The following is a 57,671-nucleotide window of genomic DNA, read 5'->3' as shown; positions in this document are numbered from 1 at the left end:
AACCTAACAAAGCTATCGCTGCGGTTATACCTGATGCCCTACCACGACCACCTGAGTTTACATTGATCATAGACTGACCAATCATTGCACAACCACCCATACCGCCAAAGAAACCTGTAACTGTGTTAGCTGCACCTTGAGCAATACACTCTTTGTTGCTGCGACCACGTGTGCCTGTTAATTCATCAATTAATGTTAGTGTTAATAACGACTCAATTAGACCAATTGCTGCTAAAACAAGTGAAAATGGAAGAATAATCTTAAACGTCTCAAAAGAGAAAGGTACTTGAGGAATTGAAAAAGTTGGTAAACCACCAGCAATTGAAGCAACATCACCAACCAATTTAGTATCAAGACCAACGGCAAAAACTAATAGTGATACAGCGACAATAGCGACCAGAGTCGAAGGTACTGCTTTCGTCAGCTTAGGGAAGTAATGAATAATCGCCATCGTCAAAATAATCAAGCCAGCCATAGTCCATAATGGTGTGCCTTGCATCCATTCAAGTTCACCTGCGGCATTTGTCACTTTAAACTGCCCTAACTGTGCCAAAAAGATAACAATAGCTAAACCATTTACAAATCCTAGCATGACAGGATGAGGAACTAGGCGAATGAACTTACCTAATTTAAATACTCCTGCCATGATCTGTATTATGCCCGTAAGCACCACAGTGGCAAACAGGTATTCAACACCATGAATAGCAACTAAACTGACCATTACAACGGCCATAGCCCCTGTTGCCCCAGAAATCATTCCTGGTCGGCCACCAAAAATAGCGGTAATTAAACCCACCATAAAAGCAGCATATAAACCAACTAACGGCTCTACGCCGGCAACAAAAGCAAAAGCTACCGCTTCAGGCACTAGTGCTAACGCCACTGTTAGACCTGATAACACATCATTTTTCAAGTTAGACACTTTACTAGCGTGTAATTCAAACATTTTTATCTCATTGGGTTTATCGCCAATATCTACTTTTATTAAGTCATTGGCGAATACGAATTGGCGAGCATGATTTATTTATGCCTAACTAGCGTTAAACATAGATTAAAACAAGCAAGTTTTATGTGATTTTAAGGGGCGGGAATACTATAGATATAAAGAGAAAAAGTCAATATTTGCTTACTTTTACAACATATATCGGAAACTACTCAAGATGCATGTTTCAGAGTGCTTGAACCACTTTAATTCAAGGCGCTGCGATGAAAGAATGGTTATTCAGGAGAATATGCTCCTACATTTTCTAATAACACCATCCATGTAGCGCCATTATAAATCACGGCAACAATGAAGTGATGTTGCTCAAGCGCTTCTTCGATGGGCCTAAAATGACTTTATTCGGCGTTAACTAATCAAACCATAGAATAACTATGCTTAAACTTTCGCCTTACCTAAAGTCATGTTAATTCCCACTTAAACCTGCAATTTGAATGGGAACGAGTATAAGTAAGCAAGTATTTTTTACATTAATTATTAGCGGCTTCACGTTGCTCTAAAAAGGCCTTTATTTCATCTCTAGAGCTCAAAATATGGTGCCTTAATACGGCAACAGCTTCATCTACGTCACCTGTTTTACAAAAAGCTAGCAGCTGATTATGTTCAGGGCCTGCTTTTGAAATACCACCAGCCCATAACAAGTGCATTCGAATATACCTATCAGCATTTTTATTTAGCGTGTTGACTAAATCTTGGGTTTGGGGACGATTAGCTGCTGAGTACAAACAGTTATGATAGCGAGAATTAAGCTCGCTCCAAGTATTTGCTGCATTTTCTTTACCAAGCGCTTTATCTAATTGCCCTAAAATTTCACTGGCCTCAGCTAATTTATCGCTGGTTAATCTTGGTAAAGATGCAGCTAATAAATGCCCTTCAAGCATAGCTCGTAATTCAAAAAGCTCTACAACATGTTTGGCATTAAGCTCAGTTACCGTAGCGCCTTTATGTGCTTCAAAGACAACTAACCCTTCACCTTCAAGCTGTAATAATGCTTCTCTTACTGGAATACGGCTGACATTTAATTCAGTCGCTAATGCCGCCTGACGAAGTGATTCGCCAGCTTTCAGCTCACCGCTAAGAATTCTCTCTCTTAGCGTTTCAACCACTAACTGCGTTCTTGTTTTGTATACTATAGTCATAACGTTTGTCCGAACAATATCAGCAACTATTATTAAAGTGCCTGAAGTATAACATCTTTAAAAACGTACTTTACTGTTAAAGTTTTCTAAAAAGGCAGAGAGATACTCGCCTTTTGTTTTAGTTAATTTGAATAAATATCTTAGCTAGCGCTTTAGTCTAGCTATTCAACTATCCAATAAGTTTCTTTCTTTTGACCATTACGTAAATATTTAAAAGTAACTCTGTCACCTTTTTCAAAGGTCGCTAGATGTTTTTTAATTTGTACCGCTGAGGCCAGATCAATAATAGCACGACCGCCGACTTCAAGTAGTATGTCACCGCCAAGTAAAATAGGGCTTCGGCCAATAACGACGCTAAGATTGCCACCTTTAAAGCCGAGTTTATCCGCTAAAGTACCCGGAATCACGTGTTGGATTAACATACCATGCCCAGCCGTATTATTAATTGCATAAGACTGTTTTTTATTGAGTAACAGGGGGATGAAGCCAGAGAATGTTCCAGGATCGCTATCAATAATATGGCGAACGGTATCTACCGAAACAACAAAACCTAAACCGTTGCTGCCACCACTTTTAGATAAGATGTGGCTGACAATACCCACAATTTCACCATTAAGGTTAAACATTGGGCCGCCGGAATTGCCTTGATTGATTGAAGCATCTGTTTGTAACAAACGTGGTACTAGAGTTCTACCCGGAATTGCATTACCGTCACGAATTCCACTTAAATAACCAACTGACAAACTGTGACTAACACCAAATGGAGCACCAATAATAATAACTTGCTCACCTATTTGATAATCGTTCGCTTTCGCTAATTTTAATGGTTTTGCAGTGCTTGGGACTTCTCCTGCCTGAATCATAGCCAAATCAATCAGGGGTTCTACCCATACAACATGGCCAGTAGTTTTAGTGCCATCTGCAAATTCAACTTCAATTGCGGTAGCTTTATCAACTACATGTGCGGCAGTTAATATACGACCTTCACTGCTAACTAATGCACCTGAACCTAATGAATTAGCCGTTTTAGCTTTATAGGCAACTTGACCAACTTTTGGATCAGCTAGTGATTGCACATGTAATTCAACCACAGAAGGGTTGACCTTCTTATATAGTGTTTGAATTGAGTTTTCTTGTACTTGAAATGCTTGGATTGGAGTTCCACAGCCACTTAAGAAGAAAAGACTAAGAAATATTAATACTCTATTCATTGAAAAATCCGCCTATGATGTAATTAACGACAGTGTAACTAAGTGTGATATTTTTATCATTCTTTTTATGTACTTGAATGGGTAAATACTCTGGTTAAGATGGTATAGTAGTGGGGATTATATATACCCAAGCTACTTGAAGCTGCGTGTTTCAGGATGCCTGAGTGATTGATGATCAAGGCGCCTCACTTCATTAATGGTTATTCTCTTAAAAAATGAGGCAACGAAGAGTATAAATTACTCAGGTGTCCCCGTAGGGCTAGTTTAGAAACGCTTTATGCTACGTTATTGATTTCGATAAGAGAACAACCCTTATCCTCAATCAATGCCTTGCCTAAAGGCATTTCTACTGCCAGCTGAAACCAGCATCTACATGTGGTTTGGCTATGAATAGGAAAAGAACATGGAAATTATCGCCACACTGGCGTTATTGTCATTGACTTGGTTACTCTGGCAATTAGTTAAAGCAAAACGATTTACTCGCTTTAAACAACAAATAGACTCAGAATTAAAAGATAAGGTTATCGCTAATATAATTGAAGAATTAGCATTGACTCGCTGTGAACAATTTCCAAACAATGATTGCCATCAAGAAGCAACCATTATTTATTGGACACAATATAAAAGCCGCATATTGCATGCAGCTTTAGCACGCGAAATTATTGACCAACAATGGCTGATAGACACAGGGAATTTACGTAACGCTCAACATTTATTTTTCATTGAGCGTCAATATTTACCCATGCCTAGGCAGGATAAAGTGACTACAAGCTAACGCTAAGCAAGGTTTAATTAATAATATTTTAATTAAACCTTCTTAGAAAACTGTAAATCCCAAACACCATGACCTAATCGTTGACCACGATTTTCAAATTTAGTTAGTGGGCGAGAATCAGGACGCGGCACATAGTCATTTGTTTCAGACAGGTTGCTATAACCTGGGGCACTTTGCATATCTTCTAACATGCATTCTGCATAATTTTCCCAGTCCGTAGCCATATGGAATACGCCACCCACTTTCAATTTTTGCCTGATAGTTTCAACAAATTCAGCAGAGACAATTCGGCGTTTATGGTGCTTTTTCTTATGCCATGGATCAGGAAAGAATAACTGCACAGTTGACAAAGTACCTTCAGGGATACAATCGGCTAAAATCTCTATTGCATCATGTTCATAAACTTTTAGATTACTAACATCTTCTTCTACGGCAGATGAAATACAGGCACCAACGCCTGGTTTATGGACTTCTATACCGATAAAGTTTAACTCTGGCGCTGCTTTAGCCATTTCAACCAAAGATTTACCCATGCCAAAACCAATCTCTAAAACCACAGGATTTTCGTTACCGAATAATGCTTGAGGATCAATAACACCATCACTATGGTTTAAACCCATATTTTTCCAGTGATCGTTAATCGCACGTTCTTGATTTTTTGTTAATCTACCTTCGCGCTTTACAAAGCTACGTACTTTTCGAATGTACTTACCTTCTTGTTCAGCTTGTTCTATGGTTTTGTGTATTTTTTCAGTCATAAGTTTTCTTTATTCAAAAGGTTTATTGGCTATCAGTTTAAGTATCGGCACTTTATAGATAGGTACGATCAATAATGTACCTATCAAAATTAGTTCATTATTCTAAATAAATGGCTTTTAGACAAAGCCTTCCAACTATTAAATGCCTAAGTTTATTTAAGCGCTAAGTAAATTAATCACTGAGTGAATTAAAAATATTTTAGGCAAGGCAAGTAAGCGAAGGAATAGTTATTCATATTTCTAGTTTACTTAACGCCACATAAAGTGTTTTTAAACACTCAGAAATTATTCAGCCCACCAAACATCGTATAAGTCGCTAACAGCTACAGAAGTTGCGCCATTATCTGTCAACCATTTTTCAACGGCGCTACGGTGTTCTTCCGTACAAGAGCCTAATTTTTGGGTACAGATAAGGCCATGCCATAAGGTATCACCTTCGCCGCCAAAGCCTAAACCATTTGGTTGAATAACTTCTGCGAAAAATTTATTGATAAACGCATCAAGCTCTTCACCATTTATGCCGTCTGTTAATTTCCAAGCAACATCGAAGCCTAATTCCTGAAATTCATCAACACGTAATTTTTTACGGATACGGGTACTGCGGTTTTTTGCGTCAATTTTCATTATAAAGCCTTATTTTTTCTTAGTGCTAAGTTGGAACTAAGCTGAGCGAATTTTAAAGGCGGCATTATATACCCGATAACATCAAGATGCGAATTTGCCTATTTGAGCTCAACACATTATTTAGTTACACTGCGCGCTATGAATAATCCTATAGCAATATCAGCCAAATCGGCTGAAAAATTTGGCCAGCAAGTCGTAAGCTGGTATCACCTGCAAGGTAGAAAGCACTTACCTTGGCAACAAGATAAAACCCCATACAGAGTATGGATTTCAGAAATAATGTTGCAACAAACGCAAGTTGCTACTGTTATCCCATACTATCAACGTTTTATGGAAAGCTTTCCGACAATTACCGACTTGGCTAACGCCGATGAAGATGTGGTTTTACATCATTGGACCGGTTTAGGTTATTATGCTCGTGCACGTAATTTACACAAATCAGCGAAAATTATGCTTAATGATTTTGCGGGGAATTTCCCCACTGAGATTGAGCAAGTTATTGCCTTACCTGGCATTGGGCGTTCAACCGCAGGGGCTATTTTAAGTCTGTCTTTAAAACAGTATCACCCTATTTTAGACGGTAATGTAAAACGAGTGCTAGCACGAAGTTACCTTGTTGAAGGTTATAATGGTTTGAGTAAATTCGACAAGGCATTATGGCAATTAAGCGAAACACTAACCCCTGCTATTGAAACTGATAGTTTTAACCAAGCCATGATGGATCTTGGCGCCACTGTTTGTACACGTAGTAAACCAAATTGTGAATTGTGCCCTGTTGAGCAAAGTTGTTTGGCCAAAGCAGGCGAACAACAAATGAATTTTCCACAAAAAAAACCTAAGAAAAAAATCCCTGAAAAACAAACTATCATGGTGATCCCTAGATTGAGAAATGAACGCTGTGATAAAGTTTTAATGGAAAAACGTCCACCTGCGGGTATTTGGGGCGGCTTATGGTGTTTTCATGAAATTGATGAACTGAGCGAAATTGATGACTTAATGACTAATTTGTCACTTAAAGCACTAGACTCTCAAACCTTAACCGAATTTAGGCATACTTTTAGTCACTTTCATTTAGATATCACCCCAGTAATAGTGGATTGCCAGCAACTAGATAACTCAAAAATAAACGAACCTAATCAGCAAAAGTGGTATGATTTACACCAAGGATTGAGTGTCGGCCTAGCAGCCTCCACCCAAAAGCTACTTACTTTGCTTAAAGACTGTTGAGCATGAATGTTTAGATTTGAAGCATTTAAATAAACAATAAAGATCAACAGTCGTACTAATTAACTACTACCTAACAAAGAGAAGAGAATCCATTATGAGTCGCACAGTATTTTGTCAAAATCTTAAAAAAGAAGCAGAAGGTTTAGGTTTCCAGCTCTATCCCGGCGAAATTGGTAAACGCATTTTTGATAACATTTCAAAAGAAGCTTGGGCTGTCTGGCAAAAAAAGCAAACCATGCTAATTAATGAAAAAAAAATGAACATGATGAATGTCGATGACCGCGCTTTTTTAGAAGCAGCGATGGTTGCTTACCTATTTGAAGGTAAAGAACCAGAAATTGAAGGTTATGTACCTCCAAGTGAATAATCACAGTTATCGGCTAAAGCCATTTTACATTGTTTACTTTATAGCTCGTTAACGCTCACAAAAGGGGCACCCAAAACAAACTTGCTGTAAAAAACAGCAAACGAACTCTTTTTATTAAAAACTTTGTAGAAAACAGTTGACGGGATAAAGGAAAAACAGTTTAATACGCCCCGTCTTAACGAGGCAGCGAATTAAAGCCAAGTTAAACATGTAGTGCCCCGATAGCTCAGTTGGTAGAGCAGAGGATTGAAAATCCTCGTGTCCCTGGTTCAAATCCGGGTCGGGGCACCATTTTACAGAAGTGGTGCTCAATAGAAATATTCAGTAATACTTCGGTGCCAGAGTAGATAAGTTAATTCATTCACTTAGATACTGCACACAGTTTTGTGTGCCGACTTAGCTCAGTTGGTAGAGCAACTGACTTGTAATCAGTAGGTCGCCAGTTCGATTCCGGCAGTCGGCACCATTCATAACGAAGCCTCAGCATTTATGTTGAGGCTTTTTTATTGCCCAAAATTTATCAGCTACGATACTGATTGAATCAGTAACTCATTACCGTGCAGCAATTCGATTCCGGCAGTCGGCACCATTCATAACGAAGCCTCAGCATTTATGTTGAGGCTTTTTTATTGCCTAAAATTTATCAGCTACGATACTGATTGAATCAGTAACTCATTAACGTGCAGCAATTCGATTTCGGCAGTCGGCACCATTCATTCAAGCCCTAACCTCGGTTAGGGCTTTTTTATATCTATCGATTGGTTAAATTCTCAATCAATTTTCACTTACACTAATATTTCCTCTACCTTGCATTACTAGTGACTATACACCCGTTTCATTAATTAATCGGTGAACCTTATAGGCACAAAATCCCCCCTGTTTAGCGTAAAACCCAATTAGGGCGAATTGGGTATTAGGGTAAATTAGTTGATAGTGTAAATTTCCGAACAGGGTATTAGCACCAGCGATAGCCGTTAGTTTATAGGATTACCAAAAACATTTGCACTTTTTGCATTAACTCAGAGTGGTTTACCATATAAAAGGCGATACCTAAGAAGTAAAGCCTTTCATAGCTTTTACTCTTTGTCTTTTATCACTGCTACTAGCAAGGCTGGTAAAAACGTTAAACTTAATAATGTTGACACCATAATGCCGCTTAATACAATAACACCAACGCCACGATATAACTCGGTACCTTCGCCAGGGATAAGCACTAATGGCGCTAACCCAAAGATGGTTGTTGCAGTTGACATTAAAATTGGTTTTAATCGTTTTGACACAGCTTGCAGCACTGCTTCTTTAACCTTCATGCCTTGCTCTAATACAAATCGTCGAGTCTGATCGACAATTAATATTGGGTTATTAACCACAGTTCCGAGTAGAATTAAAAAACCTAACATAGTAATCATGTCAAATGGCTGATGATAAGAGTCAATTCCCAGTGAAGATAATATCCCATTAATACCATTTACTGTGATAAGACCAAGTAAACCGCCAGCCATACCTAAAGGTACAGTAGCCAAAATGAAGATTGGATAGCGCCAGTGTGTAAATATTGCCACCAATAACAAATAACTTAGCACTAAAGCGATAATAAAGTTACTAGAAAGTGATGCTTTAGTAGCCTCAAGTTGATCTGCTGCGCCACTGATACTCACTTTAATTCCTTGAGCAATCTTACCATCGCGCCATAGCGCAGGTAATAGCGTTTCTCGTACCATAATCTCAGCGGTTTCTAACGCTACCACTCGTGGTGGAATAATATATACAGTCACTGTTCTATTACCATCGACACGACGAACAGAGTTGCTATTTTGGCTTGGTATTAAATCTGCCAATGAGTTTAACGGTAGAATATTACCATTAGGCGTAACTATCGGTGTTAATGCCAATTGAGCTAAGTTTTGCTCGTTACCAGCACCGCTAAACATAAAGATATCAACTTTATCGTCACCCAGAATAAACTCATCAACATAAGCGCCATCACTCATTGCCGCTACAGCATAACCAAAATCGTTATTATTTATGCCCAATTCAGCCAGTCTCTGCCACCTTGGCTTAATCTCGATCAAGGGCTGATCTAGAGTTAATGAACCAGGCTCAGAATTTATTTGAGGGTTATCAAAAACTTTCTCTGCTTGTTGATAAACGGCGTCTGCAGCTTGGTACAATTCATTGATATCGCTGCCGGCAATATCAACCGCGATAGCTCTTGTGCCACCATCATTGCTTGAAATAATCGAACCACGAGATGAGAATGCACGCATCCCTTCATAACGTCTAAATTTATTAGTAATCGCCGTCATCATGTCGTTTATATTTTCAGGATCAACAGGTGCACTTAAAAACCAAATTCGACCAACAGAAACCGACATAGAGTAATAAGCTAAAGGCGGCATATCCTCTTTTCCAGCGTTATAATCTGCATCATCGGCTAAAACATACCCCTCAAAGTACTTTCGTAGCTCTGCACCAATTTTTTTCATTTCAGACAAGTTATAACTCGGTGGTGCTATCATCATAGAAAAAGCTTTGGGCTCTTCACCTTCAGGTAAGTATTCAGCCGCAGGCATCAACAGGTAGGCAACGCCTAAAATCACCAGAATAATGCTAATGCTTGCTGCTCTAGCCTGAGCTTTGCTTTTAGTAAAAAGCTTAGCTAAACTCAACCACTTTTTAGATAAAGTAAACTGCTTACTTTGTTTTAAGTCCTCTTTTTTTCCTAAGTGTGACAATGCAACAGGCACAACAAATATTGCCACTAACATGGATACAATAATGGCACCAGAAATTGCGATAGCGATATCAGAATAGAGCTGTCCTGCTTCTTGTTGTAAAAACAAAATAGGCGCGAATACTAATACCGTAGTCGCTGTTGAAGCTAATACCGCTGGCCATACTTCGGTAACGCCATTGATAGCAGCTTGTATTTTACTTACGCCATGTCGTTTAGCTTGAACAATAGACTCTAAGACAACTATGGTGTTATCTACTGTCATTCCGATAGCAAATGCAACACCAGCAAGCGAGATAACATTAATGGTTCGACCAAATATCTTCAATGCTAAAAATGCTGCAATGGTACAAATAGGTATGCCTAATACACCTACAAGTGTCGCTTTGCCTGAGCGCAAAAAATAGTACATAACTAGGGTAGCCAGCAAAGCACCAAGCGATAAGTTAATCCACACGTTTTTTAAAGAACTAGCCACGTATTTCACATCGTCACTGGTAAGTTTTAATTCAAGACCATTTTGTGCCAACAGCTGTTTATTAATATCTTCAACCACAGGTAACATGGCTTCTTTAATTGCTAAAACATTAGAGCCACTTTCACGGCGCACTGACATGCTAATTGTGCGTTCGCCATTAAAAAAAGAAAGACCACGGGTTTCAAAATGATCAAGCGTAACCGACGCCACATCCTTGAGTAAGATATTAGCCTTGTCTTTTCTGCTAATGATTAAGTTTTCTAGTTCACTTAACTGCTCAAAGCGCCCAATTACGCGCAAAAGATAGCGACTCTTTCCACTTTCAATATCACCAGCTGAAGTATCCTTATTACGATTTCTAATTGCTGTTCTAAGCTGAGGTAAACTTATGCCTCGTTGAGCAAGTCGTGCTGCATCAACCTTAATTTGTATCTGACGCTGAGCTCCGCCTCTAATTCCAACTTCAGATACGCCAGGAACACTTTCCATACGAGGACGGATAAAGTCATCAGCAAAATCTCTTAGTAGGTCAACATCTAGCGCTAATGGATTACCAGCTTGTGGCTTAAGAGAAAAATACATAAACGCATTACCTGAAAATGAGCTGGAAAACAGTCTTGGCTGGTCAACATTTTCAGGATATGCAGGCACTTGGCTTAAAGCATTATTAACTCGAATTAGTGCGTCATTGGCATCAACGCCAAATGGAAATTCTAGTTGAATACGAGCAGTGCCCATTTCGGCGTAAGACACCATGCGCTTTAAATTGGACAAGCTCCTTAAATAGCGCTCTTGCTCTATTAGAATCTCTTTTTCAACATCTTGTGGTGTTGCACCTGGCCAACCGGTTTGAACAGTGATAGTTCGTACTTCGAGATCCGGTATCATTTGCACGGGAATATTAAACGCAGCGACCAAGCCGAGTATCACACTAATTAAAACAAGTACCGCAATTAATACACCTCGCTTTACTGCTGCAGCAATCATAACCCTTGACCTTTAATTAGCTTTGCATTGACTTTATCACCTGTTTTTAACAGCTCAATACCACTAATGATAATTGATTGCGCTTCGCTCACCCCCGTTATCGCCACCAATGCTCCTTGTTCTTCCACAACCTTGATTAAAATGCGTTTAGCCATATTATCATCAACGGTAAAGACACTTTTACCGCCATCTGGGTGCTGTTTTATCGCTGTTTTCGGTAACCACACAATATGCTGGCCATTTGCAGGTAACTGTATTTCAGCACGTGCAGACATTCCAGCAACTAAAGAGCTCCCTTCAGGTAAGTTGACTAAGCCGGTAAGGGTTCGACTATTCCCTAATGCAACAGCTACCAACCTGTCTAATTTAGCCTCTATGGCTTTATTTTGAACAAAGTCAGGTACTACATTTACCGAAATGTCTTCTTTATCATGCAGTTGGGCGAAGTATTCTTGTGGAATCGCTATATTAAGTCGTAACTTATCCTGCTCAACAAGCGTAAAGACACTCATTTGTGGGGTAACCCATTCACCTAAATTAATATTACGCTTGGCAACAACACCAAAAAATGGTGCATATAACGTATGACGGTCAACAATTTCTTTTTGCTCAGCTAATAATGCACTAACACGATTATATTCCGCGATGGCAATTTCGACGGCCGATTGACGTTCCGCTTTTAAAGTTTCAGCAACCAGTTGTTTTTGAGATAATGACACCATTTCTTGATATAAACGCTCTGCTTCCAACTTCTCCAATTTAGCGGCAGCAACACTGGCCTTAAACTGCTTAAGACTTAACTCAGCCAATTTAGCATCTAATGTAAGCAGTTTTTGCCCTTTATTAACCTTATCCCCAGCTTCAACAAACAGCGCTTCAACGACACCCGACTGCAATGGTGCTAGTTGTGCGTGCTGCTCGGCTTCAACAGTGCCCGTTAGCACTAAAACGTTCTGACTTTGACTCGCTTTAGGCAAGGTAACATCAACATCGACAGTTTTCGCCAAGGTATTGGAGACAACAAGCACTGATAAACAGCAAATAATGAATGAAAATATTTTCAAAATATAAACCACAGGTAAATGATAATTGTTTCCATTAGAATAATGTATCTGCTACAAATTTGCATTAGCTTTAGTTTAGAAAATTTTGGGGAATATTATTAATTTTATAAAATTTACCAAGCATAGCGCAGCAATAAATACTTCAGCTAAAAATTAACTTTCAGTAATTTTTACATAACCAGTAGATTTAATAACGTCTATTGAAAACTTTTACTACATTAAAAACCAGCACAACGATAGTGCATTACACATATTCAACTAGAAGACTTACGCTATACTCAACTATAATTGTTTAAGTTTTTCTGCTAAATATTTTAGGTGAATTAATGAAAATCCTCATCACTCTTTTATTTTTATTTCTATTAGCCGCCTGTAGTAGTGAGCCAAGCACTAAGTTTGATTATAATGAAAAGACCAATTTTTCATTATTTAAAAGCTTTCAATTTGTTGAAAAAACATCCCCTGACCTTGATACAAACCCTGTAATGGATAATCGCATTAAGCAAGCAATTGAGAGTGCTTTAATACGTCAACGCTTCACTGCTCAAGCTGCGAACGCTGACTTGCAAATAAAGTTTCACTTTTCTCAACAAGAAAAAACGAATAATTCGTCTTTTAGCATTGGCTTAGGAGGAACTAAAATTGGCGGTAGTGGCGCAGCGAGTGTTGGTGTAAGTACAAGCGTCCCTATCGACAGTGATGCAACCATCATTACTAAAATTTTTATAGATATCAGCCATAATGGTAAAGCTATCTGGCACGGTACTGATATTTTTGAAGGTAAAGGTGATATGCCTTTTCAAGAAAAAGAGTTAGCAATTACCGCAACAGTAAATCGCTTGTTAGCCAACTTTCCCCCTAAGAAAGCACAGGAATAATAATCTCTGAGTAAAGGTATGGTGATAATAATTATCAACTTCGGTAGTTATTATACCTGTAACACTCTACATGTTGATTCCTCTCTATTTGAATGAATTGTTGATATATACGTTCCCTTTTAGAAAGAGTACTCAAGTTTCAAAAACGTTCTAATATTTTAACGTTACTTAAGCAGAAGATGATCTCACACATAGCCAAATGGCTAATGGAGTAACATAATACTGACAATGATAGAAAGTTAGGGACTCCCATGGCAAAAGTAGTACTAATCACTGGCGCAAGTTCAGGCATAGGTAGGATCACAGCAATTTTATTGGCTCAACATGGCTACATTGTTTACGCCGGCACTCGTAAGCCATCAAAATTTACCATTAAACTTGATAACTTACATGTGTTAGCACTTGATATCACTGACTCTCAAAGCATCAAGCACACAATTGATCTTATACAAGCAGACCATGGCCGCATTGACGTACTAATCAATAATGCAGGTTATGCATTAGTATCAACGGTTGAACAAGCCAGTGAAGAAGAGATGTTCAATCAATTTAATATTAATGTTTTTAGTATTCTTCGTTTATGTAAAGCGGTGACGCCATTGATGAGAGTTAATAGTTCTGGCGTCATCATAAATATTAGCTCCTTTCTAGGGAAAGTCGGTTTACCATTATTTACTTTTTATAACGCCAGTAAGTATGCTGTTGAAGGTATTACCGACTCACTTAGGTATGAACTGGAACCTTTTAATATCCGAGTACATTCTATCATGCCGGGATTTTTTAATACCGACTTTGCTAAAGGTAACTTAATCACTAATGATGCGATACACGATAAAAGTAGCCCCTATTGCGAACTAGCTAGCAATTTACTTCCCGATATATTGGCGCAAATAAATGGCGGCAATGCAGCTAAAGAAGCTGCTGAGCTTATCTTTAAAGTCATTAAAGATGATGCTTCACCTGCACGAACTACCGTTGGAGATAAAGCCAGTAAATTCATTGCTATGCGCCGCGAGCTCAGTGATGAAGATTTCGAACGAAGAGTGAGGGAGTATTACAAGCTTAATGGATAGTTTCTTTTTTAATATTACCGATAGGCGCTATAAAATAACCGAGCTTTTTAAATATCAAAAGCAACATGTTATTCGCGTAGATATATCAAATGGTTTAGTCTTTTTTGATATCTCACTCCTACTTAAAGAGAATAAAACACTTAACCTTAAAAATATCGACCGAATGAACTTTATTGTGTCAGTTGGCCAAGGTAGTTGCCTAATAAAAGATAATTTAACTAAAAGCAGTTTTTCATTAGCTGAGCACTGTACCTATTTATTTGCTTCCTCGAGACAAGATATGGAAATTACCATTGAAGGGGCAAGTAAAGCAGAGATATTTATCCTTTTTGTTAGCGACTTTTTTATCAAACGTTACTTGAGTGATAATGCTTTTGAGCCAATCAACTTTTTATACAAAAAACTGCAAGAAGAAGTCAGTCTTGAGCTCATTCATGAAAACGCAACAGATGCTTTAAGCCTCTACCTGATTGATAAAATTGTCAGTGCCAAACATAGTGAAAAGATGAGTAGCATGATCAGTGAGCACAGAGCCATTGAATATATGATACACAGATTTTCTCTGCTTGATTTGCGAGTGACTACAGAACATACCGCTGAAGAGATAGACATTGCAGCTAAAGCAAAAAGCATCATTTTAAGAGACTTTCAAACGCCCCCTTCTATCATAGAGCTAGCGAGGCTATGTGGCACTAATGATTTCAAACTAAAAAAATTTTTTAAAAAGATATATCAAACAACTATCTATGCCTATATTCAAAAAACTCGTTTAGAAAAAGCAAATTTATTGCTGCGTGAGCACCGGCTGAGTGTTGCTGAAATAGCGAATGAGGTTGGCTACAAGCACCAAGGTCACTTTAGTGCCATCTTTTTTAAAACCTATGGGGTTTACCCAAAAGACTTAAAAAACTCCCTTTAGTGATACCTGAAAATCCCGCTAGTGATAAAAGCCTATAATAATTACTATTCAGGCAAGATAAAATTCACTCAATGATATGACTTACAAGGATACTATGATGACTAAAATTGTTTTGATCACAGGTGCAAGTTCTGGAATGGGTGAGATAACTGCCCGTTTCTTACATGAAAATGGTTATACCGTTTATGCGGGCACGAGAGATAAAAACCTAGCAACACCAGCGATAACAGGTGTGAACAACATTTATCTTGATGTAACTGATACTAAGTCAATGGAAACTGCAGTACAGACAATTATCGCCAAAGAAAATAAGATTGATGTATTAGTCAATAATGCTGGATACGGCCTTGTTTCTAGTGCTGAGGAAGCCACAGACGAAGAGATTTTCCAACAGTTTGATGTGAATGTTTTTGGGTTGATGAAAATGACAAGAACTGTGCTGCCTTATATGCGTGAAGCAAAGTCAGGCATTATTATTAATATCAGCTCTTTTCTTGGTAAAATGGGCTTACCATTGCTTTCCCATTATAATGCCAGTAAGTACGCGGTGGAGGGGTTTGTTGACTCTATTCGCTTTGAGATGATGCCTTTTAACGTCCGAGTTCATTCGATACAGTCTGGTTTATTTGGCACTAATTTTGTTAAAAAGGGCTTAGTTGCCAATACCGGTACAACCAGTGAAAGTTCACCTTATAAAGATCTTGTTGCTCACTTTGTTCCTATTGTTGCAAAAGCAATTAACCAAGGCCCAAGCCCACAACCTATTGCTGATGCAGTCAAAGCCATCATTGAAGATAAAAACGCTGCAATTGCAATACCTGTAGGCAATGAAGCAACGAGTTTCATACCACTAAGAAAAGAATTATCCGATGAAGATTTTGAGGCTAAAATTAAAGAAACCTTTGGTCTTTAATCAGAAATTATAAAGTTAATTTGAGTATAGACTACCTAACCTAGTGGTTAAGTGGTTACTCACCAACAATATTAGTACTGCAGGAAAATGATGATGAGTCAGCCGATTAAAAATTCACTTGGTATTTTTCCAAAGTCATGGAGTGAAGAACATGCTGGAAGAATTCCCGGCAATATTCCTATCTGGGTAGGAATACTTTCAGAACTTACTGAATTTGGTATTTTTTTTGCTGCGTACTTTATAGCAAAGTTTTATTATCCAGAGATTTTTGCTCAAGGCCCTCAAAGTTTACATACTTCATTGGGTGTTACAAATACCATTGTATTATTATCTTCTAGTTACTTTATGGCTAAAGCCATGTCTTTCATCAGGATCAATAACAAAATTAAGTGTGAACGATATTTATGGTTGGCACTAAGCTGTGGTGTGTTGTATTTGATCATCAAAACTTGGGAGTTTCACTGGAATACCTTGCAGGGTTTTAGTGCCAATACCAATGAATTTTTTACTGTTTATTACTATATGACTTTTAATCATTTTATACATGTTGGTTGGGCTTCATGTGCGATTTTGTGGGTAATATTTCGTTTGAGACGTGGTGCTTATTCTTCAGCAGAACATTCAGGTTTAGAAGCGCTGGCCGTGTATTGGCATATGATTGACTTAATGTGGATACTTATTTTCCCATTATTGTATGTACTTAGGTAGGAGATGATAATGAAACATTCAATCAAACTAGAATATTATTTAGCCGCCTTAATTGTAATAACATTACTAAATACCTTCTTAGGCGAAAAGTTTTCTTCAACTACCTTAGTAAGTATATTAATTGCACTAACCGTTACTTATAAAGGTTTTATCGTTATAGATCACTTTATGGAGCTAAAAGGTGCAAATAAAAACTTAAGGTTTTTAATGCGACTCTATTTCGTTATTTTTCCATCACTTATCATAGTGAGTGCTTTTTACTAATCGATAAGCTTTTGAAAAAAAGGCGTAAAACGACTGCAGATGAATCTTTCATTTTAAGGTAACATAGCTACATAAACTTATTATTTATCATAAAGAAATTATATGAATATATTGAAACTTATCTCTGCATGTTTAGTGTTACTAGGGACAACAGTAACCACCTCTGCTATAGCTAGCGAACATGACCATAACCATGCTTCAAGCCGGCAAAACATGCATTTAGATCAAGGAAAAAAATGGTCTATTGATGCAAGCTTACATATTGGCATGACTCAGATTAAAATCTCAATCGAAGAGAATATTTCAGAGATCCACCATAAAAAATTTACTGATGCTCAGTATAAATCACTCGCTGGCAAGGTAGATGCACAGCTCGCTTACTTATTTGAAAACTGTAAACTGCCGAAAGATGCTGATGCACAATTACATATTTTACTGTTTGATATTATGCAAGCTAGCAACAAAATGCAGTCATCTAATAATCCGCGTTCAGGCGCGATTACAATCATAAAAGCTTTACAAAAATACCCGCACTATTTTGAAGATAAGGATTGGCAAGCATTAAAACACTAAAAATGTTTTTATATAAAGATTACATTCAGCAAAAAGTAGCTTTTAAGCTCCTTTTATTGTATTTCACTGTCATAACAGCTTTGCTAAAAATATCACGTGGGATCGACGGTTTTTTTGGGCTTGAACCAATAACGTTCAAGTAACTTTAACGCACTTATAATATAAAAAACCGCAGTACAAATCAGTAACACACGCTGAACTAAAATTTCACTAAAGTTGCTATCCGCTGCCATAGCACTATTTACTATAACCAGTAGTGCAATAAAACCTGAACTGTAATACTTGGCCATTGGCGAGCCAGAAAAAATATGTCTTCCAAAAAAGAGTGCGGTAGCAAGCAATAAAAATAAGTAAAAATTAAATTGCGGTACTGCAACAATCAACCAATAAAAAACACAAGCAAATGCTCCGCCTAACAAAGTAGACAGCAAAGAGTTTTGTCCTGCCAACTTCCCTTCAGCCAAATCAGGCTTAAGGATAAAAAGCGCTGAAAAAACCATCACCAATAAATAGTCACTCAAACCATAGCTGATAAAAATAGCGGCAATGGGGAAAACAACTAAGGTACTTTTCAAAGCCGTAGTCGCAGCAAGCTTTGAATAAGCCTGACTGTACTTAGGCTTTATAGGAAATTGGGTAAAATTAGGGTCCGGAAAAACAAAGTGTGCTAACCAAATCATGACAATAGTTAACCAACTGGAATAAACAAAACCTGCTGAAAAGCCTATTGCTAAACCTTCATTGCTATTAGCAATCATAGGTAATACTAAAATGGCAATCATTGACATTAAGGTAAACCAAAATGAACCACCACGATTTAAATAGTAATACAAATGAAATAACACCAGCGCTAACACAATGAGATAAACGATAGGATATTGTAAAAAAAATAGAGAGAAAACTAATCCTAAAGCAAAGGCCTTTAGCGTACTCATCATATTATTAATACTGGCTTTAACAGATGGTTTAGGCAAGGGCATGGCCAAAATCATCGCGGTGAAAACGGGCATTAAAAAAGCTAACGGCCATTTGATACCATAAGCTAAGCCACAAGAAAGGGTAACACCAAAGGCAAAGCGTAATACACGCATGACGCCTACATCAGAATAAATGCCCTTACTGAGGTCAGCGCCAATATCTGCTGAATGAGCTTTCATTCTAGTAGACATAAGAAAGTATGCTTAAAACTCTAATCCAAAGCCAGCCAAGGCTGTTTACAAACCAATTATCGCCGGTATAAATTTGTACATCAGCCTGCCCACCTAAGCGACGCAGACCTTTAGTACTATCGTCATTAAAGGTGATCATAACAGGAAAACGTTGCGCATCTCTAAGCCAGCCGGTTTTTGATTCAACCGTAGCTAAAGTGCCAACAGCACTGGTGGATGATGTATCAACAGCAAAACCAATACTGCTTATTTTTCCCTGATAGATAGTACCAGGGTTTACATCTAAAGCTATTTCAACTGAGTTACCTACCGCTAAATTGGCTAAATTATTCTCACGTAAATTTACTTGAACCCAAGCATTATTACCTTCAATGAAGGTCATAGATGCAGCGCCAGCATTGGCATAAAAGCCGGTATCGATTTGCAGATTCGTAATGCCACCAAAAGAAGGCGCTAGCACAACTGTGCGACTTAAATCTAATTGCGCCTTTTTCAACTGCGCCATAGCAGCTCTAATTCTAGGGTTATCATTGCCTTCTTTACCAAGCGCTTGCTTAGCTTTATCTAAATTTGCCTTCGCACTTATCACTTGTGCTTTACTTTGTTTGATCGCGGCACGGGCTTTATCGCCATCAGAATGGGACAGTACATTTTTCTCTTCCATTTCAAAAACACGCGCGCTTTGTGCATTCACGTGTTCAACATTGGTTTCAGCAACAACTAATTGTGCCTGTGCAGTGACTACCGATGCCATGCCAGCACCAATTTCTTGTCCTGCCAATTCAAGTGCCGCTTCTGCATTTTCGACGGCTAGCTCATAATCACTTGGATCAATTTTAAATAAGATATCACCAGGAGAAACTATTTGGTCTTGTTTTACTAGTACCTCAGTCACCCTGCCTGACACCTGCGGTACAATAGGGATAACATACGTTTGCACCCTTGCTTGATCTGACCAAGGGGCATGTCTGTCAGCAATGATATACCAGACAAAAATTAAGGCTGTTATGATTAACACATACTTAGTGATCTTACGCACAGGATCTGTTGAAGCGTCTTGCGTTTTCACTTCTTGCTCTGCAGTATTTTTGTTTTGCTCAGGCTCTGACATCTTGTATATTCTTCCGTAATAATCTGTTGTTTTAAAATAACATAGCTCTTAGCTTACTATAAATACCTATCGAGACATTTAAGTCATTTTAGGTTTAGATAACCATAATTATTATCATCGTTAATCAATATGTTATTTATCCAAAACACTTGAAAAGGCATATTCAGGGCGCCTGAATAATTGATTTAGTTTGAGTATAAGTGTTTATCACAAATAGTTACTCATCAAAAACATCCATATATTTATCTTTAATTTCAAGTACTCTTGGCAAACACTTTATAAACTCGGGTACTAAAGCAGGATCAAAATGTTTACCAGACTCTTCTTCTAATAATGCGACTGCTTTTTCTACTGGCCATGCACTTTTATAAGGGCGCACTGACGTTAATGCATCAAATACATCTGCAATAGCCACTATACGAGCGCTTAATGGAATATCTTCACCTGCAACACCATTGGGATAACCACTGCCATCGTATTTTTCATGATGATACAGGGCTATTTCACGTGCCATTGTCATCAAATCAGAGTCATGTTCCCCAAGAATTTCTACACCACATTCAACATGTCTTTGCATGATAGTCCACTCTTCTTCATCGAGCTTTCCTGGTTTGAGTAATACCCTATCAGGTATCGCTATTTTTCCAATATCATGCATAGGAGCAGCATTATAGAGTAGCTCAACCCAGTCATCATTCGCCTGAACTTCTTCAGCTAGGAACCTAGAATACCAACTCATTCTTATTACATGTAACCCTGTTTCATTGTCTTTATATTCAGCTGCACAACCTAATCGCTGAATTATTTCTAACCTAGTATTATCGAGCTCTTTGGTACGCTGTTTTACTAATATTTCAAGCTCGCGTTGTTGGTTATATAATGCTAATTGTGCGCGTACACGTGCAAGTACAATGGGTACGCTTATTGGCTTAGTGATATAATCTACTGCACCTAACTCAAACCCTGTTTGCTCATCTTTTGTTTCTGTCTTTGCAGTAACAAAAATCACAGGGATGTTAGCAGTGCTGGGGTTTAGTTTTAATTGCCGACAAACTTCATAGCCATCCATACCTGGCATCATGATATCAAGTAAAATAATGTCAGGCTTATTTTTTGCTGATGCAACTTTGAGTGCTAATTCACCATTAATCGCGGCTTTTACTTTATAAAAAGGCCTTAAGACTCCACTTAATACATCGAGATTATCTGAGTTATCATCTACGATAAGTACTGTCGCTTTATCTCCATCAACTATCTCGTGCTTTGATAATGTCATTTGTACCTCTATTAGTATGCTATTGTTAGCGCACCGAATGATGTTGTGCACTATTGATGACTTTAGTTTAAGTTTAATACTCTTTATTCATTAATTACTTACGACAGCGATAAATTCATGTAACTTTGTCTCTGCTTCAGTAAATTCATATGCTTCAATTTGCTGATAAATTTTCATAAAGACGGCTTCTTGCTTAGTGCCCTTTAACTGATTTAGAATATTTTCAGCGAGTTCTATCGATTCTGTTTCAAAATTTTCAATTAATTCAAGTAACTGAGATAACTGCACCTTAAAATGTTCAGTAACGATAAAAACGCTAGTCACCGTATTGCTTTCAACGTTACTTTCTTCTGCTAAATACTCTGATAATTCAGTTAAGACAGTCATTAGCTCTTCAGTAACTTGATTAAGTAAGTTACCTAGGGCATCACTACCAGCATCCTTTATACACATCTGCTCCAGTTGTTCCGCATATCCTTGCAATGTGCTAGCACCAATATTGCCAGCACTTCCTTTTAAGGTATGAGCAAAACGGGTAGCTTCTTCTCTATCTTGTTTTTGCATGGCAACTTTAAAGCGTTCATCAAAGTCTTTTTGTCCAGAAACAAATCGGCCTAGTAATTTAACATACAATGAGTGATTACCATTAGCCACAGCTAAACCAGCAATGGCATTTAAACTAGTAAAACCAGGTAGTTCCATAGTATTTTCGGGTGTAATAGTCTTTATGGGTGACGGCTTATGACTATCATGCTCAACTGTTGCTGAAGGTGACACCCACTTTGCGATAGTCGAAAACATGGTATTCACATTGATAGGTTTAGTGATGTGATCATTCATTCCTGATGCTAATACTTTTTCTTTATCACTCACCATCGCATTTGCTGTCATTGCAATAATAGGAATTGAAAAATCTTTCTCTCTTATAATTTTAGTTGCCGTAAACCCGTCCATGACCGGCATTTGCAGATCCATTAAGATTCCGTCAAAGTGTTCGCTTGAAAACTTCTCTACTGCAATAGCGCCATTTTCAGCTAACTCAACACCAATGTTAGATTGCTTTAATAGTTCAAGCGCTAACTCCTGATTAAGCTCGTTATCTTCAACTAATAATATTTTCGCGCCACTAAGCCTTTGCTGATTTTGAATAAGTTCATCATCTCGTTTCATTTCACGAGTATTGCTGTATGCCGCATCGCCATTAAGGCGCATCATTTCATCAAAAAGACTTGAAGAAGTGACAGGTTTAACTAATACACTATTGATGCTCTTTTTCAGCTGATCAACCGCTTCGTTATCATTAGCATTTGAAGTCACTAAAATAAATTGGTTATCGTGATAATCATTTTGAGACTTTATTACCTGATAAGTTTCAATACCATCCAATTCAGGCATATTCCAATCAAGCATAATGAAATCAAATGCCAGTGTTGCTTGTTTAACGAGTTCAATGGCTTCTTCCCCGCTATTTGCAGTAACAACATGGCAATGAAAAGAGTTCAAAATAGAACTAAGTACATCCAAGGCCAGCAAATTATCATCCACAATAAGAATACGCTTATCCGCTAGGAAAGATTTCTGCTGCTCAACAAGTTTATTATCTTCAACATCAGACACTTGTAATGTGGTAGTAAAAGAAAAGCAACTACCCTCACCTAATTTACTTTCTAGCCATATCCGACCATTCATTAACTCAACGAGTTTTTTAGAAATAGTTAAGCCTAAACCAGTGCCACCGTATTTTCGCGTGATTGAACTATCAGCCTGGCTAAAAGATTGGAACAATTTTTTCTGCTGTTCAGTATCCATTCCTATGCCAGAGTCTTTCACTGAAAAAACTAAATTAATATCATCACAATGAAGCTTGCTAACATTTTCAACAACATTAACTGAAATGACTACCTGTCCATGTTCGGTGAATTTAACCGCATTACCGGCTAAATTTATCAAGATTTGATTTAAGCGTAACGGATCCCCTTTCAACCTTACGGGTACTTCTGCAGAGATATCAAACAACAATTCCAAGTTTTTCTCACCAGCTTTTAAACCAATAATATTAGCTAGATCAGCAAAGGTATCATGTAAACTAAATTCAATAACTTCTATATCTAACTTACCAGCCTCAATTTTAGAAAAATCGAGTATGTCATTAATAATACCTAATAAGGATTCCGCTGCTTTATACACTTTAGTGACATAGTTCTTGGGTTTTCTCTCTAGATCACAGCCTAAAGCTAAGTGTGTCATGCCCATAATGGCATTCATCGGCGTACGAATCTCATGACTCATATTCGCTAAAAAGTCTGATTTTGCTTTGGAAGCGTCATCTGATATACGTTTGGCTTCTAGCAATGCAAGTTCAGCTTGTTTATCAAGTGTAATATCGCGCACCATAACAGCAGCATAAACACCGTTATAGAAATGAACAGGAGTATAAACTGCCTGTATTTCAATAAGTTTTCCTGACTTGTGCTTTACTTTGAAGTCTTTATCTAAATTACGTGTGTCAATAACAATTTCTTCTTCAAAGAAAGTTTTAAGTAAAGCTTTATGGCTATCAACCTGCTCTGGAGGTATAAATAAATCAACACGTTTTCCAATAATTTCTTCGCGGGCATAACCTAATAATTCAATACCTGTTTGGTTAATTTGTTCCACTTCATCATCTTGGTTCATAATGACCATACAAACAGGCAAGTGCTCCAACATTTTTTCAAGGCGCTCAGTCTCTTGCACACGTAACGTAATATCTTGAAGTGCTATCACACAGGCTAGATCTGATTCATCGTCTTCAACTGGAGAAATACTGTATTCAAGAGGCAGCTCTCTCGCTCCGCTCATTAGTACATATTCATTACTAACACGGATAACTTCCTTGGTTTGAATTGCTTTATACACCTCGGTATCTTCAAAGGATAAATTTTCTTCATTTTCACCTGCAAATAATGAAATGAGATCACTCGAAAGAATTTTCTCTTCGCTATATCCGGTTATTTCTGTAGCAGATTCATTAGCAAAAATAAAATTCCCATATTTATCAACGCCTAAAATGCCATCCGCGACAGAGCTATTAATCAGTTTGCTCTTTTGTTCTGATGCCGCCAACTCTTTCGTTCGTATAGTAACTTGCTCTGCTAACTCATGTTGAGAACGCCGGCTAATGTCATTTGCTCTATTAGAAATAGTGATCATAAAGATAGAAATAGAGAGAATAAAGGCACTCGAAATAATGAGGCCTATCAGCAGTAGATTCCTAACATCGTAATATTCAGCTAGCATTTCACTGAGTTGAATCTCACTGACAACGGTAATATTCGAGTTTTTTAATGAAATCCATTGACCAACGACGGTTTTCCCTCGGTAATTGGTATAGCCATTCAAGTTTTGTCCGTTGAGGTTAAACTTCGCGGCTTGCACTATCGGATTAGTTTCAGGATTTTGCAGGCGAACATTAAGCACACTGCTATCACCGACTGGTACAATACCTTTTTGTTGTAATTCAGAAGTAAACCGGCTACTAGAAACCATATAACCTCGAGAATCGACCGCATAACTTTCAAAACTTTTGCCTAATCGTCCGTCGATGAACAATTGAGAAAATTCTCTATCAGGGTCGAATCTAAAGCCTAATACCGCAATAACTTCCTGTTGTTCATTACGAACCGGTGTAGCAATAAAGACCTCTGCATCTCTATCATCTTTATTCTTATTACTATCAATATTTACATTTGCCCAAACAGGAGGGATAAACTCTGTTCGCCCCATAAGGACTTTATTAAACAATTCAGGTCGCTGGCTAATGATTGGTGATTTTTTTCCTTCTGCACTCTGTACAAGATTCAAAAGATATCGCCCTTGAACATCGCTGATGGTATAGGCTCTGCCTCCTTGCGTAGTGTAAGGTCGCTTACTAAAGTACTCTCTTAATTCATTTTTTACCTTGGCTACCTTAACTGAATCATCTATTTCATGAGCTAAAACCAGCTGATTGACTAATTTATTAAAGCTTTTTGATTTGGCAATATTATGCGCCAGTAATTCACGTTCACGATACCAACCCGCCAAGGTTTTTTTAGTCACACCTTTAGTGACATTAAACGTTTCTTTTTGATCGATAAGCAACTGCTCTTTAAAGTCATTAAGGAATAAATAAATTCCCCCTGCGGTCAAAGAGATAATCATGAGAAGTACAGAAAAATAGCTCATCCTAAAAGCTAATGTATCTAATTTTATCGCAATGATACTGGCGAATTTTCGCGCAAAAAATAACGCGAGCAACACAAAGAAGACAGCATAGATAAAAACATTTGTTAAACTAATACTTTTATCTATATGTGCTCTACGTTCTTGGCCGTCATCAAGGCTAGATTCGGCCCACTTGCTTTGCATCGCCAGTATAAAATCATCGCCTAGTTGCTCTATTCCCCAATTCAACAACTCCACTAACTGCGGCTTTTTTTTATTAACACAGAACCCGAGAGGTAAACTTTCAAATTGACTGATTGCGATAGGTTTAATATTTTTAAAATCATGCTTTTTAAGCATATATTTATAAAGGTATAAATAAGTGATGAATGCATCATATTTGCCATCTTCTATACTTTGATATCCTTGAAGGTTACTAGTAAAGCCTTTTGAATTGACGGACAGTTGTTTGGCAAAATTTGCATCGGCATACCCTGCGATAGAAGCAATTTTTAATTCTGAGGTAATATCCAGTTCACTTTTGATATCACTATTTTTATTAACCACGACAATAGGCGTCATTTGCAAAAAGGGTTTAGTAAATAAAACCTCATCTCGTCGTTGCTCAATGTTGCCACACACAGATATAGCATCGATATTGCCACGTAATAAATCGTCATATTCAAGCCGAAAGTCTGATACCGAGCTCTCTTGTATATCGACAGGGAGTATTGCTGATAATTGTTGTCGTATGAGTTTGCCTGCGCCAGCAGTAACTCCCTGTTCGTCGACATAGTCAAAGGGGGGGAATGTACTATCAACACCAACATGAATAACGGGGTTTGCATGCGCCCAATCGACTAGATGAGAAGGCAAGTTTTCGGCCATTCCATTTTGCAGAAAAAATGATTGCATAAATAAGAATGCGATGAATGAAGACTTGTTTAGTTTTATCATAAGAAATAAACACTTAAATTATAAATAATCTTTATTATTTTTATACAGTCTAGTCTATTATGGATTAAAGATTAAGCGATTAGAACATATAGTTATACCAAGTAATTTTAATGATATTAATACTTTAGTTATCGATAATAATAACAGTATGAGACATATTAAGGTGCAATGTTACACCTCATGGGCATAGATACTGTAGTAGATGCCAATAGCGATGAGAATATAACGAGTAGATGTGAAAAAACTACTGGTCACTTTTTTGACTTGCATTTATTGCTATGGCCTAGAAGCGTTACTCAGAGGTACTGAAATATCTTTTACCTGAGAAATTCATCAAAACTTCATACGCTTTTAAGTACACAATATTACAGAAATGTCTCAAGAAGACTTAGATAATACCGAGCATTTATCGTTTTCAAAATGAAGCGAATAAAATTAATGAAATGTGTATCACTATAGTTTTTTCGCCATGGAAAAGCTGCAAGCTGAACTTTATTTTTATAATTGTAAAGAATTTGCTAGCACTTTCTAGCTAAAATAACCTTACTAAAGTTACTCATTAATAAAGAATTAACGTAATCGTTACTTGAATAACCATTAATAAAGACGATAATAACATCAAGTTATACGCTCATACCGACTTATCGAAGTACATAAATTTTTCTTCAGGAGAGAAAATGCCATTAGTAAACCTATATAAAAAATTGAGCCCCTTTCAACGGGTCATTATTGCATTAGTACTCGGTATATCTACCGGTATTTTTGTTGGAGAGCCTGCAGGAAACATGGAAGTCATTGGCGATGTATATATCCGTTTGCTTCAAATGACAGTACTCCCTTATGTTCTCGTTTCAATTATTGGTGGTCTTGGTCGATTAGATAGTTCCATGGCAAGTCGTATCGGCTACCGTGCAGTAAAAGTAATAGTAATCATGTGGTTGTCTGTTATGGCGACCTTATTGCTACTTCCCATGGCCTACCCTAATTGGCAAACTGCAGGATTCTTTAGCACCAGTATGATTACTGAGCCCGCCGCCTTTAACTTTGTAAAACTGTATATCCCCAGCAATATTTTCGCCTCACTTTCAGAAACGATTGTGCCAGCGGTAGTGCTGTTTTCGTTGCTCATGGGTATCGCTTTAATCCAAGTAAAAAATAAAGAGACCTTGTTAACGCTAACCACCAATATTGGTGATAGCTTAATGAAAGTTGCTTCCTATGTTGCCAAGTTAGCGCCTTTAGGGATTTTTGCAATTTCAGCTTCTGCTGCAGGAACCTTAGAAGTTGAAGAGCTTGGTCGACTGCAAGTCTTTTTATGGGTATATATTACCGCAGCAGCTTTACTTGCCTTTGTCTTTTTACCACTACTTATCCATTGGGCAACGCCTTTCTCCTATCGGGAGATCTTATCAACCGCTGGTGAAGCCGTGATAACAGCCCTAGCCACTGGTACGGTATTAGTAGTATTACCCATGATAATAGAACGTAGTAAAGAGCTTCTCGCAAAACATGATATGGAATGTGAAGAAACAGACTCAACCGTCGATGTACTTGTACCTACTGCATACAGTTTTCCCAGCACAGGTACATTGCTTGGTCTAGGCTTTATTCTGTTCTCTGCTTGGTATGTCGGCTCACCACTAGGTTTTGATGATTATATTTCCTTTGTCGTTATGGGTGCCTTGACCGCTTTTGGTAGTATGGCTGTCGCGATTCCATTTTTGCTCAATTTTTTCGACTTACCTGCTGATCAATTCCAGTTATATCTCTTAGGCAGTGTTGTTACGGCTCGTTTTGCTACCGGCTTAGCGGCATTGCACGGTTTTGTTGTGACCTTACTGGTCGCTTCTGCGGTATTGAAAAAACTTAAATGGCATCGAATGATGCAAGCCATCGGCGTGCATTTAGCCATAACATTTGGTGTTATGATTGCCGCAGGTATTACCTTAAAATCTTTAATTCCATATAAGTACGAAGGTGTGCAAACATTTGAGTCAATGAAATCAATGAATACCAGCGCTAAAATCGATCAATATAAAGAACTGACTCCCTTGGGATACTTTGAACAACAACAGCCCCGACTTGAGGTGATTTTAGCTCGTAAAAGTATACGTATAGGTTATAACGATGCCAGCTTGCCTTATGCTTTTAGAAATAAAGATAATCAAATGGTTGGTTTTGATGTTGAATTACTGAACCAATTTGCGAAAGATCTTGATATCAATGTATCCATGATTCGCATCAAAGAAGGTGCTAACGAAGCAGAATTATTAGCTGATGGTAGTATAGATATTCTTATTGGCGGCCATATTATTACCCCGAAACGTGCATTAGAAATGGCTTTTTCAGATGCTTATACTTTCCATACTGCTGGTTTATTAGTAAGTGATGCCAAGCGCGATGACTTCTCTGATTTTTATAAAATTCAAGCAATGAAAACGTTAAGATTAGGGGTAGGAAACAGTAAGTATTATCAAGATATGGTAAAAGAATACCTACCAAATGCACAATTAACAGAAGTGAATAATGTTAGACAATTTCTAAAAGGAAAACATGAAGGCGTAGATGCATTAATTTATTCAACTGAATCAGGGTCCGCTTGGGCGATGTTATACCCTAATTTTTCCGCCATTATTCCTAAAGGTTTGAAACTTAGAGCACCTGTAGCTTTCATGCTTCCTAAAGGTCAGTTAGATTATGTTCAATACATAAATACTTGGCTCAAGCTTAAAAAAGAAAATGGCTTACAAGAGAAAGTATATGACTATTGGATTCTAGGTAAGAACCCTAAAGCGAAAAAACCACGTTGGTCAGTTATGAAAGATGTATTAGGTTGGCTATAACGAGCAAATAAGAAAGAATGTACAAAACTAAAAAGCACTTTAATTAATTTAAAGTGCTTTTTTATTGAGCTAAATAGAAAGGTAGTTCCTATTTTATGTGGTAGTTATTAATATACCACTGGGTATGCTCTGCCACAGTATCATTATAAACCTGCTGTAAAGAAGGTAAGACAACCTCGTCAGCTTGCCCTGTGAGCTCATCCATAAAGACTTTTTTAGCTTCAGTCGCCAAGACTAAAACATTATCATATCGACTATGACAAAACCCTGCTAAGCGGCCTTTCCCATAGAAAATATCATTCTCTGCTGCAGTTACTGTAATACCGTCTACGCGCATATTTTGTAACGCACTAAGCCAACTATCAATAATTGGCCGCCAATGCTCACCTTTAACTGAGGTTGTGCCCACATTAATGACAGGTAAATCTTTTCGCTCATGGCGCTTAAAATTATACGAATGGTTGTCATAAACAATACATTGGCCAAAATCTTCTACTAATGCATCAACAACTGCCGCTACTATACGATAAAATTGCGCATGCTTAGCTTTACTTTTAGCAATAGCTTCTTCACTTAAAGGGACCTTCCATATCTCTTTACCCCAAGCAGTTTCATAGACGCATTCATCGGTATTACGATTTAAATCATATTCATACCGAGAGTCATGGGCGATTAAGGTAATGGCTTGTTTGTTAATGAAACTGCCGGTAAACGGATCTTCTTCATAATAACGATCTTTCTTTTCTAGCAAGCAATTACTTTCAAGTTCTGTCCTAAAATTGCTGCCGTCATGAATTGCTGCAGACATTACTGGCAAATATTTATCAACCTTTAAAGTAAAAGCCCCGCCAACAACGCTAGCAATGAAACATTGACGTTGCTTTATTTTCTCAATAATTTGATGTTCTGTTAATTGCTCAGATATTTCTTCGGTACGTTGCTCAGTCACAATCCAACTCCTTGGCTAAATAGTAGAGATATATATATCATAGGTTAATAGTACATTAAAGGAAGGTGATTTTTAGCTATTAACTGTTATTTCAAGTAGTTAAATTGAATGATTTTGTATGAACTATTTATCATAAACTTAAGGCTACTTAACGACTGATTTCTTTTAACAAGCGTTTCATTATCCCTTTATTGTATTGTTGAATAATCTTTTGGCTATTAAAAAGCTGCGGTAATTCAATAATAAAAACGAAAAGTACTCCGCCTGCGCCTACTAAAGACAAAATTAACCTCTGTAATAAATACAGCATTTTGAGAGGCATTTATTGCGAATATATGATCAAGAACACTAGTCAAGCGCCCATGGAGGCTGGTAGAATCTATCGCATTATATTTTTTGAACATAAAAGAAGACTTGAGATGGGCAGAGCATACCAAAACCGCAAATTATCTATGGCCAAAACCGCTGGGGCCAAAACTAAAGTTTACTCTAAATACGGTAAAGCAATTTACGTTTGTGCTAAAAATGGTGGTGTTGATCCCGATGGTAACTTAGCTCTACGTGGTTTAATTGACCGTGCAAAGAAAGATCAAGTACCAACTCATGTGATAGAAAATGCCATTAAAAAAGCTTCTGGTGCTGGCGGTGAAGATTTCGTAGAAGCACGTTACGAAGGTTTTGGTCCGGGTAACTGTATGGTAATTATTGATTGCTTAACAGATAACGGTAACCGTACGATTAAAGACGTTCGTCAATGTTTTACTAAAAGCCATGCTAAAATTGGTTCTTCAGGCACTGTTTCTCATATGTTCGATCATCAAGCTGTTTTTGCCTTTAAAGGTGAAGATGATGAAGCCGTACTAGAGAATTTAATGATGGCTGATATCGATGTTACTGATGTTGAATTAGAAGATGGTATTATTACCGTTTATGCCCCTCATACTGAATTCTTTAAAATTAAAACTGAGTTTGCTAACTCAATGCCAGAATTTGAATTAGAAGTTGAAGAAATCACTTGGGTACCGCAAAACTACATTGATGTGGAAGGTGAAGAAGACTTAGCAAACTTTGAGAAGTTTATTGCGATGTTAGATGATTGTGATGATGTGCAAAACGTTTATCATAATGCTGAAATTAAAGACTAATATAAAGCGTTTTAGCTATAAAAAAACCAGTACTTAGTACTGGTTTTTTTGTGCTTAAATTTACATACCAATACGGTTATTGAGGGTATAGCGGTAATACTTTTCCACTTAAGCTGCCTCGCCACTTTTTACCTCCTTCAATAAATAAAATTTCACCGTAATGACCTTCTTTGATACTTGAGTCAATAGCAATAACTCTCCCTTGATAACGGCTTTCAATTTGCTTTTGTGAAGTGTGCCCAACAATGATGTTATCAACGTCAAAATGTTTAAGCAGTAAATCAATTTCAGCCGACGTTGCACCATTATCTTTTGCACTAGCGCTTTTTGTACGCGACGCTTTGCTTCGCTCTGCAGCGAAATAACCGCGGTACCAAATTGGGCCATTAGTGGTATGAAGAAACGTTGCCCAGCCAACTCTAGGTTGATCTAGCTCCGCTTTAACTAAGTTATCTTTAAAGACAGTATTGATTTCAAGCAAACTACGTTGCTCTGTCGCTAAACTTGGATGAAAACCACCATGAGCAAATAGCATATTATTCACCTTAACCAACACAGGCTTACTACGCAGCCAATTTCCGATAATGCTATTTGGACTAAATAATTGTTCAAATGGTTTATTTAATCGCTTAGCTGTTTCAACATACTTTGGATGTAAATAACGTAAGTCGCCATTGAGAATCATCACTTCATGGTTACCTAACGTGAGGTGGATATCCCCCCCAGCTTGTTGGGCTTGTTGCTCTAAATCGTATAAAAACCATAATATTTCAGTGACTTTGTCTCCTCGATCAAAAATATCACCGGTGATAACAAAGTGCCCTTTACCAAAAGACCAATGTTTGTTTTTATCAATTATCTTGTTATTAGTTAGTAACTCAATCATCAAGTCATATTTACCATGAAAATCACTTAATGCTGCAACAGGATAATCACCATAAAATTCAAGCACTTTATTTTCAATACTACTCAAGGCATGTATATTTGCAGACATATCACACGCAGACATAGACAAGGGAAAACTTTCGGCTTCAGTAGTGCCGGTGATCACATCGCCATGGCATAACCAATAAGACTCAAGCTGCTGTTGTTCGTTAACAAATATATAAGGACCATCATTAACAGAAGCAAAAGTTGAAGCACTGCTTACAATAAATAATGTTGCGGTAAAAATAATTAAACGAAGAGTATTGTGAGAAGAGAAAAACATAGTTGCTCCAAAAGTAAGGAAATTAACCTATAAAATATACAGGCAAAATAAAAGACCAATAAATGAAAATCACTTGTTGGCCTTTTTATGTAATGCTAGTGTTTAATTTCAGAATAAAATGTAATAGTTTTACTCACTTGATTCAGATTCTTCAACAGAATTTATCACAGCAACTGGTTCAACTTCTATTTTCGAGACGCGTTGTAAGCCTCTAGGCAATTTGTTACCACGACGACCACGCTCTCCTTTGTAGTGCTCAATATCAGCCGACTTTAAGGTAAGTTTTCGCTTACCTGCATGTAAAGTAATGGCAGCGCCTTCAGGGATTATACAAAGTAAAGTCACAAACTCTTCCCGTAACTTCGATCTTGCAGAAGGAATATTGATAATCTTGTTTCCTTTACCTTTACTTAGCACTGGCAAGTTTTTGACCGGAAACACTAACATGCGTCCTTCACTGGTAATGGTTAAGCAACAATCATTTTCGAAATCGGTGATACATTGCGGTGCCATCACTTTAGCGGCTTCGGGCAAACTAATTAACGCCTTACCATTTTTATTTCGACTGACCATATCGCCAAAGCTACTAACAAAACCATAACCAGCGTCACTCACTAACAAATACTTAGTATCGTCGTCAGACATTATACTATGGACAAACGTTTGCCCTGTCGCTAGGTTAAAGCGCCCAGTGAGTGGCTCACCTTGAGAACGCGCAGTCGGCAAAGTATGGGCGTCTGTCGTAAATGCTCGACCATCAGACCCTATGAATACCACAGGTCGATTACTTCTGCCTTTTGAGGCGCATAAATAACTGTCACCTGCTTTATAACTTAAACTCGCTGGGTCAATATCATGCCCTTTAGCACAACGAGCCCAACCCTTATCAGAAACAACGACAGTTACCGGCTCGCTAGGCACTAAGTCTTTTTCAGTAAGGGCTTTTGATTCACTACGCTCAACGAGTTGAGAGCGACGATCATCACCGTATTGCTCTGCAGCAGCAAGGATCTCTTTTTTCATCAGCGTATTCATGCGTGCTTTTGAATTAAGGATCTTCTCTAAATAATCTTGTTCCGTGCGCAATTCATCTTGCTCCGCACGAATTTTTATTTCTTCAAGTTTGGCAAGTTGACGTAACTTAATCTCTAAAATCGAGTGGGCTTGCGTATCAGATAAACCAAAACGTGACATCAACTCAGCTTTTGGATCATCGTAACCGCGGATGATTTCAATCACTTCATCAATATTTAAATAAGCAACTAATAAACCATCAAGAATATGCAGGCGCGCCAATACTTTATCTAAACGATACTGCAAACGGCGACGAACCGTTTCACGACGATACTCAAGCCATTCAGCCAAAATGGTAAGTAAGTTTTTTACTGCGGGTCGACTATCCAAACCTATCATGTTGATGTTAACGCGATAACTTTTTTCTAGGTCAGTACTCGCAAACAAATGTTGCATTAACTGCTCAACATCAACACGATTTGAACGTGGCACTACAACTAATCTTACTGGGTTTTCGTGGTCTGATTCATCACGAAGGTCGACTACCATAGGGAGCTTCTTCGCCGTCATTTGTCCGGCTATTTGCTCTAATATTTTACCACCAGATGCTTGATGAGGCAGTGAAGTAATAACAATATCACCCTGTTCAATATCGTAAACAGCGCGCATTTTTATGCTACCACGACCCGTTTGGTAAATTTTTTCAATCTCAGCTTTCGGGGTAATAATTTCAGCATCTGTAGGGTAATCAGGTCCCTGAACAAACTCGAGTAGATCACTGACTTCTGCTTTAGGGTTTTCAATTAAATGCACACAGGCATCCGCAACTTCACGTACATTGTGCGGAGGAATATCTGTTGCCATCCCAACAGCAATTCCCGTAATACCATTAAGTAAAATATGTGGTAGACGAGCAGGTAAAATGATTGGCTCTTGAATGGTGCCATCAAAGTTCGGCTGCCAATCAACCGTACCTTGCCCTAGCTCTGAAAGTAATACTTCACTAAAGCGTGATAATCGTGACTCGGTATAACGCATTGCGGCAAAAGATTTTGGATCATCCGGTGCCCCCCAGTTTCCTTGCCCGTCTACCAAAGGATAACGATAAGAAAAAGGTTGCGCCATCAATACCATAGCTTCATAACAAGCACTGTCACCATGCGGATGAAATTTACCTAAAACATCTCCAACAGTACGTGCTGATTTTTTGTACTTAGCCGTTGCAGATAAACCGAGCTCAGACATTGCATAAACTATACGTCTTTGCACTGGTTTTAAGCCATCACCAATATGAGGTAAAGCTCTATCCATGATGACATACATGGAATAGTTTAAATAAGCTTCTTCAGTAAAACGTCTTAATGGGACCTGTTCTACTCCATCAAGACTGTATTCGAGCGCATCTGACATGAATTTATTTTCCTGATATTACGAGACTAATTATTTTTATTTTGTCAGATTCTTACTTTGGATAAAGTAACCCAAAATAACCTGAGATTAATGACTATAGCTTATCTGATTATGACCTTAGACAAAATAGATAAAGTAACAAAAGCGTTAATAATACCAAGTCTCTACCGCTAAACTTTCAAAGAATAGAGTTTTCATTACAATAAAATTAATACCATGGCTAGTTGTGCACCATTATGAGGGATCGACGGAAATATTTTGATAACAAATCACTGTATTTCTACCTTGTTCTTTGGCGTGATACATAGCTACACCTGCATTATGCAATAAGTCATCAAAGTTCATTTTGTGATCTATCATAGTTGCTACACCAATACTGATAGTTACCCTTGTTTGTAAAACTAAAGGTGAAAAGTCATGTTGTGCAATTTTATCATTAATTCTCATCGCAATAGCTTTCGCTTTATTGCAATCAGCAAAAGGTAATAAAGCGATAAATTCTTCCCCACCAAAACGAGAAAGCATGTCACGAGAGCGCATAGTTTCTTTTAATAAGCCAGATACTTCGATTAAAACCTCATCGCCAACGTGATGACCAAAATTGTCATTAATTTTTTTAAAATGATCTAAATCTAATAATAATATCGACAACTCTTCAGGCTGGTCTTTAAAATTATTAACCATTTTTTTACCCTGCTTAAACAAGGTACTTCGGTTTGCTATGCCTGTTAATGTATCTGTTCGCGTTAAAAGAATAAGTTTATTACGCACCCTTAACTGCCTAAATAACAGTAATGAAAATACCATAAAGGTAATGGCAATCAGTGTAAAGTTATACTGTCGTGCAACTTTTTCATCCTGTACTTCAGCAACGCGGCGGATCTTCAATTTGTTTTGGCTTTCCATTAAAGCATTGTTCGCTTGTTTATCCTTAACTTCATAAGACTGCTCTAAAGAAGCAATCATGGCTAAGCGTTTATTTTTCCGATAAATATGATATTTTTTTAAATAAGCGTCTTTTTCTAGATAAGCTAAATCATACGCTTCTTGTTTTGCATAATGTTTAGCCAATAACAGGTGCAGCTGTAAAAACTCTGGCTGTGCTAATTGCTGCTCAGAAATTTGGTCTGACAGTTTTTCGGCTTGTTGTAATAGGGCAATAATATTGCTGCTATGATTACTAATATTATCGGTCGACTTCTCTTTCATCTTTTCTTTGAGCAAGACTTGCGCTACTAAGAGTAAATATTGCTCTGCGGCATTTAACGGTGTTTTCGACAAGGTTAATTGTGCTACGGCAATTTCAACTTTATGATCCTTAATACTTATTTGTTTTAGCTGGGTAATTAGGAAGAGTAGTTCAGGATTTATAGGTAATAAGTCTGTTGGAGGAATATGTAACAGGCCATTTTTTTTATTTTCTCCCTCACTCAACGAGGGCACACTAACAAGCTCATTCGCCTTACAGCTTGATATGAAGATCACAATAGCAAGTAATATTATCAAAGTGATATGATTGATAAATTTCATTATCCGCACACCTTGTTTCTTCCTGACGCTTTTGCTTGATAAAGCTGCTCTTCAGCTCTTTTTACTAAGCTAATGAGATCGTTATCATCTGTTAGGGTAGCAACGCCCACACTGACAGTCACCTTTTCAAGATGGTTAAATTGCCATAGGTGATCATTAATACCAGCGCGAATGCATTCAGCTGTTTCCATTGCCAATTTTAAACTAGTTTTCGGTAAACACATCATAAATTCTTCACTGCTAAATCGACCGAAACTATCATTTTTTCGCATCATATCAGTGCAAATCAAAGCAACTTTTGCAATAATTCCATCACCAATACTATGGCCTATTCTGTCGTTTATATCCTTTAAATGATCGATATCGATCATCAGTAAACTCAAGTGGGTCTGTTTGACTTTGGCGACTTCAAACGCCTGTTGAGACTTTAACATTAAACGGTGTCTATTAGCTGTTCCGGTAAGTTTATCTACGTTAAGGGCTATCTTGAGCTTGTGCTGACTTTGAATTAACTTTACTAAAACCCAAGCAAATGCCAGTGCAAGCAAAGCACTAATGATTAAATATATCTTCTGTTCATCACTTTCTAACTTTGCTTTATTAAAGCTAGCTTCATAGCGGGCTTTTTGACTATTTAATATCTCATTTTTTTTATCTGCCTGCTCTGCTTCTAGTTCAAGACGAACTTGCTCAATAGAACGATTATCTTCATTCTCATACAATTTATCAGTTAAAGAGAGCACCCGAGATTTTGTTTCATAAGCTTGTTGAAATTTTTCTTGTTTGTAGAATACTTTAGCTTTGAGATTAGTGATGTTGACATAACCTCTTCTTTTTCTGCGGGGCATGTCCTGGTGATTAACTAATATCTCTTCAATACGAGCAATACTATTTAGTGCTTCATCAAAGCGACCTAATTTATATAAAATATTTGCTTCATCAAAATAAAACCCTAATTGATGATCATTTTTCTCAGTGGACTGTAAGTATGGTTTAGCCATCAATAAATATTCATAGGCTGCATCAGGATTACTGTCAGCTTTTTTTAAATGTGCCCAAGCCATACCGGAATAAACAGTAAACATGCTATCACTTGGGGTATCTTTATTCGATTCAGTGATTAACGTTTTAAAAACTGAAATCGCTTGGTCATAATTTTTTTTACGAGTATGCGAGATAGCAATATTATGTAAACTATTGTGTGCTGCTAATAACAAGCCAGCTTTTTTAAAGTGAGTATATGATTGTTGGTAATAAGCCATAGACTGCTCATCTTGCCTTAAGTGTGCATAAACAATTCCCAGCTCAGTATTGGCAGTGCCTTTTAACTCTTCATCATCAGTTTGTCCTGCAATGTTATAAGCATCATTAAGCAAAATTAAAGAGCGTTTATAATTGTCAGTTAAATAAGCAATAGCACCGAGGTTAATAAGGCCTACGGCAATTTGTATTTTATCGTGTAAAGACTCGGCAACTTCTAAGCCACTTTTATATTCTTTAGTTGCCCTAGGGATATCACCTAAACTTTCAAAAGCAAACCCTCTTAAATACAAGAGTTCACTCATTAAAATACTTGGACTGGCAAGTCTCTTTCCTATATTAAGTCCTTTGTTTGCCGTCTTTTTAGCTGCACTATATTTATTCTGGCCAATTTGTATTTCCGCAAGTAGTTTGAAATAAAGAAGGTTTTGTTCAACTGTGAGCGAACTCAGCACATTTTCAAAAGTGGTCAATTGCTTAAGAGAAAGTGCTAGATCGGTCTTTTTCAATTCTTTTACTTGTTCAGTAACAAGATTAAACTGCTTAATATCGATGGTTTCTTGGGCGTGAGCAACCATCGAAAGAAAGAAGAAAATACCACTAAGAACGACTTGGCCCGTATGGGACATTCTTTTAGTTAAACAAAACAAATAGCAACTCCTAAATAATCAGCTCGGAATTAACCGAGAAAGGCAGTATAAAACTAATTAGACTGAGAGTTAAACCGTATTAATTGAGACATAAAAACCCTCGATAAAAGAGGGTTTTCTATTTCACTCTATTAAATATACATTACAGTGTTATGGGATGAGTTATCCATTAACACCTATCAGTTTAATGGCCCGAAAAGACTAAAACTTTAACAGGAAGTAACAAGGCTTGCATACGAAGGATAATTGCATGAACAACCCCAACAGCATCAACCATATGCAGATAGATTGTTTTAGAGGTACTGAGTTTTCCGCTAGCAATCAGTTCATGATGATAACTATACGCATTGGCTACACACTTTGTCCCAGGGATTATGCCCTCAAGACCACCTTCATACAGAGGGACTAATCGTACTGTAAGTGTGCCTGGTCGAGCACGTTCTTGCACATCTAACAAGGTTTCATTGGTTCTTACTTGTCCTGTTGCAATAACACTTTGAACACTATCTACTTTCATAGGGATGATAGTAAAAGGTTTGGATAAACAAGTGATCTCTGCAAAAGTCCCTACCTTTATAACATTGGCCGCCAATTGGTTAAAGCCCGCTTGAACCGCTTCTTTCCCTGAGGCTTCACCAGCAGATGGCACTATCATACCGGCAGAGCGAATCATTGGATTGACAAAATCCCCTGGCTGCAAGGCAAACTGTTGTAATTCTCCATCAATATGGGCATAGACAGTACGTTTGCCTTCATCAACAATCGCGCTTTCCAACACTTCAATAGCACTGGATTTTTTAGCAGGTAAAATATTTTCGATGACCCCTTGCGCTGAGGCTTGGTTCGCTAAGGATACCGATAAGCTGGCTTTATTCATTGCCAATGTATCTGCCATCTTTTGTACTTCACTTTCACTAATAATATTATTCCCTTTTAGTGATAATTGCTTTTTCCGATCATATTCATTTTTCGAACGCATATAAGTACTGTTTGCTTTCTCTACGTTACTTATAGCAATCGCCAGTTGTGCATAAGCAGTAGAAAACTCTGCTTCAACTTGCTTAATGTTTGCTTCTGCTTGTTCAATGGCCGCCAATTGAGACTCATCATACATGCTAAAAATCGCGGTACCAGCTCGAACTTTCTGATGATTTTCAACAAATACGTGTTGAACCCTGCCACTTTTTTCCGGCATTATAGAAACTGTTCTAAACATTGGTGATGCGTTGGTCGTAGACGGATGGTAATAAAATATCAAGGTGACTAGTGAGATAGATAATATCGCACAGGCTGATATGCCCCAACGTAGTTCATACCACATGGTAAAAAAAGTAATTTCTTTACCCCAAGTCTTGCCTTGACGGTATTTGCGAAATAAGTAATCAGGTAAAATGGTGATAAGTGAACACAGAATAACCTCTAACATTTAGCTATTCTCCTTAACAGATACTGTATCTTCAGTCTTTTCTGGTATTTTCTGTTTTTTGCTTTGAGCAATTATTGCTAATGACTTAGCAATAGATTTTAACGGGGTTAAGAAGTCTGGCATATCAACAACAGCTAATACTAGAGCGGCAACCCAAAAAATATTGTTATGAGTAAATAAAGCTAGAATAGTTAGTATGGTGATTAGTTGTATTTGACTATGATTCTTCCCGTGGGCAATATGCTCAGGTACAGCATGTAACTTAAAATAGAAAACCCCTGCGATTAAAATGACAGCGACAAGAATAACCGCCATTACGATCATCAAAGGGTCACTATCAGCACCCGCTAAATATCCTGGTACATGCTCAGTATTCATTTCCACTCCCTATTATGTATTTATCACCTAGCAAACTTATGACGAAGCATCCATTAAACGATAGCCATGTCACCTTTGCTTTGTAACCAAGTTTTACGATCACCACTGCGCTTTTTAGAGAGCAACATATCCATTATTTCCATCGTTTCACTATGCTCGTCAACGGTCAATTGTACTAATCGTCGAGTATTCGGATCCATTGTCGTTTCACGTAATTGTGGAGGGTTCATTTCCCCCAACCCTTTGAAGCGTTGCACATTCACTTTACCACGCTTTTTCTCAGCCTCAATTCGGTCTAAAATGCCATCTTTTTCCGCTTCGTCCAATGCATAGTAAACTTCTTTTCCAATATCAATGCGATAGAGTGGTGGCATAGCAACATATACATGGCCAGCTTGGACTAAAGATAAAAAGTGTTGAGTAAATAAGGCGCACAGTAAGGTAGCAATATGCAGTCCATCAGAATCGGCATCCGCTAAGATACAAATTTTACCATAACGTAATTCAGATAAATCGTCACTGTCAGGGTCAATACCTAAAGCGACAGAAATATCATGCACCTCTTGGGAAGCAAGTATTTGGCCTGAATCGACTTCCCAGGTATTTAGAATTTTACCTCTCAATGGCATTATCGCCTGAAATTCTCTGTCTCTTGCTTGTTTCGCACTACCGCCAGCAGAGTCACCTTCCACTAAAAATAATTCGGTGCGAGCTAAATCTTGGCTACCACAATCAGTTAATTTACCAGGTAAAGCAGGTCCTTGCGTGATTTTTTTACGCACTACTTTTTTGCTAGCTCGCATGCGTTTTTGTGCGTTGTTGATACAAAAATCAGCTAAGAGTTCAGCTTTATCTGTATGCTCATTTAACCATAAGCTAAAAGCATCTTTTACCACGCCAGTGACAAAAGCGGCACATTGACGTGACGATAATCGCTCTTTAGTTTGCCCAGCAAATTGTGGGTCTTGCATCTTAATAGATAAAATATAACTACATTTATCCCATATATCGTCAGGCGTAAGTTTAACACCGCGCGGGATTAAGTTTCTAAACTCACAAAATTCACGCATAGATTCAAGCAAACCTTGGCGCAGGCCATTTACATGGGTACCACCAGCAATCGTAGGGATTAAATTAACGTAACTTTCCCCGATACTTTCTCCGCCCTCAGGTAGCCAAGTAACGGCCCAATCAGCCGCTTCATGTTGTGACGTAAAACTCCCGACAAAAGGCTCTTCTGGTAAGGATACATAGTCTTTTACAGTATCTTTTAAATAATCTGTGAGCCCATCGTCATAACACCACTGATATTTTTTATCTTCATTTTTATCATGAAATTTAATGGTTAAGCCCGGACATAATACGGCTTTGGCTTTCAATAAATGAGTAAGGTGACGGACCGAAAATTTTGCGGTATCAAAATAGCTAGCATCAGGCCAAAATTTAACACTTGTACCCGTGTTTCGTTTTCCTACTGTGCCTGTTTCTCTTAGCTCTTCAACTTTTTCACCATTTTCAAATGCCATTTCAAAGACTTTGCTATCTCGTCTAACACTGACATCAACACGGGTAGATAAGGCATTAACCACTGAAATACCAACACCATGCAAACCACCAGAGAACTGGTAGCTTTTATTAGAAAACTTACCACCTGCATGCAACTTACAAAAGATGAGTTCTACCCCTGACAATCCCTCTTCTGGGTGAATATCGGTTGGCATACCACGACCATCATCTATAATTTCAAGTGACTGATCTTTTTCTAAAATAACCGTAATATTTTGTGCATGACCAGCAAGTGCTTCATCCACCGAGTTATCAATAACCTCTTGACCTAAATGATTAGGTCTTGTGGTATCGGTATACATGCCTGGGCGTCGCCGAACGGGCTCTAAACCACTTAGTACTTCAATGGAGTCGGAATTGTATTGATCGGTCATTTGAAACTCAATTTAATTGCAGTTAAAAGGTGTAGGCATTAGCGCTTGTATATTGCACCTGGCTAATTTCATTTGTTGTATACCAGCCTAACTCATATATTTATCACTCAATGAGCATTAATTCATTTGGTATTATCTAGTTGAAAAAAGTCACTGATGGTGGGTAAGCAATTATCAAAGTTGATAAAGCTATGGTCACCACCTTCTTGAACTATTAATCGACAATGTTGATATTTTTCCACAGCTTGTTGGTAATTTAACACTTCATCGCCTGTTTGTACCATAACTAGGTAATTATTTTTTTTATTACAATCAATTGCAGGTGCAGTTTGCTCAAGCCCTTTCAGTTGCTGCATATGATCCTCAGTCACTTGGTATACTTCCTCTGTATAAGGATTAACTTGCTCACCAATATACTCTTGTAATAATTTATAAGGTGCAATCGCCGGATTCACCAATACCGCTAAACAGTTATATTTTTTCGCTAGATAACCTGCGAAATAGCCACCTAATGAAGAACCGATTAAACACCATTGTGTATTTACCACTTGTGTTTCAATGATCTGCTCTAATTGACTAATTGCTTTCGATGGCGTTGTTGCTAATTGCGGACAATAAAAACCAACATCAGGAAAGTTATTAGCAATGTACTCACGAGTTTGCTCTGCTTTTAACGATAATGGAGATGAGTTAAAACCATGAATATGAAGGATGTTTTTTTTCATCATTATACTTTTCTAATTATAAAATAGCGACTCTGTTACAAAGGAGGTAACTATGTATTTATTATAGTAATGTTATACTTAACTATTTATAAAATAACAACATTAGTGTTTAATTCACCATCAGAGCCTAACTGAAAAACTCTATAACCGGGTCCTTTCGATAAAGCAGCTACGCCTTCCACATTAGGATCAAATTGGATTGACGTTGCAGGACAAGTATATAAAGTAACTGGCTCATTTAATGGGTTCGATATAGGCTTTGTCAGTGTCATATCACCATGAACATGCCCACAAGCAATCGCTTTTATATTGCTATAAGCATTAATAACTTGCCAAAAAGCATCTTTATTTTCCAACCCATGATTATCTATAAAATAACCAACATCAATGGGGTGATGATGCATCATAAGTAACTGGCTTTTATTTTTTTTGATAGCTGATTGCAATGTCTCAAATGCATGTTCAGTCACATATCCAGCTGGAGTTTCGCTTTTACTATTAACAAGTTGAATTTGCCAATGTGGTAAATTTATTTCTTTGTCGCTTTGAAAGGGCGATACTGAAAAATATTTAGCAAGTAACTCGGGGTCATCATGATTACCGGCCAAATAATAAATAGGCACGCTAATTTGGCATTCCTGCACGCAATCTACAAAATTTTGGTATGACTGCTCACTATGATCTTGAGTCAAATCCCCAGTAAAGACAATAAACTTTATCGTCGGGTTATCGTAAATACTATGTAAAACCTTTTTAAGGTTTTTGAAGACATTATGCCCATGATGTAAGCCATCCACTGAAGAAAATAAGTGGCTATCCGTTATTTGTGCAAACACGACAGCTTGGTTATTTAAAAAATGAGAATCTGTTATGGTCATACATTAATACTTTATAAATTAAGTCTGTAAAGATTTATACGTAACAAATTACGAGTGCAGCTCAACATTCACTTGCCCTAAGCGCAAACATAGGTGTAACCATTCATTTAAAAACTGATTAATTTGTTGCTTTTCATCTTGCTGATGCATTTGACTATTAGGATAATCGTAACGTGGTTTTACTTGTCTGATATCTTGCGTTGCAAGAACTTCTGCCATTCGAGCATCATGGTATAAACGAATAGTCATGCGCGGATGCAAAGCGGTGGCAACAATACCTGGAATATTTTTAAAAGATAAACTTAAACTATCTTGCTCAAAACTGATCACAGTCGTATATCGTGTCACCTCTTTTATGGTGACGCTATAAGAAAGGAAGTCACTAATAAAAAAGTTTCGTATCTCGCCTAACGCACTTTTACAAGCTAATATTTTTTGCAGTAACATGTAATTATTGGCACACAAGGTCATCAAACTAACGAGGTTAGGTTGGTAACTTTTTCTATCAGCGTTATTAAGTCTTTTTTTAGGAAAAAAGCTCATTTATGCCTCTTAACTGCCATTTTAACTCCTCATATATTGAACAATAAGACTTTTTGAACTAAGTCCTTGCTCACCAATATCTTTAAAGTAATTACTTTTAGAGCTGAAGCTATTTAGTAAAGGGACTTTAAAGCGATAACGATTGATAATTCAATGCTAGCCATTGTAACCCGATAATAGTGGCTGCGTTAGTAATTTTACCTTGAGACAAAAGCTCCATGGCATGAGTTCGACTAACAAGGTGCAATAAGATATCTTCGTTTTCTTCCGGCAAACCATGAGTCGCGCCCTCTATGACTAGCTCACTATCAAAATGCGCTAAATACAAATGAATCCGCTCACTCATCCCTCCTGGGCTAGAAAGGTATTCCATAATAGGTACTAAATTTTCTGCACTAAGGGTTAAATCTGTCTCCTCTTTAGCTTCTCTAATAGCGACTTCAACTGGGGATTCATTATCATCGAACATACCGGCAATAAACTCTAATAACCAAGGACTATCTTCACCTCTTATTGCCCCAGCTCTAAACTGTTCGATCAATAATACTGTATCTCGTCTTGCATCGTAGGGCATTACGACAACCGCATCACCACGTTCAAAGACTTCTCGGGTAAAGACCTGACTTTGCTCCCCTGAAAAAAGTTTATGCTGCAGTGAATACTCATTCATTTTGAAAAAGCCATGATATTTTGTTACCACTGAGTGCACTGAGACTTGTTCATTATCAAATTCTTGCATAGCTACGGCGTTATTTTTATTACTTTTCATCAAGCATCTCTTTTTAATAATAATTTGTTACACTAGTAAACAGTTATTTTATTTGGTTAATTTGAAAATCCATGTAGGATACTCTACCAGCGAATATCAATAAATATAGAATAAGAGTAATACACCCAAGGAATTCCTTACTCATGAATAAAACACTAAGCACACTAATTATAGCGATAACTACTGCCATTAGTAGTACACAAGCCCAAGCTGACGATTTACTTAGCGTTTATCAACAGGCTTTATTAAACGATCCTGTGGTACTTAAATCACAAGCTCAATTTATGATAGTAAAAGAAGATATTGTACAAGCACGTTCAGCTTTACTACCTCAAATTTCAGCTAATGGTGGTTACTCAATAGGCGAACAAGAGTTTGTGGGTACAGATAATACTTCAATTATCAACCAAGAGTCTGATAGCTTAACGTATGGCGCTAGCTTAAATATGCAGCTTTATCATCACGATAGCTGGTTACGCCTTAATAATGCAGAAAAAGCAGCCCATCAAAGTGATTTAACTTACCAAGTGGCGAAACAAGATTTAATTACTCGTGTTACCAAAGCATACTTTGATTTACTCAGTACTAAAGATGATCTTGTTTTTGCTACGGCCGAAAAAGATGCCATTGCTCGTCAACTTGAGCAAACCAAACAACGTTTTTCAGTGGGTCTAACCGCTATTACTGATGTTTATGAAGCACAAGCACAGTTTGACAGTGCGGTAACTGAAGAAATTCGTGCGGAAAATGCAATTTATCAAGCCGAAGAAGAATTGCGAGTTATCACAAATGCTTACCCTAAAAACGTTAGCATATTAAATACTGAACGCTTTAGTACCAGTACCCCTATACCAAATAGCGCTGATGAATGGCAAGTTACTGCAGAAGCAAAAAACCTAGATTTAATTACCGCTAAAGTTGGTATCGATATAGCACAAGATAATATTGATATTGCCCGTGCAGGCCATTATCCTACATTAGACTTTGGTGCCAACTACAATGGCAAAGATGAAGAGCAAACAATTGGCAGCGCAGCCTCAGTTGACTTACCTGGCGTCAACGGTTACTCAGTAGGCGTTCAGTTAAATGTGCCAATTTATTCTGGTGGTGCTATTCAAAGCTCTGTACGCAAAGCCCAGAATAGCTTTGTACTTGCTAGCCAAGACTTATCGTTAACCCATCGTACTGTTGTTCGCACAACCCGTAATGCCTACAATACGGTCATTGCTGGTATTTCAGCTATCAAAGCGCTTGAACAGTCGGTATTAAGTGCTCAAAAAGCATTAGAAGCAACTGAAGCAGGTTTTGAAGTGGGTACTCGTACGATTGTTGATGTATTAGATAGCACACGTAATTTATATAATGCTAAACGTAATTTATCATCAACACGATATGGTTATATTCAAAATGTTTTATTATTAAAACGTGCTGCTGGTACAATCACTGATGCAGATATAAATGCGATTAACTCTGGGTTAATGGCCGCTAATTAATCGTTTATAACTCATTGTTGACAATAAAAATGACAAGCAGCGTTCAACGTTACTTGTCATTTTTTTATAATACTTCCCTCTGAAACGTTATATTATTTACATCAAACCTCTAAAAAACGTTACCAACTCTTTTGCTTCTCTCTCAACTGAATAGTGCTCTAACACTCGCTCACGGCCAGCACGCCCCATTTTTGTGAGCTTTTCTTCATCAGCGAGTAATAATGACATTTTTTCTGTAACAGCGGTTAAATCATTAATAGGCACGACATACCCATCAACACCTTGACGCACAACTTCAGGCCAAGCCCCTGCTTCACTAGCCAAAACTGCTGCACCACTGCTCATGGCTTCTAAAATAGTTAAACCAAAACCTTCATTTTCACTCAAGGCAACCACCAATGACAAACTGCTAAATATTTTAGGAATGTCAGCAAAGTTTTGTTCTCCTGCGAAAACAATACGTTCACTTAAGCCTGCTTGGGCAACTTTATCTTGTAACTCCTTCACAAAGGCTTCGTTACTTGATGATATAGAGCCAACAATCACCGCAGTATAATCAGGCTTATCTTTTAAGGTCTCAATACAGGACTCAACAAATAAATGCACGCCTTTTTGCTTACGAACTCGCCCCAATATCGCAATGCCTTTCTTAGCTTTAACCGCATCAACAGGTAGTAAACCTAACGATTGCCACGCTTGTTCTTTGTCTGTTGCAGGCAGGTAAACATCAGTTTTAACTCCGTGATAGATAATAGCATCAGGTTTTCGGTGTAAATAACTTGCTGAAGCTTTACACATAGCAAGCACGGCATCCATTCTATCCGTTAACCATAATGTAAAACCCGAACGGTAACGCTGAGCAGCACTACTAAAAACAATTTTTAATTTAACGCGAAATATATGTTTTAATATAAGAGCTTGGATCATCTCATCAACACGACGGGCATGAAAAATTCTGAATTTACCCGCAGATAGTGGCTTTCTCGCTAAACTAGCAACTTGCCAAAAGCTAATCGAAAGTGACTCATCAGGTAAATGATGTTTACCCATCACCCGTAGATTAATCAAACTTTGTTCGTGGGACAAAACTTGTAACATAGTAGAAGTTACGCCAGAAAAGTTAGAATTTGAATTGCCAATGATTAATTCAACTTCGTGTTCATTGACGACATTTTTTTCTTTTTGCACCATAACGACCAGCAATTTATAGTATATAAAATAATATTCCCCATTCTACTTGAAAGCTGATAATAAGTTAATTGCCTATTTAAAAGTAACTTAGGTATAATCATCAACCTAATTATTCCTCAGAGAGAACACTGTGAGTAGCAATAAAGTTTTACAGCCTGACTTTAAATTATCATTTTTATTACCCAAATATTGGCTTACATGGGTAGGCGTTTTTATTCTTTACACTATTTCATGGCTACCGTTCAAACTGCAGCTGTTTATGGGACGTATGCTTGGACGATTATTAATGAAACTGGGCTCTAAGCGAAAACATGTGGCCTTAACGAACCTTAGATTATGTTTTCCCGAAAAAAGTGAAGATGAACTACAAATATTACTGAAAAAAAACTTTGAAAATACCGGCATTGCTCTCTTTGAAACGGGTATGGGCTGGTGGTGGCCTGATTGGCGAGTAAAACGAAAATTTAAAGTAAAAGGCTTAGAGCACCTTGAGAAAGCCCGTCGAGAAGGGAATGGGGTTTTACTGCTTGCAATGCATTATTTAAGTGTCGAAATGAACGCAAGAGGTGTTGGCTACGGACATCCTATGGTCGTTTTTTACCGACCGCATAACAATCAATTGATGGAGTTCTTTCAGTTCAGGGGACGAGGTCGTTCAAATAAGTACATGTTAGGAAAACGTGATGTTAAAGGTTTGATGAAAGCACTTAGGGATGGCGAAGCGTGCATTTACTTACCCGATCAAGATTATGGGCGAAACCGGAGTGTTTTCGTACCATTTTTTGGAGTTAAAGATGCGGCAACAACAACGGGTACTTTGATCTTTGCCCGACAGAAAAATGTTGAAACTATGATGATTATCCCAGTGAGAAATGACGACGGTAGTGGTTATACTTTAGAAATTATGCCGCCATTAGAGGATTTCCCAACCAAAGATAATATTGCGGATGTTACCCGTATTAATCAAGAATTAGAAAAAGCAATATCGCGCAAACCTGAACAATACATGTGGCTGCATAGGCGTTTTAAAACAAGACCTAATCCCGACGATGTCTCTTTATATAAATAACATTAACACCATTTTGGCATATGAGTATTGAATTAGTTTACTAAACGTTCCAAATTTGTAGGGTGTTAAGCATTTAACTTTAAAGGGAATATTTGAATAATTATTATTCTTTGCGTACAGTAGACTATGGTTCCCTATAATCACAGTAATAATAAAGGTATTAATTAATCAATGAACTTTTGGCTACGAAATACTATTTTAGGAGTTTTTCTTGCAGTACTGGCTTGGTTGTTTTTTGCCAATCAAGACTTTTTGCTTTCTCTTGATGGTTCTTTAGGTAACGTTGAAGATAGCACTGTAAAAACCACTGAAACAGTTGTTGACGCTGTGCCAAAAGAGGTTGAAGTTGAGAGTAAAACGACGCTTTACCAACAAGGTAGAAGCTCAAGTAATCCTGCAGCAGTTGGCCTGTCAAAATTTTATGCGAATTTACACGGTGATATGGGTGGCAATGGACCTAAAATTCGTAATAACATTGTTTACCTTCCTGACCCTAAAGGCGATTTAGCGAAGATATTACAAGCCAGAGAAATGATCGTTCGTCCATATAATAAAAACTGGCAAGGCAGTATTGAATCTAGGCCTTTCAGAAAAGGAGAAACTCTGAATCAAAAGCTAGTTGAATATTCTGAAAAAGATGGTATTGAGTTAATTTGGTGGTTAAACCGGGACTACGTTGTAAAAGACCCATTTCGTATTGAAAAAGACATATTACAAACTACTTACCAAGTAGCAAAAGCAATAGAAGGACATTTTGAATCAGGTCTTTCTATTTTCTTTTGTCACCGTCAACGCGCAATTGTAGTGATAGAAAGTGCTCCCCAGCTTTTCTTAGATGAGGAGTGTATTTCACTCGCGAGTGAAAACCCCTATTAACTCAGCTTAATAGCTGGGTCATTCGATAACCACTTTTAGCTATCAAGCAAGTGTTTTTTCCAAATACTTTCAATATCGCCCTGCCCTGCTACTTTTTGAAGATCAATTAATTGCCCAGCATTTTGCATTGCCGCTTGGTGCCCTAATGCCCTTAATTTTTGATACATATTACTTAATTGCTGTTGTTTTGCTTTTTCAAGTAACCCCAACTTCAATAAGGCTTTAAAGATACCCAAATTATCACAAACAAGCATCAATTCTCTATACTGATTAGCATTAGCAAGTACCAAAAACTGCGCAAGAAACTCAATATCAACTAGACCTCCCTCACCTTGCTTAATATCAAAAAGTGATTCAGTTGATTTATCAAGGTGATTACGCATTTTTTCTCGCATAGTTACAATATCGTTTTTAAGCTCGATAAGTTCTCTAGGTTTTGACAAAACATCCTGCCTTACATTCAGGTACTGCTGCTTAAGCTCATCATTACCAAAAATCATTCTGGCTCTAACTAACGCTTGATGCTCCCATGTCCAAGCATCTTCATGTTGATACTGGGCAAACGTTTTTAAATGTACAACCAATAAACCAGAGTTACCTGAAGGTCTTAAACGCATATCTAACTCATATAGTATGCCGCTATTCATGCGGGTATTGAATATATGCATAATTCGCTGGGCTAATTTCATATAAAATTGGCTTGCTGGAATGACTTTACTGCCATCAGCCCTTCCCGTGGTATCTTCATTTGCCTCACTATGATGGACAAAGACAAGATCTAAATCTGAGCTGTAACCTAACTCGACCCCACCCGTCTTACCGTATGCAATAACCCCAAAACCTTTTTCTTTTTTACCGTCTAAGCACGAAGTTGGTACACCAAAACGCTCACTAACCTGCTGCCATGCCAGATTTATCACTTCTTCCACAATAGCTTCAGCCAAGGATGTTAAATGTTCGCTGATTTTTGCTACAGGTAAGACATCCGCTATTTCAGCAGCAGCAATACGTAATTGCTGAGATTGTTTAAACTGACGTAGAGCTTCCATCTGTGCTTCAAGATCTTCCTCTGGAATTCTTAACATTCGCTCACGTAATTCAACCGCATAAGATGAAAGTTGCGGTGGGTTATGTAGTAACTTTGGATCAATAAGCTCATCAAGCAAAATGGGGTATTTGGCAATATAATCAGTTACCCAACTACTTGCTTGGCATAAGTGAATAAGTTGTTTTAACGCGCCTTCATTTTCAAAGAGCAACTCGAGATAAGCGGTACGAGTCACTATTTTACTAAAAACTTGTAAGACTCTGGGTATAACTTGCTCTGCCATTTCATTTGTCTGTAATCGACATAACAACAGCGGGATCAATTTATCTAAAACCTGACGACCTCTGTTACCTAGACTGCGCTTAGAGGTATCTTCTCTAAAGTCATGCAATATTTGCCAAACCTTTTCACTTTGCCAAGTTTGTGCTTCTTGTTCTAACCACGCAATAGACTCTTCATCACTCCAACGACTGTGCCAAAGCGTTACCCAGTGCTCATCAGCTGCTTGATGGTTAGGACTATCCAAGCCAATAAGCTGATCAAACTCTTGGTGTACACCGTCCATATGCGTCGCTAAGATGGTCAAAAATTCTGGCCACGTTTTAATAGCAAGTACCGCTAATAGTCTTTGTTGATCAATTTCTCTGTCTGGTAGCGTTTGTGTTTGTTTGTCTGCTAATGCTTGAATGATATTTTCTACTCGTCGCAAAAAAAGGTAAGCGTTTTCCAACACTTCTTTATTTGCTGCATTAATTTCCCCAGACTCAACCAATTTTGGCAATACCATTAATAAACTGCGCTGCTGAAGTTCTTTCACCCGCCCACCGCGGATTAATTGAAAAACTTGTACGATAAATTCAATTTCACGAATACCGCCAGCGCCAAGTTTAATATTATTAATTAATTGTTTACGGCGAACCTCTTGCGCAATCATCATTTTCATACGACGCAAACTATCAATCACACTAAAATCGATATAACGACGGTAAACAAAAGGTCTGAGCATGCTTGATAATTGCTCATGGTATTTAGATTCACCTATCACTCTGGCTTTCAACATGGCATAGCGTTCCCAATCACGGCCCTGTTCTTGGTAATAATCTTCCATAGCATTAAATGTGAGAACCAGTGGACCGCTATCACCAAAAGGGCGTAATCGCATATCTACACGATAAACAAAACCATCACTGGTTACTTGATGCAATGAGGCAATGAGTTTTTGTGCTAAACGTATAAAGAATTGCTGGTTATCAATACTACGTCGACAACCTATGGTTTCTCCACTTTCAGGATAGGTAAAGATTAAATCTATGTCAGAAGAAAAGTTTAGCTCCTTGCCACCAAGTTTCCCCATACCATAAACGAGTAAAACTTGATGTTCCCCTTGCTCATTGGTCGGAGTACCCCACTTCTGCTGACAAAAATCAGTAAGCCATTGTAAACTTGCTAAAATTAGTTCATCTGCTAATGAGGATAACCTGGCTAATGAGATCTCTAAACTGATACCAAACACTAAGTCATCAAGCGCGATCTTCACCATTTGTTGCAAGCGAAAGCGCCTAAGAAGTCGATGGAGTTGAGCTTCATCAGTACAAGAAGATAACTGCTTAGCCAATAGACGTTTATAATCAGGCAAAACTTCTTCACTTTGTGTCTTAAAAAGTTCAATGACGAGATCTGGTGCTTGTATTGCACTCTTCAAGATAAAGTCACTCAAAGCTATTGCTTGCTTGAATCTAGTGAGCTGAACTTGGGTTAACTCATTACAGACATTAGCATGCTGATCAATAAATTGTTGCCAACTAGTTTGTTGTTGTTCATGTAAAAGTGGAGAAAAAGATAACGTCACAAGAATTCCTTATATAAGCAAGCGTTGCTATAGACATAATATGTCGTTAATGGTATTAATTGACACTTGTCTATGATTTATCGGTAATATTTATTCACTATTACGATAACATAGCATTTTTAAGGAGATGATGGCAGAAATGCGCTTACTAAAAACACCTTTTTTATTGCTCTTGATCATAATTACCACGCTTAGTTTAGTTGGTTGTGGTGACCCTGTAAAAGAGCAAATCGAACAACAATTACCCATAACTGAGCAAAGAGTTGAACAGTTGGGCGATGCCTTAAACAATGGTCAGGTTCGTAATGCGACTTTAATCAAGCAATATGCTGATACAGTTATGGCTAACAAGTCAAACTTAGCCCCTTTGATCACGGAGTTTCGTAAAGATGCTTCTACAGATGGCCCTATGTATAAAGCGCTCTTAGATAGGGTTAATACAGCAAAGAATCAGCCACAAATGTTTGACTCTTCCCAAGCGCTTTATAATGAATTACTCAATATTTACCAAGCAGCAGATCCTGTACTTTACTCTGACGCATTAAGCGATCCACTCAATGTCTTAGCTGATATGTCTGACGGACAACTGCCACGCATTAACTCATTATCAAAATCACAAAGCCAGCAAGCTAACAATGCTCAAGACTTTGGCACCGGTGAGCAATTAATTGGTAACCCCAATTATGGTAGCTGGCAAACGGGTAGCAATGGTATGTCTTTTTGGGCTTGGTATGGCATGTACGCATTGATGGGAGATATGTTTGGTCGACGTACCTATTATAATGATTGGGGAAGGCAACGTAATTATAGTTATTACAATGATTACGGTAGAACACGTTACAGCTCACCTAGTCAATTAAAAAAGCAGACTTCGCTTGATACACGCACTAAAAAATCTTTTAGTAACCGCGGGCAAAAATTTACCAGTCCTTACAGTAAAAACCGAGCTGGCTCTTCAAGCTTATCAAGCCAAAGTAAAACAGCGCAAACCAGTGCCAATCGCTTTCGCAGTAATAGTGTGAAGAAAAGCAGTTACGCCAGTAAATCTAAAAGTAAAAACTCTAGTTTTAGAAACTCAAACACCAATACATCACGCGGTTTTAGACGCGGGAAGTAATGAATAAATAAAGAATAGGAACAGTAAAATTATGAACTCATTCATCGAACTCGCTGGTGTTAATCAAGACTTACTCGTTTATTTGGCCATTGATGTTTCGATAGCCATATTGTTATTAGGGGCTATGCGATTCCTTTCAGGGCTTAGTGCCAAAGTCAATAGTACTCAAGAGTTAGCCAAAGAAGATAATTTCGCTTTTGGCATCAGCGTTGCTGGTAGCGTCTTAGCTTTAGGTATTGTACTGACGGGCGCAATAACTGGCGAAGCCGCAAGTAGTTACATGATGGAGGTTATTGGCATGCTAGCATACGGCGGCTATGGCTTAGTACTGATTAAAGTAGGCCGTATAATCCATGATAAAATAGCATTGCAACACTTAGATAAAAATGCACTCATCATAGAGAAAAATTTGACCATAGGCATTATTGATGCTGCAGGGGCTGTTGCAACAGCGATAATTATCCGTGCTGTATTATTATGGGTCGATGGGCTAGATTTAAGCACCTTTATTGCTATCACGAGTGGCTTTTTTGTAGCACAAACCATGTTAGTCATAGTCACGCGGCTTCGCGAACAACAATATGCTAAAAACAATCAAGAAGATTGCTTACAAGAGGCATTAAGTAATGGTCAACTTGCTTTAGCTATTCGTTATAGTGGCCAAGTCATCAGCACGGCTTTAGCGGTAACTGCTGCAAGTCACTTCTTAACCTATAGCCCTGAAACATTGGTCGTTAATTTATTGGGTTGGTTAGTTTTTGGCATAGGCATGACTTTACTTGTTGCACTGCTTACAGCAATCGCTAAGCGCATTGTACTTTGGGGAATCAACTTAGTAGAAGAAGTTGATCAACAACATAACATAGGTGTTGCCAGCATTGAGATGGCAACAAGCATCGCAATAGCTTTAATCTTAACAGCCCTGATGGCCTAATACAGAACAAACTCACCACCATAGTGTTTACTAGCGCTGGTGGTGAGAATCATTGTAAACCTTCTAACCTCCATAGAATCTCACCTTTAGCTATTTAACTAATTACTAATACTTATGCCACAAAACACTTTACCTAAAGAGAAGTCTCACCTGCTAGACGATATCTTACTCATTCTTACTATGGCTGTATTAGCAGGTTGTGGACTTATTTATGAGTACTTACTATCTCACTATGCCGGTCGAGTGCTGGGTGTGATGGAGAGTACTATCTATACTATGATTGGCTTAATGATAGTCTCAATGGGTCTAGGTGCTTTTGCTGCACGAAAAGTACGTTGTGCTTTTAATGGTTTTGTTTGGCTTGAACTTATTATTGCTTTATTAGGCAGCTCTGCCATTTTGATCATTGGCGGCCTAATTGCTATCACACAAATGTTTCCTCAACTGATTGCTGATATGTTATCACTGCCCCCAGATATGAAACCACAAGGAGGACTTTTTAAAGAGTTAAGTTGGTTGGCGTTTAATAGCCCTTACTTCTTCGGCATATTACTCGGTTTTTTTATTGGCATGGAAATCCCTTTAATTGCTCAAATTCGAGAGAAAATACATCAGCAGCACCTAGCCAATAATTTAGGTACTATCTATGGAGCAGATTATATTGGAGCAGGTATTGGCGCAGCAATTTGGGTTGTGTTTTTACTGAGTATAGACATCAGCAAAGCCGCAGCACTTACTGCAAGTTTAAACCTAGTCGCAGGCACTTTTTTTATCCTTCGTTATTGGCAGCATCTTAATTGGCGAAAAACCTTTGTTGGTTTGCACTGTTCTTTAGCTGTCATCATTATTCTTATGTTTAGTTATGGTAATCAATGGCTTAACCAAATGAATAGCCTACTTTACCTTGATAAAGTGGTTCACACCGATAAAACACGCTATCAACAACTAACCTTTACTGAAAGGCACATGGGTCTTGAACAAGACAATATCATAAATTTTTATTTAAATGGTCGCTTACAGTTTTCTTCGATTGATGAACATATTTACCATGATTACCTCGTTGCTCCTGTCATGGCAGGCTCGGCACGGCATGAAAAAGTGTTAATTATTGGTGGCGGTGATGGTTTAGCACTAAGGGATGTTTTAAAATATAATCCTAAAAGCGTGACATTAATTGATTTAGACAGTGAGCTAATTGATATTTTTAGACAGCCAAAAGAGCAAGTTAATCCGCGTTTAGCACGGCAACTTATCCAGTTAAATAAAAATAGTTTGCAAGATAAGCGTGTCACAATTCATCGCGCTGATGCCTTTATTGCCATCAATGAATTAGTAAAAGACCAGCAATCCTTCGATGCTATTATTGTTGACTTGCCAGACCCAAGCCACCCTGATTTGAATAAGCTCTATTCAGTAAATTTTTATGCTCGGCTTAAATTGTTGCTAGCAGGGGATGGACTGATCGCTATCCAATCAACGAGTCCCTATCATGCTAAAGACTCTTTTATTGCTATTGGTAATACTTTAACTGCAGCGAAATTCTCTCATGTGGAGCAATATCACGATAACGTGCCCAGCTTTGGTGAATGGGGTTGGACCATTGCTTCTAAAAGTGGTGCCAGTCCGTTAACAAGACTAAATAAGCTAACTGAACTACCAATTGCGCATCAATGGTTAAATTTAGCTATATTAAAAGCTGCTTTCATTTTCCCTAATAATTTTTATCAGAACAAAGAGAATATCGGTATTAATATTTTAGGCAGCCACACTATTTATCAATTACATCAAAAAGCTTGGCAAGATCAGCAAGGCTTAAATTAACCCGTTATACCGAGATGAATAGCGAACACAATGACTACAAAGTAACAACAAACAGTAACAATTAGTTTATAAAAACACCTTGACATAATATGTCAGGGTGTTAAATTTAACTCAGACGACATATTATGTCATCTGCTTTTTCACTAAAGAAAGGAAGGATAGGAAATACATGAATATTCATACTATAGCCGATCACTTAAACAGCTTGGCAGATAATTCAGACACAGGAATGAGCTTTGATTGCCAACCAATATCTGGCGAAGTCGACGTCCTGCAAATTAGCATTTCAGATCGTGAAGAGTTACCTATTTTTGTTTCGGTAACCGAAGACCAAATCATTTGCATCAGCTACTTATGGGGAACGGAAGAAGTTAAATCCGAATGTGTTCATGCCATGCATGAGACTATGTTAGAAATGAATATCCCTATGCCGTTGTCATCATTTTCAAAAATTGGTGACAAATATGTTGTCTTTGGCGCTTTATCCGTCAACTCAAGTTTTTCCGATGTAGAGCATGAGTTAGCTGTTTTAAGCAATAATGCCATCGAAGTGATTGATGATATGAGTGATTACTTACTTTAGTTTTAAGTTAGTAAAGTCACCTTTAATTATCCCCTAAATGGGAATGAGTGGAGTTAAAAATGAGTATATTTAAGAAAATAATGACCGCAATTCGTGGTGGGGCATCTGAAGCTGGTGAAGCAATCATTGATGCAAATGCAACCCGAATCTTCGAACAAGAAATTCGTGATGCTGAAAATCATCTTACCAAAGCTAAACGCGACTTAACGGGTGTTATGGCTGAACAAATGTCAGCAAAACGTGAAGTTGATCGGTTAACCCGTGAAGTGACAGAACATGAAGGTTATGCAACACAAGCCCTTGAAAAAGGCGATGAAACATTAGCACTTGCAGTAGCAGAGAAGATCTCTACCTTAGAAAGTAGCTTGGCCGATCAGCAACAAGCCCATGATAGTTTTAGTGGCAACGCTGAGCGTTTAAAGGAATTAGTTAAGAAGAGTGAACGTCAAGTAGCCGAACACAAACGTCAACTTTCGATGGTTAAAACAACTGAGAGTGTGCAAAAAGCAACATCAGCTATTACCGATAACTTTTCATCGAGCAACTCTAAGTTATTAAGTGCAAAAGATTCTTTAGAGCGTATTAAAGCTAAGCAGCAGAAGTTCGATGACAAAATGAAAGCTGGAGAAT

45 protein-coding genes and 2 tRNA genes (2 of these 47 cut by a window edge) are annotated in these 57,671 nt (G+C 37.8%); 22 read left to right on the top strand and 25 right to left on the bottom strand.

The window, feature by feature from the left end; genetic code table 11:
• The 3 genes from ND2E_RS19445 to ND2E_RS19455 all read right to left on the bottom strand — a co-directional run.
• On the bottom strand, window positions 1–946 hold the 5' portion of the coding sequence (locus tag ND2E_RS19445) for a SulP family inorganic anion transporter (protein WP_033092110.1). 584 nt of this gene lie to the left of the window's left edge; only the first 946 of its 1,530 coding nucleotides appear in the window; it begins with the start codon at window positions 944–946; the stop codon falls past the left edge of the window.
• A 524-nt stretch (window positions 947–1,470) separates the two neighbouring features.
• On the bottom strand, window positions 1,471–2,139 hold the full coding sequence (locus ND2E_RS19450) for a GntR family transcriptional regulator (protein ID WP_033092109.1): 669 nt from the start codon (window positions 2,137–2,139) through the stop codon (window positions 1,471–1,473).
• Window positions 2,140–2,300: 161 nt separating this feature from the next.
• A complete protein-coding gene (locus tag ND2E_RS19455; RefSeq protein WP_033092108.1) occupies window positions 2,301–3,350 on the bottom strand; it encodes a S1C family serine protease in 1,050 nt (349 codons plus the stop codon).
• Window positions 3,351–3,753: 403 nt separating this feature from the next.
• On the opposite strand from ND2E_RS19455, the gene ND2E_RS19460 reads away from it, so the two are divergent.
• Window positions 3,754–4,125: a hypothetical protein gene (locus ND2E_RS19460; protein ID WP_033092107.1), complete on the top strand. Its 372-nt coding sequence runs from the start codon at window positions 3,754–3,756 to the stop codon at window positions 4,123–4,125.
• A gap of 32 nt (window positions 4,126–4,157) precedes the next feature.
• On the opposite strand, the gene trmB is transcribed toward ND2E_RS19460, so the two are convergent.
• Together trmB and ND2E_RS19470 are read right to left on the bottom strand one after the other, a co-directional pair.
• A complete protein-coding gene (gene trmB, locus ND2E_RS19465; RefSeq protein WP_033092106.1) occupies window positions 4,158–4,883 on the bottom strand; it encodes a tRNA (guanosine(46)-N7)-methyltransferase TrmB in 726 nt (241 codons plus the stop codon).
• Window positions 4,884–5,168: 285 nt separating this feature from the next.
• The gene (locus ND2E_RS19470) at window positions 5,169–5,507 is read right to left on the bottom strand and encodes a YggL family protein (protein WP_033092105.1); all 339 of its coding nucleotides are present in this window, start codon (window positions 5,505–5,507) and stop codon (window positions 5,169–5,171) included.
• 138 nt (window positions 5,508–5,645) lie between these two features.
• On the opposite strand from ND2E_RS19470, the gene mutY reads away from it, so the two are divergent.
• The 4 genes from mutY to ND2E_RS19490 all read left to right on the top strand — a co-directional run bounded on the left by mutY (window position 5,646) and on the right by ND2E_RS19490 (window position 7,567).
• Window positions 5,646–6,734 (top strand): A/G-specific adenine glycosylase, encoded by a 1,089-nt coding sequence (mutY, locus tag ND2E_RS19475; RefSeq protein ID WP_033092104.1) that lies wholly within the window; start codon window positions 5,646–5,648, stop codon window positions 6,732–6,734.
• Between the two features lie 94 nt (window positions 6,735–6,828).
• Entirely contained in the window at window positions 6,829–7,101 is a 273-nt protein-coding gene (locus ND2E_RS19480; protein WP_033092103.1) for an oxidative damage protection protein, read from the top strand.
• 215 nt (window positions 7,102–7,316) lie between these two features.
• Window positions 7,317–7,392, top strand: a tRNA-Phe gene (locus tag ND2E_RS19485).
• A 99-nt stretch (window positions 7,393–7,491) separates the two neighbouring features.
• Window positions 7,492–7,567 (top strand) — tRNA-Thr (locus tag ND2E_RS19490).
• Window positions 7,568–8,177: 610 nt separating this feature from the next.
• Here the strand turns inward: ND2E_RS19490 and ND2E_RS19495 are convergent.
• Together ND2E_RS19495 and ND2E_RS19500 are read right to left on the bottom strand one after the other, a co-directional pair.
• Window positions 8,178–11,300: an efflux RND transporter permease subunit gene (locus ND2E_RS19495; protein WP_033092102.1), complete on the bottom strand. Its 3,123-nt coding sequence runs from the start codon at window positions 11,298–11,300 to the stop codon at window positions 8,178–8,180.
• On the bottom strand, window positions 11,297–12,364 hold the full coding sequence (locus ND2E_RS19500; protein ID WP_190277792.1) for an efflux RND transporter periplasmic adaptor subunit: 1,068 nt from the start codon (window positions 12,362–12,364) through the stop codon (window positions 11,297–11,299). Before ND2E_RS19500 ends, ND2E_RS19495 begins: the two co-directional genes overlap by 4 nt.
• A 326-nt stretch (window positions 12,365–12,690) precedes the next feature.
• Here ND2E_RS19500 and ND2E_RS19505 point away from each other — a divergent pair, with 326 nt between their 5' ends.
• The 7 genes from ND2E_RS19505 (at window position 12,691) to ND2E_RS0121135 (ending at window position 17,692) form a co-directional block, all read left to right on the top strand.
• Complete coding sequence (locus ND2E_RS19505; RefSeq protein ID WP_033092101.1) at window positions 12,691–13,242, top strand: DUF4136 domain-containing protein; 552 nt, start codon at window positions 12,691–12,693, stop codon at window positions 13,240–13,242.
• A gap of 251 nt (window positions 13,243–13,493) precedes the next feature.
• Window positions 13,494–14,315 (top strand): SDR family oxidoreductase, encoded by an 822-nt coding sequence (locus ND2E_RS19510; RefSeq protein ID WP_052056183.1) that lies wholly within the window; start codon window positions 13,494–13,496, stop codon window positions 14,313–14,315.
• The gene (locus ND2E_RS19515; protein WP_033092100.1) at window positions 14,308–15,234 is read left to right on the top strand and encodes a helix-turn-helix transcriptional regulator; all 927 of its coding nucleotides are present in this window, start codon (window positions 14,308–14,310) and stop codon (window positions 15,232–15,234) included. Before ND2E_RS19510 ends, ND2E_RS19515 begins: the two co-directional genes overlap by 8 nt.
• Window positions 15,235–15,328: 94 nt before the next feature.
• Window positions 15,329–16,147, top strand: coding sequence for an SDR family oxidoreductase (locus tag ND2E_RS19520; RefSeq protein ID WP_223303507.1), 819 nt, complete (start codon window positions 15,329–15,331; stop codon window positions 16,145–16,147).
• Window positions 16,148–16,240: 93 nt separating this feature from the next.
• Entirely contained in the window at window positions 16,241–16,855 is a 615-nt protein-coding gene (locus tag ND2E_RS19525; RefSeq protein ID WP_223303506.1) for a cytochrome c oxidase subunit 3 family protein, read from the top strand.
• Window positions 16,856–16,864: 9 nt separating this feature from the next.
• Window positions 16,865–17,119: a cytochrome C oxidase subunit IV family protein gene (locus ND2E_RS19530; RefSeq protein WP_033092097.1), complete on the top strand. Its 255-nt coding sequence runs from the start codon at window positions 16,865–16,867 to the stop codon at window positions 17,117–17,119.
• A gap of 102 nt (window positions 17,120–17,221) precedes the next feature.
• On the top strand, window positions 17,222–17,692 hold the full coding sequence (locus tag ND2E_RS0121135; protein WP_052056182.1) for a hypothetical protein: 471 nt from the start codon (window positions 17,222–17,224) through the stop codon (window positions 17,690–17,692).
• A 92-nt stretch (window positions 17,693–17,784) separates the two neighbouring features.
• Here ND2E_RS0121135 and ND2E_RS19535 read toward each other — a convergent pair whose 3' ends face one another.
• From ND2E_RS19535 to ND2E_RS22290, 4 genes are all read right to left on the bottom strand, one after another.
• Window positions 17,785–18,861 carry a DUF2955 domain-containing protein gene (locus tag ND2E_RS19535; protein ID WP_223303505.1) on the bottom strand — a complete coding sequence of 359 codons (1,077 nt, stop codon included), beginning with the start codon at window positions 18,859–18,861 and terminating at the stop codon, window positions 17,785–17,787.
• Window positions 18,851–19,972, bottom strand: a complete 1,122-nt coding sequence (locus ND2E_RS19540) for an HlyD family secretion protein (protein ID WP_033092096.1) — start codon at window positions 19,970–19,972, stop codon at window positions 18,851–18,853. The genes ND2E_RS19535 and ND2E_RS19540 overlap by 11 nt, the downstream gene beginning before the upstream one ends.
• 217 nt (window positions 19,973–20,189) lie before the next feature.
• Window positions 20,190–21,248 (bottom strand): response regulator, encoded by a 1,059-nt coding sequence (locus ND2E_RS19545; RefSeq protein WP_033092095.1) that lies wholly within the window; start codon window positions 21,246–21,248, stop codon window positions 20,190–20,192.
• 90 nt (window positions 21,249–21,338) lie between these two features.
• Window positions 21,339–26,390: a response regulator gene (locus ND2E_RS22290; RefSeq protein WP_052056181.1), complete on the bottom strand. Its 5,052-nt coding sequence runs from the start codon at window positions 26,388–26,390 to the stop codon at window positions 21,339–21,341.
• Window positions 26,391–27,067: 677 nt separating this feature from the next.
• On the opposite strand from ND2E_RS22290, the gene ND2E_RS19550 reads away from it, so the two are divergent.
• Window positions 27,068–29,233: a cation:dicarboxylate symporter family transporter gene (locus ND2E_RS19550; RefSeq protein ID WP_033092094.1), complete on the top strand. Its 2,166-nt coding sequence runs from the start codon at window positions 27,068–27,070 to the stop codon at window positions 29,231–29,233.
• Window positions 29,234–29,321: 88 nt separating this feature from the next.
• On the opposite strand, the gene ND2E_RS19555 is transcribed toward ND2E_RS19550, so the two are convergent.
• Window positions 29,322–30,182 carry an N-formylglutamate amidohydrolase gene (locus tag ND2E_RS19555; RefSeq protein ID WP_052056180.1) on the bottom strand — a complete coding sequence of 287 codons (861 nt, stop codon included), beginning with the start codon at window positions 30,180–30,182 and terminating at the stop codon, window positions 29,322–29,324.
• A 419-nt stretch (window positions 30,183–30,601) separates the two neighbouring features.
• On the opposite strand from ND2E_RS19555, the gene ND2E_RS19560 reads away from it, so the two are divergent.
• Window positions 30,602–31,327 (top strand): YebC/PmpR family DNA-binding transcriptional regulator, encoded by a 726-nt coding sequence (locus tag ND2E_RS19560; RefSeq protein WP_033092093.1) that lies wholly within the window; start codon window positions 30,602–30,604, stop codon window positions 31,325–31,327.
• 76 nt (window positions 31,328–31,403) lie between these two features.
• Here the strand turns inward: ND2E_RS19560 and ND2E_RS19565 are convergent, their stop codons facing one another.
• From ND2E_RS19565 to ND2E_RS19615, 11 genes are all read right to left on the bottom strand, one after another.
• Window positions 31,404–32,537 (bottom strand): metallophosphoesterase, encoded by a 1,134-nt coding sequence (locus ND2E_RS19565; protein ID WP_033092092.1) that lies wholly within the window; start codon window positions 32,535–32,537, stop codon window positions 31,404–31,406.
• Between the two features lie 129 nt (window positions 32,538–32,666).
• The gene (gene parC, locus ND2E_RS19570; RefSeq protein ID WP_033092091.1) at window positions 32,667–34,961 is read right to left on the bottom strand and encodes a DNA topoisomerase IV subunit A; all 2,295 of its coding nucleotides are present in this window, start codon (window positions 34,959–34,961) and stop codon (window positions 32,667–32,669) included.
• A gap of 234 nt (window positions 34,962–35,195) precedes the next feature.
• Complete coding sequence (locus tag ND2E_RS19575) at window positions 35,196–36,491, bottom strand: GGDEF domain-containing protein (RefSeq protein WP_033092090.1); 1,296 nt, start codon at window positions 36,489–36,491, stop codon at window positions 35,196–35,198.
• Window positions 36,491–38,401, bottom strand: a complete 1,911-nt coding sequence (locus ND2E_RS19580; protein ID WP_223303504.1) for a tetratricopeptide repeat-containing diguanylate cyclase — start codon at window positions 38,399–38,401, stop codon at window positions 36,491–36,493. The genes ND2E_RS19575 and ND2E_RS19580 overlap by 1 nt, the downstream gene beginning before the upstream one ends.
• 184 nt (window positions 38,402–38,585) lie before the next feature.
• Window positions 38,586–39,827 carry an HlyD family secretion protein gene (locus ND2E_RS19585; RefSeq protein ID WP_033092088.1) on the bottom strand — a complete coding sequence of 414 codons (1,242 nt, stop codon included), beginning with the start codon at window positions 39,825–39,827 and terminating at the stop codon, window positions 38,586–38,588.
• Window positions 39,828–40,205, bottom strand: a complete 378-nt coding sequence (locus ND2E_RS19590; RefSeq protein WP_033092087.1) for a hypothetical protein — start codon at window positions 40,203–40,205, stop codon at window positions 39,828–39,830.
• A 53-nt stretch (window positions 40,206–40,258) separates the two neighbouring features.
• Window positions 40,259–42,145, bottom strand: a complete 1,887-nt coding sequence (gene parE / locus ND2E_RS19595) for a DNA topoisomerase IV subunit B (protein ID WP_033092086.1) — start codon at window positions 42,143–42,145, stop codon at window positions 40,259–40,261.
• A gap of 122 nt (window positions 42,146–42,267) precedes the next feature.
• On the bottom strand, window positions 42,268–42,873 hold the full coding sequence (locus tag ND2E_RS19600; RefSeq protein WP_223303503.1) for a YqiA/YcfP family alpha/beta fold hydrolase: 606 nt from the start codon (window positions 42,871–42,873) through the stop codon (window positions 42,268–42,270).
• A gap of 83 nt (window positions 42,874–42,956) precedes the next feature.
• The gene (locus tag ND2E_RS19605) at window positions 42,957–43,748 is read right to left on the bottom strand and encodes a metallophosphoesterase (protein ID WP_033092084.1); all 792 of its coding nucleotides are present in this window, start codon (window positions 43,746–43,748) and stop codon (window positions 42,957–42,959) included.
• 48 nt (window positions 43,749–43,796) lie between these two features.
• A complete protein-coding gene (locus ND2E_RS19610; protein WP_052056179.1) occupies window positions 43,797–44,291 on the bottom strand; it encodes a DUF1249 domain-containing protein in 495 nt (164 codons plus the stop codon).
• Between the two features lie 127 nt (window positions 44,292–44,418).
• The gene (locus tag ND2E_RS19615) at window positions 44,419–45,060 is read right to left on the bottom strand and encodes an NUDIX domain-containing protein (RefSeq protein ID WP_033092083.1); all 642 of its coding nucleotides are present in this window, start codon (window positions 45,058–45,060) and stop codon (window positions 44,419–44,421) included.
• A 143-nt stretch (window positions 45,061–45,203) separates the two neighbouring features.
• Between ND2E_RS19615 and tolC the strand changes: the two genes are divergently transcribed.
• Entirely contained in the window at window positions 45,204–46,553 is a 1,350-nt protein-coding gene (gene tolC, locus ND2E_RS19620) for an outer membrane channel protein TolC (protein WP_033092082.1), read from the top strand.
• Between the two features lie 96 nt (window positions 46,554–46,649).
• Here the strand turns inward: tolC and ND2E_RS19625 are convergent, their stop codons facing one another.
• Window positions 46,650–47,744, bottom strand: a complete 1,095-nt coding sequence (locus ND2E_RS19625) for a glycosyltransferase family 4 protein (RefSeq protein ID WP_033092081.1) — start codon at window positions 47,742–47,744, stop codon at window positions 46,650–46,652.
• A 130-nt stretch (window positions 47,745–47,874) separates the two neighbouring features.
• On the opposite strand from ND2E_RS19625, the gene lpxL reads away from it, so the two are divergent.
• Window positions 47,875–48,813, top strand: coding sequence for an LpxL/LpxP family Kdo(2)-lipid IV(A) lauroyl/palmitoleoyl acyltransferase (gene lpxL, locus ND2E_RS19630; protein ID WP_033092080.1), 939 nt, complete (start codon window positions 47,875–47,877; stop codon window positions 48,811–48,813).
• Between the two features lie 171 nt (window positions 48,814–48,984).
• Complete coding sequence (locus tag ND2E_RS19635; RefSeq protein ID WP_033092079.1) at window positions 48,985–49,689, top strand: TcpQ domain-containing protein; 705 nt, start codon at window positions 48,985–48,987, stop codon at window positions 49,687–49,689.
• Between the two features lie 35 nt (window positions 49,690–49,724).
• Here the strand turns inward: ND2E_RS19635 and glnE are convergent, their stop codons facing one another.
• On the bottom strand, window positions 49,725–52,586 hold the full coding sequence (gene glnE / locus ND2E_RS19640) for a bifunctional [glutamate--ammonia ligase]-adenylyl-L-tyrosine phosphorylase/[glutamate--ammonia-ligase] adenylyltransferase (protein WP_033092078.1): 2,862 nt from the start codon (window positions 52,584–52,586) through the stop codon (window positions 49,725–49,727).
• A 139-nt stretch (window positions 52,587–52,725) separates the two neighbouring features.
• Between glnE and ND2E_RS19645 the strand changes: the two genes are divergently transcribed.
• The 5 genes from ND2E_RS19645 to ND2E_RS19665 form a co-directional block, all read left to right on the top strand.
• Complete coding sequence (locus ND2E_RS19645) at window positions 52,726–53,703, top strand: hypothetical protein (RefSeq protein ID WP_033092216.1); 978 nt, start codon at window positions 52,726–52,728, stop codon at window positions 53,701–53,703.
• Window positions 53,704–53,734: 31 nt separating this feature from the next.
• Window positions 53,735–54,637: a DUF350 domain-containing protein gene (locus ND2E_RS19650; protein ID WP_033092077.1), complete on the top strand. Its 903-nt coding sequence runs from the start codon at window positions 53,735–53,737 to the stop codon at window positions 54,635–54,637.
• A gap of 114 nt (window positions 54,638–54,751) precedes the next feature.
• Complete coding sequence (locus tag ND2E_RS19655) at window positions 54,752–56,458, top strand: polyamine aminopropyltransferase (protein WP_033092076.1); 1,707 nt, start codon at window positions 54,752–54,754, stop codon at window positions 56,456–56,458.
• A gap of 169 nt (window positions 56,459–56,627) precedes the next feature.
• Window positions 56,628–57,041 (top strand): YjfI family protein, encoded by a 414-nt coding sequence (locus tag ND2E_RS19660; protein WP_033092075.1) that lies wholly within the window; start codon window positions 56,628–56,630, stop codon window positions 57,039–57,041.
• A gap of 59 nt (window positions 57,042–57,100) precedes the next feature.
• A protein-coding gene (locus ND2E_RS19665; RefSeq protein WP_033092074.1) for a PspA/IM30 family protein crosses the window boundary here: on the top strand, window positions 57,101–57,671 show its 5' portion. Its footprint extends 119 nt past the window's final position; the window shows 571 of its 690 coding nt (coding positions 1–571); it begins with the start codon at window positions 57,101–57,103; the stop codon falls past the right edge of the window.

Origin of the sequence: Colwellia psychrerythraea, assembly GCF_000764225.1 — a bacterium.
In the GTDB taxonomy this organism is placed as follows: Bacteria; Pseudomonadota; Gammaproteobacteria; order Enterobacterales; family Alteromonadaceae; genus Colwellia; species Colwellia psychrerythraea_D.
Note: the sequence above shows the minus strand (reverse complement) of the source record. Positions and strands in the feature narration are given on the sequence as shown.

What these genes read in the sequence shown, in the direction of transcription:
- ND2E_RS19450 (WP_033092109.1), bottom strand. Translation starts at nt 2,139, where the DNA reads ATGACTATAGTATACAAAACAAGAACGCAGTTAGTGGTTGAAACGCTA.
- ND2E_RS19455 (WP_033092108.1), bottom strand. Translation starts at nt 3,350, where the DNA reads ATGAATAGAGTATTAATATTTCTTAGTCTTTTCTTCTTAAGTGGCTGT.
- ND2E_RS19460 (WP_033092107.1), top strand. Translation starts at nt 3,754, where the DNA reads ATGGAAATTATCGCCACACTGGCGTTATTGTCATTGACTTGGTTACTC.
- trmB (WP_033092106.1), bottom strand. Translation starts at nt 4,883, where the DNA reads ATGACTGAAAAAATACACAAAACCATAGAACAAGCTGAACAAGAAGGT.
- ND2E_RS19470 (WP_033092105.1), bottom strand. Translation starts at nt 5,507, where the DNA reads ATGAAAATTGACGCAAAAAACCGCAGTACCCGTATCCGTAAAAAATTA.
- mutY (WP_033092104.1), top strand. Translation starts at nt 5,646, where the DNA reads ATGAATAATCCTATAGCAATATCAGCCAAATCGGCTGAAAAATTTGGC.
- ND2E_RS19480 (WP_033092103.1), top strand. Translation starts at nt 6,829, where the DNA reads ATGAGTCGCACAGTATTTTGTCAAAATCTTAAAAAAGAAGCAGAAGGT.
- ND2E_RS19495 (WP_033092102.1), bottom strand. Translation starts at nt 11,300, where the DNA reads ATGATTGCTGCAGCAGTAAAGCGAGGTGTATTAATTGCGGTACTTGTT.
- ND2E_RS19505 (WP_033092101.1), top strand. Translation starts at nt 12,691, where the DNA reads ATGAAAATCCTCATCACTCTTTTATTTTTATTTCTATTAGCCGCCTGT.
- ND2E_RS19510 (WP_052056183.1), top strand. Translation starts at nt 13,494, where the DNA reads ATGGCAAAAGTAGTACTAATCACTGGCGCAAGTTCAGGCATAGGTAGG.
- ND2E_RS19515 (WP_033092100.1), top strand. Translation starts at nt 14,308, where the DNA reads ATGGATAGTTTCTTTTTTAATATTACCGATAGGCGCTATAAAATAACC.
- ND2E_RS19520 (WP_223303507.1), top strand. Translation starts at nt 15,329, where the DNA reads ATGATGACTAAAATTGTTTTGATCACAGGTGCAAGTTCTGGAATGGGT.
- ND2E_RS19525 (WP_223303506.1), top strand. Translation starts at nt 16,241, where the DNA reads ATGAGTCAGCCGATTAAAAATTCACTTGGTATTTTTCCAAAGTCATGG.
- ND2E_RS19530 (WP_033092097.1), top strand. Translation starts at nt 16,865, where the DNA reads ATGAAACATTCAATCAAACTAGAATATTATTTAGCCGCCTTAATTGTA.
- ND2E_RS0121135 (WP_052056182.1), top strand. Translation starts at nt 17,222, where the DNA reads ATGAATATATTGAAACTTATCTCTGCATGTTTAGTGTTACTAGGGACA.
- ND2E_RS19535 (WP_223303505.1), bottom strand. Translation starts at nt 18,861, where the DNA reads ATGTCTACTAGAATGAAAGCTCATTCAGCAGATATTGGCGCTGACCTC.
- ND2E_RS19540 (WP_033092096.1), bottom strand. Translation starts at nt 19,972, where the DNA reads ATGTCAGAGCCTGAGCAAAACAAAAATACTGCAGAGCAAGAAGTGAAA.
- ND2E_RS19545 (WP_033092095.1), bottom strand. Translation starts at nt 21,248, where the DNA reads ATGACATTATCAAAGCACGAGATAGTTGATGGAGATAAAGCGACAGTA.
- ND2E_RS22290 (WP_052056181.1), bottom strand. Translation starts at nt 26,390, where the DNA reads ATGATAAAACTAAACAAGTCTTCATTCATCGCATTCTTATTTATGCAA.
- ND2E_RS19550 (WP_033092094.1), top strand. Translation starts at nt 27,068, where the DNA reads ATGCCATTAGTAAACCTATATAAAAAATTGAGCCCCTTTCAACGGGTC.
- ND2E_RS19560 (WP_033092093.1), top strand. Translation starts at nt 30,602, where the DNA reads ATGGGCAGAGCATACCAAAACCGCAAATTATCTATGGCCAAAACCGCT.
- ND2E_RS19565 (WP_033092092.1), bottom strand. Translation starts at nt 32,537, where the DNA reads ATGTTTTTCTCTTCTCACAATACTCTTCGTTTAATTATTTTTACCGCA.
- parC (WP_033092091.1), bottom strand. Translation starts at nt 34,961, where the DNA reads ATGTCAGATGCGCTCGAATACAGTCTTGATGGAGTAGAACAGGTCCCA.
- ND2E_RS19575 (WP_033092090.1), bottom strand. Translation starts at nt 36,491, where the DNA reads ATGAAATTTATCAATCATATCACTTTGATAATATTACTTGCTATTGTG.
- ND2E_RS19585 (WP_033092088.1), bottom strand. Translation starts at nt 39,827, where the DNA reads ATGTTAGAGGTTATTCTGTGTTCACTTATCACCATTTTACCTGATTAC.
- ND2E_RS19590 (WP_033092087.1), bottom strand. Translation starts at nt 40,205, where the DNA reads ATGAATACTGAGCATGTACCAGGATATTTAGCGGGTGCTGATAGTGAC.
- parE (WP_033092086.1), bottom strand. Translation starts at nt 42,145, where the DNA reads ATGACCGATCAATACAATTCCGACTCCATTGAAGTACTAAGTGGTTTA.
- ND2E_RS19600 (WP_223303503.1), bottom strand. Translation starts at nt 42,873, where the DNA reads ATGATGAAAAAAAACATCCTTCATATTCATGGTTTTAACTCATCTCCA.
- ND2E_RS19605 (WP_033092084.1), bottom strand. Translation starts at nt 43,748, where the DNA reads ATGACCATAACAGATTCTCATTTTTTAAATAACCAAGCTGTCGTGTTT.
- ND2E_RS19610 (WP_052056179.1), bottom strand. Translation starts at nt 44,291, where the DNA reads ATGAGCTTTTTTCCTAAAAAAAGACTTAATAACGCTGATAGAAAAAGT.
- ND2E_RS19615 (WP_033092083.1), bottom strand. Translation starts at nt 45,060, where the DNA reads ATGAAAAGTAATAAAAATAACGCCGTAGCTATGCAAGAATTTGATAAT.
- tolC (WP_033092082.1), top strand. Translation starts at nt 45,204, where the DNA reads ATGAATAAAACACTAAGCACACTAATTATAGCGATAACTACTGCCATT.
- ND2E_RS19625 (WP_033092081.1), bottom strand. Translation starts at nt 47,744, where the DNA reads ATGGTGCAAAAAGAAAAAAATGTCGTCAATGAACACGAAGTTGAATTA.
- ND2E_RS19635 (WP_033092079.1), top strand. Translation starts at nt 48,985, where the DNA reads ATGAACTTTTGGCTACGAAATACTATTTTAGGAGTTTTTCTTGCAGTA.
- ND2E_RS19645 (WP_033092216.1), top strand. Translation starts at nt 52,726, where the DNA reads ATGCGCTTACTAAAAACACCTTTTTTATTGCTCTTGATCATAATTACC.
- ND2E_RS19650 (WP_033092077.1), top strand. Translation starts at nt 53,735, where the DNA reads ATGAACTCATTCATCGAACTCGCTGGTGTTAATCAAGACTTACTCGTT.
- ND2E_RS19655 (WP_033092076.1), top strand. Translation starts at nt 54,752, where the DNA reads ATGCCACAAAACACTTTACCTAAAGAGAAGTCTCACCTGCTAGACGAT.
- ND2E_RS19660 (WP_033092075.1), top strand. Translation starts at nt 56,628, where the DNA reads ATGAATATTCATACTATAGCCGATCACTTAAACAGCTTGGCAGATAAT.